The following is a 42819-nucleotide window of genomic DNA, read 5'->3' as shown; positions in this document are numbered from 1 at the left end:
CCCGCCCGCCTCGGTAAAGGCCTGCGCGGTGATCCGGCCATAGCGCATGCCCCCGGTCAGCCAGAATCGGGGCGAGAAGCGATAGGTCACTTCGCCGAAACCGGCCAGTTCGCGGTTGTTCTGATAGGTATATTGCTTCTGGTAGTATTGATCGGGCAGCCCGGTGATCCCGCGCGCCTGCAGGAACGGCAACGACGAGCGGTAGAAGAAATCGACGTCGCGACGACGATCGAGATAGAAGCCGCCGAGCACGAATTGCAGCGGCCCGTCGAAGCTGGAGGCAAGCCGCGTTTCCTGCACGAACACCTTGTCATAGGCATTGGCGTCGAGGCCGAACGCGATCGCGCCGCCGAAGGTATTGGCGAGGTCGGCGTAGAATTTCTGGTCGAAATCCGAATAGGTGCTCGAACTGGTCAACCGCGCGAAATCGAAGTCGTAATCGATCGTCGCATTCAGGATCGTCTGCACGCCGGTGAAGCGATCGGGCTGATCCGACACGCGCTTTTCGCGACCCAGCGACGGACTGGTCAGCGACGAATCCCTGGGATCGCTGTTCTCGTAAGAGGCGAGCAGGCGGACCGACAGCCGGTCGGTCGGCTTGGCGAGCAGGATGACGCGACCGCCATAGTCGATCAGCGTGTTCGAATTCTTCACCCCGGTCCCGACATTGTCGAGATAGCCTTCCTCGTCGCGGTAGAAACCGACCGCGCGCACCGCCAGCCTGTCCTCGACGATCGGCACGTTGACCATCGCGTTGTAGCGCTGACGGAAACTGTCCTTGCCGGTCAGGCCCAGATCGACCACCGCCGCGGTATCGACGTCGTTGAGGTCGGGGCTTTTGGTCAGGATGCGCATCGCGCCCGACAGCGATCCCGATCCGAACAGCGTGCCCTGCGGTCCGCGCAGGAATTCGACGCGCTCTACATCGAACAGATTGGGATCGACCACGGTGGTGTTGCCGATCGTCGAAACCGGCAGTTCGTCGATATAGACCGCGACCGTGCTTTGCAGATTCGCGCCATAGCCGTTGGTGGCGATGCCGCGCACCGTGAAATTGTTGAAATTCTGGGTCGGGCGATTGAGCACCACGCCCGGCGTTTCGCGGGCGATCCCTTCGAACCCGACGATGCCCTTGCGGGTCATCTCGCCCTGCCCGAACGCGGTGACGCTGATCGGCACGTCCTGGATGCGTTCCTCGCGGCGGGTCGCGGTGACGACGATCTCGGCGGCGGGATCGTCGATGTCCGCCGGGGCACGACCGGTGCGTGCCGTCTGGCCCGACGGATCGGACGTCCGTTCGCCCGGCGGCGGGGCACTGTCCTGCGCATGGGCCGACGACACCGACATGACGGCAAGGGCGCCGGCGCATGCCGACGCATACAGGGAAACCCGCATGCTCACTCTCCTGAGCGAAGCCGGCTGTTCGCGCCGGTCCTCGATCAGCCGATCATCGCAGGTCCGGCGGCAATGTCAACGTTCACTATCGCGACCGTTAGTATTATTGCAACGCCCGTCGCCATGAGGATATTTGCCGCCTTACAACGACTTGGGTCCATCGCAGATCGCGCGGAAACCGGCGGCCATGAAGCGTGCCATGCGCCGTTTCACCGCGACGAAGTCCTCCGATCGGCACAGCCCGCCCGATAATTTGTCGATTCGCCCGGTCCGGGCCAGCGTCAGCATCAGCGAGCCGGTCACGAAGTGATAGCCCCAGAAAATATCGGTCCGGCTGCAATGCGGCATCGCGCGCTGGAGGATGTCGATCAGCCGCAAGACCACCGGATCGAAATAATCGTCCATCAGCTCCGCGCCCCATTCGGGGGTGTTGGCGACCTGCGCGCCCAGCGCCGCATAGTTGCGCCACCCCGCCCCGCCCTGGATATACAGGTCGAGATCGGTATCGAGAAACGCCTGCAACACGCCTTCCACGGTCGGGGCGTCGCCCGCGGCGCGTTCATAATCGTCGAGCGCGCGCATCCGCGTCTCGCTGGTGACGACCGCGCGACGGGCGAACACCCGGTCGAACAGCTCTTTCTTGTCGCGGAAATAATAGCTCAGCAGCGTGCGATGCACGCCGACCTGCTGCGCCACATCGGCCAGCGTTACCCCGTATAGGCCGTGTTTCGAAAACAGCGCCTCGGCCACGTCGAGGATCTGTTCGATCATATCGGCACGTTGTTCGGCCTTGCGCGAGGCGCGTTGGGTCGGTTTGGCGGTCGTCACGCCCCTGTCCTGTCAGTACCGCCGATCCGTCGTCAAGCGGCGCTGGCCATCCGCGCCGCGCGGCTCGCGCTTCGGCGACACCATCCCGCACCTTGTCCAACGCTGCCACCTCGCCGCCGAATGGTCGAAAATATCGAACGTATCTTTCGATCTTATTCGTCTGTTTCGATCGAAGGGATTGGCCCATTTCGGTCCTGCACCGACGGCCAGCCCGACTGGCGGAAAGGGACTTTCCTCATGGCGTTTCTCGATCTCGCACGCGATCTTCCCCGTTCCGCCCTTGCGGACGTCGCGATCCCGCCGCGTTCCGCGACCGTGCTGCTCGTCGCCCCGATCGAGCGCCAGGTGATCCTGGCCGCGAAGAGCGACAGCCGCCGGAGCCTGCGCGCGCCGGGCCGGATCGACCGGGCACTGGGGTGGCTGTTCGGCTGGAAGCCGGCCAACCGCCTTGCCGATCCGCGGCTGGAAGCGCTGCGGCGGTATGTCGTGATGGCCCGGCTGCGCGGCGACCGGTTGCCGATCGAGGAAACCGCCCGCCTGATCGCCGCCGGCTTCGTGCGCGGCGCGATCGACGAAATCCGCCGGATGGTCCCGGTTCGCAGCGCCTGCTGATACCCGCGTCGAGGAGCGAGACAATGCGTGCAATTCCCCTTCAGGCTACGCCACGACATCGCCATCGGCCGGGCGACATCGACCCCGTTCCGTTGATCGCCAATGTCCTTTGCCTCGTCGCCGCGCTGGGCGCCGCCATCGGCATTTATCGCTGGATGCTGGACGTCCTTGGCGATCCGATACCGGCAGCGATCGTCACGCTCATCGTTGCGATGGCAATGCTTGTCCTCACGAACGGGAAGGCGCGGCGGCGGTGACATTGGCCGCTCCCTGCGATGATACCCGGCATCGGAACGTCGCAGGCGACGCAAGGCAACGATGGCCGGGCGCGGCGTGCCCGTACAGGCGATCCTGATCCTGAAGCCCGCCCGAAACCGCGCCGGCGCGCGTTTCCAGACGGCCTATCCCGTCGATACCGCGTCCGGCGTCTGCGTCCTGAGCCGCTCGATCAGCCACGCCGCGGCAGGACCGGGCAGGGTGTCGCTGCGGTGGATCGCGTGCATCGCATAATCGCCGGACGGCGCGTCGGGCATGTCGAGCAGCACCAGCCGCCCCGCCGCCAGGTCGTCGCGCACCATCGGTTCGGGCATATAGCCCCAGCCGATCCCGGCGGCGAGCAGCATGTGTTTCGACGCCACGTCCGCCAGCCGCCACGTCCGGCTGCTCATCACCGCGAAATCGCGCCCCTCGGTCAGCGGCGACCGGTCGGTCAGCACGAGCTGGATATGCGCGCGTCCGGCACCGGGCGGATTGCGCCCGGCCAGCGCCAGCGGATGCGTCGCCGCCGCGACCGGCACCAGCCGCACCGCGCCGATCGCGATCCGTTCGATCCCGTCCATCGTATCCAGCGGCCCGCTGACGCCGATGCTCGCGCGGCGGCTCATCACCAGTTGCGTCACCGCGCCCAGCGTCTCGATCGACAGGTGCAGCGATACCGTGGGAAAGGTCGCGAAGAACGCGGTCAGCGCATCGACTACCCGCTCCTTGGGCAGAAAGGTGTCGAGCACGACGTGCAGTTCGGATTCCAGCCCCTGCAACAGCCCCTTCGTCTTGGCGCGCAGCGCGTCGATGCCGCTCCCCACCAGCCGCGCCTCGCCCAGCACCATTCGCCCGGCGTCGGTCAGTTGCGGCTTGCGCGTCGATTCGCGGTCGAACAGCCGCACGCCCAGTTGCGCCTCCAGATTGGCGATCGTGTAGCTGATGACCGAGGTCGCGCGGTTCAGCTTGCGCGCCGCGCCCGCGAAGCTGCCGACGTCGACCACCGTCACCAGCACGCGCAACTGATCCAGCGTCGGGATGCCGGGTTCCGAACTCATGGTGCCTCCATCCTGTACCGCGCGTGGCGCAGGCCGGATTAGGCGATCGGCCCCGCGCCGCCAAGTGCGGCCACGCTAGACATGTCGATTTCGTCGAACGAACCGATCGAAACTTGGCCGGTTTTTGCGAACGCCATGCCGGCATATCTCGGGGTCAACGCAACGCACCACACCGGATCGTCCCATGCCCCGCCAGCCCGACCTGCCGCCCCTGACCACCACCGAATGGTCCACCGTCGCCGCCGCGCTGGCGCTGGACGAAGATGCGCCGGTGCCGTTGTTCGCCACGGTCACGCGGATGGTTCGCACGGTCCTCACCGGCAAGGCGCCGGCGGCAGCGCCGGTCGATCCGCGCACCGCCGCGATCCGCGCCTTCCTGCAGGACACGCGGCGTTTCCGCCGCCCGGCCGATGCGATCGCGCCGACGCTGATCGCGCACGGCTTCAACCCGCATCAGGTCGCCGCGCTGGCGGCGCTGTCGATCCACTGATCCCCGATCCTTTCCACCGGAGACCCCCGATGACCTTCGCCTCCCAGACCGGTCCGGTCGAACAGATCATCCTGCCCGCCACGCGCGACCTCGGCGACTTCTCGGTCCGCCGCGCGCTGCCGTCGGCGAAGCGGCGGATGGTCGGGCCGTTCGTGTTCCTCGACGCGTTCGGCCCGGTCGTGCTCGGCCCCGGCCAGGGCGCCGACACCCGCCCGCACCCGCATATCGGGCTGAGCACGCTGACCTATCTGATCGCGGGCGAGAGCGAGCATCGCGACAGCGCGGGCTATGCGCAGACGATCCGCCCCGGCGAGGTCAATCTGATGACCGCTGGTCGCGGCATCGTCCATTCCGAACGCAGCGGACCCGAAGCCCGGGCGCGGACCGAAACGATGTTCGGGTTCCAGGCGTGGCTCGGCCTGCCGCAAGCGCTGGAGGAAACCGATCCCGGGTTCCAGCATGTCGCGGCGGGCGACGTTCCGGTGCTGAGCGATACCGGCCTCGAACTGCGTCTGCTCGCGGGCAGCTTCGGCGGACGGACCGCCCCGACCCGGCTGTTCTCCGACACGCTCTATGCCGATGTCATATTGCAGGCGGGGCGGCGGTTCGCGGTCGACAGCCGCCACATCGAACGCGCGGTCTATGTCGTCGAGGGCCGGATCGCGGTTCAGGGCCAGACCGGCAGCTTCGGCAAGGACGAACTGGTCGTGTTCCGCCCCGGTGCGGAGATCGTCCTCCACGCCGACGGCCCCACCCGGCTGATGCTGATGGGCGGCGAACCGCTCGACGGGCCGCGCCACATCTTCTGGAACTTCGTCTCCAGCCGGCAGGACCGCATCGACCAGGCGGCCGACGACTGGCGCCACCGCCGCTTCCCCGGCGTGCCCGGTGACGAGGTCGACTTCATTCCCCTCCCCGAAACGCCGCTGCGCCGCGCCGCCTGATCCACCTTCTTCAAAGGACCCACGCCATGAACATCCTGCACATCGATTCGAGCATCCTCGGCGCCTATTCGGCCAGCCGCCAGTTGTCCGCCGCCACGGTGGCGCAACTGACCGCCGGCCGCGACGACCTGCACGTCACCTATCGCGATGTCGCCGCCGACCCGATCCCGCATCTGTCGGGTGGCTATCTGGCGGCGCTGCGAAGCGCGGAGGCGGATCACACGCCCGAGGTGCAGGCCGATATTGCGCTGGGCGCGGCGGTACTGGAGGAATTTCTTGCCGCCGACATCGTCGTGATCGGTGCCGGCCTCTACAATTTCGGGATGCCCAGCCAGTTGAAGGCGTGGATCGACCGTATCCTCGTCGCCGGCAAGACGTTCAACTATATCGACGGCAAGCCGGTCGGGCTGGTGCCGGGCAAGCGCATCCTCCTGACGATCGCGCGCGGCGGCGTCTACAGAGGCGAATCGCCGATCGCGTCGTTCGAACATACCGAGACGCATCTGAAGACCGCGTTCGGCTTCATCGGCCTGACCGCCGAGGCGATCGTCGCCGAAGGCCTGTCGGTCGGCCCAGACCAGCGCGCGGCCGGGATGGCGCAGGCCGAGGCGGCGATCGCCGCGCTGACCGCCTGATCGGGAGGGACACATCATGGAAATCGGCATCGACAGTTTCGCCGCCACCTCCGCCGCGCTAGGGGAGGAGCCGCCGATCTCGGACGCGGACCGCATGGCGTTCCTGCTCGATGAGATCGTCGCGGCGGACCGCGCCGGGCTGGACGTGTTCGGCGTCGGCGAACACCACCGCGCCGACTATCTCGACAGCGCGACCGCGGTGATCCTCGCCGCCGCGGCGGCGCGGACGCAGACGATCCGGCTGACCAGCGCGGTCACCGTGCTGAGCGCCGCCGATCCGGTGCGGGTGTTCCAGGAGTTCGCGACGCTCGACCTGATCTCGCGCGGCCGGGCCGAAATGGTGGTCGGGCGCGGATCGTCGGTCGAGGCCTATCCGCTGTTCGGGTTCGACCTGAACGATTACGATGCGCTGTTCGCCGAGAAGCTCGACCTGCTGCTCAGGATCCGCGAGCGCGCCGGCATCCACTGGTCGGGCAAATTCCGCGCGTCGCTCGGCGGACAGGGCATCTATCCGCGTCCGCAACAACCGGTGCTGCCGGTCTGGCTCGGCGTCGGCGGCACGCCGCAGTCGTTCGTGCGCGCCGGCACGCTCGGCCTGCCGTTGATGATCGCGATCATCGGCGGGGAGATCGCGCGCTTCCGCCCGCTGGTCGACCTGTATCGCCGCGCCGGGGCGGCGGCGGGGCACGCGCCGGAGATGCTGAAGGTCGGGGTCCACGCATTGGGCTTCGTCGCCGACAGCGATGGCGCGGCGCGCGACGCCTTCTTCCCCGGCTGGCAATATATGTTCACCAAGGTCGGCGCGGAGCGCGGCTGGCCGCCGGCGACCCGCGCGCAATACGACCAGATGACCGGGCCGCGCGGTGCCTTCCTGATCGGCAGCCCCGACACGGTGGTCGCGCAGTTGCAACAGGCCGACCGCGATCTGGGTGGCATCGACCGGGTGACGTTCCAGATGAGCTCGGCCGCACGCGACCAGCCGGCGATGCTGCGCTCGATCGAGCTTCTCGGGCAGGCGGTGCGACCACGGCTGCACGGTTAGCGCGTTTTCCGATCGCTTCGACCGTTCCGAACGATCGCCCCTCGCCTTGAAGGAACAGGATGATGAAACCAAGCCACGAAGGTCGCGTCGCCATCGTCACCGGTGCCGCGCGCGGCATCGGCCAGGCGATCGCCATCCAGCTCGCCGAGCGCGGCGCCAGACTCGTCCTGCTGGATAGGGAAGCGGCGCACGAAACCGCCGCGCTAATCAGCAGCGAGACGCTGATCGCCACCGCAGACGTGTCGTCGCCGGCGGACTGGGAACGCATCGACCAGCAGGTCCGTGCCAGGTTCGGCCGGACCGACATCGTCGTCAACAACGCGGGCATCGGCGCGCCCAAGGCGATCGACGATCTCGACTATGCGACGTGGCAGCGGATGTTCCGCATCAATCTCGACTCCCATTTCTTCAGCGCGAAGCAGTTCGTGCCGCAGATGCGCGCGAACGGCTGGGGCCGTTTCGTCAACATATCGTCCAACTCGATCGGCCTCGCGATCACGGGCATGAGCCATTACATGGCGTCGAAGATGGGGGTGATCGGCTTCGTGCGCGGGCTGGCCAACGACGTCGCCGATTCGGGCATCACCGTGAACGCGATCCTGCCGGCGATCACGAACACCCGGTTGACGCAGGACATGCCCGAGGAAGCCAAACGCCAGACCTGGCAGCATCAGGCCATCAAGCGGTTCGCCGAGCCGTCCGACATCGCGGGATCGGTCTGCTTCCTGACCAGCGACGATGCCGCCTTCATCACCGGACAGGCGCTTCCGGTCGATGGCGGCCAGTACAAGATTTCCTGAGCCCCCGCCGCCCGGCCGGCGTCAGCGCCGCCGTTCGCGCTCGGCCAGGATGTCGAGGAACGCGGTGACGCGCGCGGGGCGGAAGCGCGTCCCCGGCATCACCGCATGGACGCCGCCGCGATCGAGCTGCCAGCCGGGCAGCAGCCGCACCAGCCGCCCGCTCGCCAGATCGTCCGCCACCGTGAAATCGGGCAGGATCGCAAGTCCCGCCCCGTCGCGCGCCGCCTGCAGCACGCCGATCGTCGCGCTGATCGCCAGCGTCGTCGCGAAGCGCACCGCCTGCGCCGCGCCACTATCCGACCGGAACGTCCAGCCGAGCGGATCGCCGAGGTTGCCGTTGGCGACGAACGGCAGCGCGGCGACGTCCGCGGGCGTCGCGTCCGGCGCGACCCCATGGTCCGGGCTGGCGACCAGCACCTGCCCGAACGTCCCGATCCGCCGCGCGCGAAGCGCGCTGTCGGTCAGCCAGCCGACCCGGATCGCGAGTTCGATGTCGCTGCCGACCGGATCGAGCGTCGCATCGCTCAGCACCAGATCGACGGTACAGGCCGGGAAGCGTTCGCGAAATACGGCGATCGCCGGCACCACCATCGCGACGCCGTAATCGAGCGGCGCGGTCAGCCGCAACAGCCCGGTCGGCGCGCCGTCCCCCGCCGCCAGCCCGTCGAACGCCGCCTGCGCTTCCGACAGGATCCGGGCGCAGCGTTCGTAGAAGATCCGCCCTTCCTCGGTCGGCCGGACGCTGCGGGTCGTGCGGACCAGCAGCGTGGTTTCGAACGCCTGTTCCAGCCGGGCGACCTGGCTGCTGACCACCGCCTTGGTGATTCCCAGCCGCGCGGCCGCGGCGGTGAACGACCCGGTTTCGACCACCTCGGCGAAATAGGCGAGGCGTTTCAGGTTGTTGATACCGTGGCCGGCGACGACACGGGGATTGTATGCTGTAGGCATACGACATGGGGTATATTGTCGATCTAGCGCCGGCAATCGGTTGCGCGCATATCTCCACCAGCATGGAGAACCGTCACATGACGACCCGTTTCCTTTACCTCTTCGACCCGATGTGCGGCTGGTGCTACGGCGCGTCGGATGCCATCGCGACGCTGGCCGCGCAGCCCGGCGCGGCGGTCGAGCCGCTGCCCACCGGCCTGTTCGCCGGTGCGGGCGCACGGACGCTCGACCGGGGCATGGCGACCCACATCCTGACCAGCGACCGTGCGATCGGCGCCGCCACCGGCGCGACGTTCGGCGACGCCTATCGCGCGCGCATCACCGGCGGCGACGACGTGCGGCTCGACAGTGGCCCCGCGACGCTGGCGCTGACCGCGGTCGCGCGCACCGCGCCCGACCGCGAACTGGCGCTGCTCGACCTGATCCAGCGCGCGCGCTATCGCGATGGGCGGGATATTGCCGACACCGGCGTGCTGGCGGACCTGCTGCGCGCCGCCGGGCTGGAGCCGGCGGCGGTCGCACTGGTCGCGGACGCGCCAGACCTGCGCGCCGCCACCCGCCAGCGGCTGGAGCGCGCCGGGTCGATCCTGCGCACGCACGGCCTGCGCGGCGTCCCCGCGCTGTTGCGGATCGACGGCGACACGCTGACCCCGATCGACACGAACCTTCTGTACCGCGACCCGTTGTCGCTTCTCGCCGCCTGATCCGCTTTCACATCCTCACCGGAGACAGACCATGACCGACACCCTCCATTGGCAATCCTTCCCCGCCGGCGAGCACGGCTTCTTCCGCGCCCCGGTGCTGCTGTGGGGCGCGACCGAGGCGGTGCTGGTCGATGGCGGCTTCACCCTGCCCGACGGACGCGCACTGGCCGAGGCGATCGCCGCGACGGGGCGGACGCTGACCACCATCTATATCAGCCAGAGCGACCCCGATTATTACTTCAGCCTGGCGCCGATCACGGCGGCGTTCCCCGACGCGCGCGTGCTGGCCGCGCCCGAGACGATCGCCGCGATCGAGGCGAACGTGTCGAAGAAGCTGGCGACCTGGGGGCCGCAGCTCGGCGACAACGGGCCGAAGACGCTGGACGACGTGGTCATGCCGACGCCGTTCGCCGACACCGTGCTGACCGTCGATGGCGAGCGGGTCGAGATCGTCGCCGCCGACGGCCTCGCCAACCGCCGTTATTTGTGGGTGCCGTCGCTGGCGGCGATCGTCGGCGGGGTGCTGGTGTTCTCGGGCGTCCATGTCTGGACCGCCGACACCAACAGCGCGGCGGGGCGCGCCGCATGGATCGCGCAGCTCGACGCGATGCTGGCGCGGGATCCCGCGGTCGTGGTGCCGGGGCACATGACCCCCGACGCGCCGACCGGGGCGGCCGCGCTGACCTACACCCGCGATTACCTGCGCGCGTTCGAGGAGGAACTGGCCAAGCAGCCCGACAGCGCGGCACTGATCGCGGCGATGACCGCGCGCTATCCCGATGCCGGAATGGGCGTGGCGTTGCAGGTCGGCGCGAAGGTCGCGACCGGCGAAATGGCGTGGGGTTGAACCATGACGAGCAACAAGGACATCATCCGCGCCACCTATGAAGGCTCATCCGAGGAGAACGGCGCGAACCTGAAGGCAGCGCTGGCGCCGCACGCGACCTGGACCGAGGCGGCAGGGTTCCCCTATGCCGGCACCTATGTCGGCTACGACGCGATCGTTGCGGGCGTGTTCCACCGGCTCGGCACCGAGTGGGAGGGGTACAAGGCCGAGGTCCACACCTATCTGGAGGACGGCGACCGCGTCGCGGCGTTCGGCGTCTATTCGGGAACGTACCGCGCCACCGGCAAGGCGATGACCGCGACCTTCGCACACCTCTATCGGCTGGAGGGCGGCAGGATCGTGACGATGGAGCAATATGTCGACAGCGCGACGGTGATGGCGGCGCTGTCGCCGGATCGCTGAGGGGCGGACCGGCGGCCGCGATGCCGCCGGTCGCCTGTCGTATCGGCCGCCCGTTCAATACCCGACCGTAAAGCGCTGCCGGACATGCGCGGGGCGTTCGATCTCGTCGACCAGCGCGATGGCGTAATCCTCGAACGAGATGCTCGAACCCCCGTCGTTCGTAAGCAGCGTGTCCTTGCCCAGCCGGAACACGCCGGTCCGCTCGCCCGCGACGAACATCGCGGAGGGGGACAGGAACGTCCACTCCAGCTCCGTCTCGCCGCGCAGCAGGTCGAGGAAGGCCGCGCCCGCGCTCGCCTCCGCCCTGTACGCCTCGGGGAAGTCGGGCGAGTCGATCAGGCGGACGCCGGGCGCGACCTCCAGGCTGCCGGCGCCGCCGACCACCAGATAGCGCTGCACCCCCGACGCGCGGACCGCGCCGATCAGCGTGGCGGGATCGGTGACGGAGAAATGCACCGAGCTGACCACCGCGTCATGTCCGCGCAACAGCGCCGCCAGCGCGCCGCCATCGGCCACGTCACCGCGCTGCGCGGTGACGTTCGGCAGCGCCGCGATCTTGTCCGGGTGGCGCGCGATCGCGGTGACGTGATGCCCGCGGTCGGACAATTCCTGCAGGATGCGCGAGCCGGCCTGTCCCGATGCGCCGATGAGTGCGACCTTCGTCATGATGTCAGTCCTTGTGGTTGAAAATCAGTGCGCCGCGCCGTTCAGCCGCTCCAGCGTCGCCGCGAACCGGTCGTCGCGCCCGGCGAAGCGCAGGGGGTGGACGCGCTGGACGAGGATCTCGGCCGGGGTCGGCTCCTGCGCGAACAGCGCCAGCACCTCGTCGGCGAAGTCGTCGAGCGGCTGATAGCCCTCGCGCGTCGACTGGCCGGGGGTGAGTTCGGTCTGCACCGCGGGCGGGGCCAGTTCGATCACCTCGACCTTCCCCGCCAGCGCATGGCGCAGCGACACGGTATAGGAGTGCATCGCCGCCTTGGTCGCCGAATAGGTCGGCGTCGTCACCAGCGGCACGAACGCGAGGCCCGAGGTGACGTTGACCACCACCCCGTCGCCGCGCGCGACCAGATGGTCGATCAGCGCATCGGTCATCCGGATCGGCCCGAGCAGGTTGGTGGCGATCGTCGCCGCCGCATCGGTCAGGTCGCGCGCGGTGTCGAGCGGCTCGACACGCATGATGCCGGCATTGTTGATAAGGACGTTCAGCGCGGGGAAGCGCGCGGTCACGTCCCGCGCGAACGTCGCGATCGCGGCGGGATCGTCCGCGTCGAGCGTCATCGTGTGGATGTTCCCGCGCCCTGCCGCCGCGTCGTCGAGCGCGGCCTGTCGCCGCCCGGCGATGATGACGGTGTCGCCACGGTCGTGGAACCGGTGCGCCAGCGCCGCGCCGATGCCCGATCCCCCGCCGGTGATGAGGATGGTGTTGCCGCTCTGCTTCATGACGAGGTCCTTACCCTGCCTTGCGGGCATGGATCGCGATGTTGATCTTCACGTTCGCCGCGACCGAATCCGGGCTGGCGAACTGTCCCTGCCCGACGCCGAACCACCGCCGGTCGATCGTCAGCGTGCCCCGCATCTGCGCGACATTGCCGGCGATGACGAGCTGGAACGGCAGCACCACCGGCCGCGCGACGCCGCGGATCGTCAGCGTGCCCGCCGCCTGGTAGCGGTTGCCGCCAAGGTTCTTGAACGTCTTCGATGCGAAGGTCGCGCGCGGGAACGCCTTGACGTTGAACCAGTCGGGGGTCGGCAGCGATTGATCGCGCGAGGCGTCGCCGGTGGTGGCCGACGCGGTGTCGATCACCGCGGTCACGCTCGATTCGGGCAGGTTGGCGGGATCGAACGCGATCCGCGCGTCGAAGCGTTTGAAGCTGCCGTTGATCGCCTGCCCGCCCATGCTGGCGACGAAGCCGACCTGCGATCGGGTCTTGTCGATCGTCCACGACGGAGCGGACGCGGCGACCGCCGGGGCGGCGATCAGGGCGATGGCGGCGAGAGGAAGGTAACGCATGGGAAGGACTCCTTCAGAGCGAATGGGGCGTGCTGCGCAGGCCCGGCACCATCCGGCCGAGAACCCCGTCGCGCGCGATGAACTGATGCTTGAGCGCGGCGGCGACGTGCAGCGCGATCAGCGCCGCGCCGCCCAGCGCGAGGTACAGGTGGATATTGCCGCCGACCGCCTCGACCCGCGCCTTGCCGGCGGCGTCCATCGCATGGAGGAAGCCGATATGCGGCCACGGGATGGTTTTCCACAACAGGGTCGGGATGTTGTACGGGCTGACCGACACCATCGCCCACCCGGTCAGCGGCATGCCGATCATCAGCGTATAGAAAAACCAGTGGGTGGCGCTCGCGACCCGGTGCTCCCACGGCTTCATCGGTGCGACCGACGGCGGCGGCGGGTTGAGCAGCCGCCACGCCAGCCGCACGACGCTGAGCACCAGCACGGTGATGCCGATCGACTTGTGCAGTTGGAACATCGCGAACTGGTCCATGCCGGTCAGATACCCCATCCGCCAGCCGAGCAGCAGATTGGCGAGGATCAGCACGGCGATCACCCAGTGAAGCAGGATGGCGACGACGGAGTAGCGGGTGCGCATGGCGAGGCTTTCGAGCTGGCCCACCCCGACCGGCCGCGCCGGACGGGGTGGGGTTGAACGGGAAATCAGGATTTCAGTTCGAACGCGGCGCTGATCGTCAACGTCGTCTCGTCACTGACGAGGGGAGCGTATTTGCTGACGCCGAACTCGGTCCGCTTGATGACGCCGGTTGCCTTGAAACCCAGCGTATAGGCCTTGCTCATCGGGTTGGTGGCCGCGGCGTTGAACGTCGCCTTCAGCACGACCGGCCTGGTCACGCCGTGCAGCGTCAGCTTGCCCGCGACGTTGGCGGTCGCAGGGCCGGTCCGCGTCACCCCGGTCGACACGAAGCGCATGGTCGGAAACTTCGCCGCGTCGAGCCAGTCGGCGCTCACCAGTTCCTTGTCGAGCGTCGCGTTGGTGGTCGATACCGTCCCCACCGGCACGGTCACGTCGAGCTTCGTGGTCGCGAGGTTCTTCGGATCGATCGTCAGCGTGCCCGTCGCACCGGGGAAGGTGCCGAAGAATTCGTTGATGCCGAAGTGGTTCACACCGAACCGGACCAGCGTGTGATAGGTTTCGACGGTGTAGGTGCCCGCCTTCACCGTGGCCGGGGCGGCGGCAGGCGCGGTCTGCGCGATGGTGGCCGATGCGGCGGCGAGCGCAACCATCGACAGCGCTGCGGTGATGACATGCTTCATGACTATTCCCCTTTATCCGGCCCGCCGTCCGATCGCGGAACCATTGCTGCACCTCAAATGATCGTTCGGCTGCGTCCCGACCACCCGATTAGTTTCGACCGATAGGTTCGATATAATCGAACGGTGTCGGCATCCGCCGGCGCCGGCGTGTTCGGGGACGGGCCATCCGATGACCGAGGCCATGCGGCACCGGGTGAACGGCACCCGTCAGATATGGCGCTGCAACCGCCCGATCATCGGCGCTATGTCAGCGCAATGTCGCTGGAAGACGTCGAACGCCTCGGCCATCGCGACGGCATGACGGGCCACCTCGCTTTCCTTGTCCTGGCTTTCATCGATGAGGAAATCGAGCGTGATCGCCAGCCGGGTCATCAGGTCGTGCAGTTGGAACCGAAGCTCGTCGTCGCCGACCTCGAACATCGCCTCGCGGTTGCGCTCGTATAATTCGACCTCGCGGCGCGCGGACCGGATCAGGCGCATCGTCAGCCGCCCGAACGGATCGCCCCGATCATGGACGTCGTTGAGCAGGACGACGACATGCTGCAGCGAGGCGAGTACCTCGCGCCCGATCGTCGCCGCGAACCGCGCGCGGCGACGTTGCTCGACCCTCGCGGCCAAGCGGCCGGAAATGAACCCGCCGGTGGTCGCGAGGATCGCGCCGACCGTGACGCTGAGGAGTGGCAGATACGGGGTCATCGCGTCGCGACCGACAGGCTGGTCACTGCATGAACCATCCGTGGCTGACCACGATCGACTGGCCGGTCAGCGCGTTCGTCGGGAAACCGGCGAGGAATACCGCCGTTTCCGCGACATCGTCGACGGTCGTGAACTCGCCGTCGACCGTTTCCTTCAGCATCACGTCGCGGATCACCGCGTCCTCGCTGATGCCCAGTGCCTTGGCCTGTTCCGGAATCTGCTTTTCCACCAGCGGGGTGCGGACGAAGCCGGGGCAGATGACGTTGGCGCGGACACCATGTTCGGCACCCTCTTTGGCGACGACCTTCGCCAGTCCGATCAGCCCGTGCTTGGCGGTCACATAGGGGCCTTTCAGCTTCGATGCCTCCTTCGAATGGACCGACCCCATGTAGAGGATGCTGCCGCCGCGCCCCTGCGCATACATGTGGCGCAGACAGGCGCGCGTCGTCAGGAAGGCACCGTCAAGATGGATGGCGAGCAGCTTCTTCCAGTCGGCGAAGGCAAACTGGTCGATCGGCGCGACGATCTGGATACCGGCGTTCGACACCAGCACGTCGATTCCGCCGAAGCGGGCGGCGACTGCCTCGATACCGGCGTCGACCTGCGCTTCGTCGGTGACGTTCATCGCGACGCCCATCGCACGGGTGCCATCGGGATCGAACTCCAGCGCGGTGGCATTCGCCGCGTCGATGTTCAGGTCGGCGATCGCGACCTTCGCGCCCGCCTTGAGGAAGCGCTTGGCAATATCCTTGCCGATGCCGCTGGCGGCGCCGGTGATGACGGCGACCTTGTCCTGAAGAGTCATGTCGGATCTTTCGCTGTTGCGGAACGGGGCTGCGCCCCGGCCCGGGGGGTCAGGAAATCATGGACCGCGACGCCGGGCGGCTCGGTCGGCGGCACGAGTATTTCGGGATGCGCGAGCGTGGTCAGCGCATTCTCGTATCCGGTGCGCCAGTGATCCTCCATCGTCTGGCGCGAAAATTCATAATCCTTCGAATCGCCCTCGTACGTCGGCGAACGGTAGACGAGCTGGACGATGCTGTACGCGGCGGGGTCCGATGCCCCGGCCAGCAACTGCGCCTCAGGACTGTTCTTCAGCGCGTCCGGCAGATGGTTGAACAGCGTGTTGAACGCCGCGCGATAGGTCTGCAGTTCGCGGAACGTGTCGGTCGCGGCCCGCGTGCGACTGGAAAACTGGATTTCCTTCATCCGCACCGCGACCGAGGCGAGATCGCGCGGCACGAGACCCGCCGCGCTCCACAGGTCGACCTGAAAGATCAGCGTGTCGAGATCGGAGGGCGCGGACAGCACCCAGTCGAGCGGCGTGTTGGACACCATGCCGCCGTCCCAATATTGCTCGCCGTCGATCTCCACCGCCGGAAACCCCGGCGGCAGCGCGCCCGACGCCATGACATGGTCGGCGCGGATCGTATCGGTGGCATTGTCGAAATAGGCGAAGTTGGCGGTGCGGACGTTCACCGCGCCGACGCTGAAGCGCATGTCGCGCGAATTGATCCGGTCGAAATCGATCAGCCGCTCCAGCGTCGAACGCAGGGCGCTGGTATCGTACCAACTGGTCGCGCCAGCGGTGCCGGCGGTCTGAAACGGCGGCGGGGGAAAGCGCGGCGCGAAGAAGCCGGGCACGCCGTTCATCACCGTTCCGCCCGCCGCGATCTGGTTCACCCAGCCGCGAACATGATGGTCGTGGACCAGATGCGGCATCCAGTCCGCCCAGCCGCTCGACCCGCCCGACACTCCTTCCCAGAAGGCGCGCAATCGATCGATCCGGTGTTCGCGGGCGTTACCGGCGATGATCGCGCTGTTGATCGCGCCGATCGAGATGCCCGCGACCCAGGTCGGTTCGATCCCGTGTTCCGACAACGCCTGATAGACGCCGGCCTGATAGGCACCGAGCGCACCGCCCCCCTGCAACAGCAGCGCGATGCTCGGGAACGGCGTCGCCGTCGCGCAGGCGGTGGCGGCCGGCGCGCGCGTCCCGTGCCGCATGCCCCTACTCACGTTCGGGCACCGGGACATTGAAGCCGTTGAGCGTCGTCGAGACGAGGCTGTACAACCCGACGAGATAGATCAGCTCGCTGGTGCCATGCTGGCCGAAGGTCTGCACCGCCAGGCGGTAGAGCGGTTCGGGCAGGACGCCGCCACGGACGAGCGCATAGGCGAAATCATACGCGATGCTTTCGTCGGGCGCGAAGTCGGTCGGCTTCACGCCGGCGACCAGCGTCGCGAGCCGTTCGAGCGTCATGCTGTTGCGCTCCGCGACCGCGATATGCGCATAGATTTCGTACGCGGCATCGAAGCGCGCCCCGACGATGAGAATGGCGACCTGCCGGACATTGTCGGGCAGGCTGGCCTCGGCGGTCATCGCCAGCGTCAGGTCCCAGATCGCCTTGCCGATCCGCGGCTCGTGAAGCCAGGGATTCCACGGACCCATCAACGCCCCGTCGTCGCGTTCGACCAGGAAGGCATTGAAGTTGCCGGCGATCCCCTTTCGCATATCGTCATAGAGCGGCCGCTGTTCGGACGTCAGGTCGCTCGGCGGGATCAGGGGAAGTCGCATGAAACGGATCCTTTCACAAACACCCCGACCATCGCCGATGCCGCGTTGGCGCAGCGTGACCCGGGCGTGAAGCTTCGGTCATCATCGGCACCGGCGACGACGCATCGCGCCGCCGCCGGTGCTGTCGCGATCAGCCGCCGAAGCTGGCGCCGCTCATCGCCGTCATGAACGCCTGCGGATTCCAATATTCCCGATAGCTGACGATCAGTCCATCGCGGAACGTGACGAAGGTCGCATAGCGCATCTCGTACGGATTACCGTTCGACAGCACCTTGCCCGACGCGCTCCATTCGGCGATCGCGACGTCGGGATCGTCGGTGGTGTAGATCTTGAGCGTCGGCAGCGATTTGATGTCGATCGCGTCGGGATAGCCGCGCAGATATTCATACAGCGCCGCCTTGCCCTCGATGCGAGCGGGCGAACCGTCGGGCGCGAACGGGAATTCGGCGACGACGTCGTCGGCGCACAGTTCGGACCAGCCCTTCATGTCGTGGGCGAGAAAGGTGTCGAGGCTCTTGCGAAGCAGTTGGGCGGCGGTCGTGGTCATGGGGAATATCCTTGCGGGGTACGGGGGGCGCCCATCGTCATGCCGCCGCGCTGCGACGACGCGATGACGACGGGCAAGGCCGGTCAGATGCGGACGAAGTTGTGCGTGGCAAGCGGCCCGAACGGCAGCGAGGCGAGCGGGCCGCCGACATCGAGCGTCCCCAGATCGACCGGCAGGAAACCGGTCGCCTCTAGGATCGCGCGGACCTGCGCCTTGGCGTCCGCATCGTCGCCCGAATAGAACAGCACGCGCTGGCCGCCGGCGGCTTCGGGATGCGGCAGGACGTTGACGTCGAGATGGTTGAACGCCTTTACCAGCCGCGCACCGGGCACCAGATCGGCGACGATCGCGCTCGAATGGCGATCACCGATGTCGACCGCCTTGATGCCATAGGCGGCCAGCGGATTGCCCGGATCGTTCGCCTCGGGCGACGCCGGATCGAGGAACAGGACGGGATTGGTGCCGTCGATGACGATGCGGTTGTTCCAGTCGGGCAGACCGGTCAGCACGTCCTCCAGCGCGACCCACGGCATCGCCAGTACGACGATGTCGGCGGCGGCGGCCTCGGCGACCGTGCCGGCGGTGATCGTGCCGCCGAGGTCGGCGACGAGATCCCGGAGCGATTCCGGGCCGCGCTTGTTCGCGATGATCGCCGACTGCCCCTTGTTGGCAAGGGCGCGCGCGACGTTGGAACCCAGAGCGCCCGAACCGATGATACCGATGGTCATGATGAAGTCCTTCTTGTCACCGGGGTTGCATGGAATGACGGAACGATGCCCCGGCACCGGCCCGTCAGCGCGCCGGTGCCGGCACGCACATTATGTCGATATGTCACTGATACTATGACATATCAGGCAAAAACCGATGTCACCACCGCAGCGGAATGGTGAACTTGCCGAGCCGTGCGACCTCGGCGGCGACCTGTTCGATCGTCACTTCGGCCAACACGTCCTCCATCGCCTGGCGCGCCTTGTCGAGCGTGGGGCGCAGCGCCTCCTGGATATTCCCGCCGACCGAACAGCCGGCAAGTGGCGGCAGGCGGTGGAACGTGAACAATTCCGTATCCTCGACGGCGCGGTACACATCCAGAAGCCGGATCTGTGCTGCCGGTTTGGCCAGCAACGCGCCGCCGCCCGATCCCATTTGCGAGGACGTCAACCCGGCCTGTCCCAGTCGCGACAGCAGGCCCCGGATCACGACCGCGCCGGTATTGGCGGAATGCGCCAGATCTTCCGACCGCATCGGCGCATCATCGCCCACCGCAAGCGCGGCGAGAACATGGACGGCGACGACGAAACGACTGCTGGTTGGCATAGGCTGAACCCTCTGTGTGTCACCGTCACTATGACATATAATCCGGGTCGTCAACGGCTTTTTTGCGATCGGGGCTCCCGTCGTCGCGGTTCCGGTTGCAACCGGACCAGAAACCCTTCCGCCGCCGGTGCCGGACCATTCCAGACCGGGGCGAATCGGGCGCGTGCAACGCCGTTTCATCCAGATACGCCATATCGTTCAGTGCCTTAACCGCCCGAGGTCGAACATCGACCATAAGGCCGTCGACAAGGTCCATGCCCGGGATCAACACTGGGAGCACAGTCGACGGCCGAGGGTGTCGACGGATGGAGCGCAAGGCCGATGGGCAACAGGTCCGCGGCCGCTTCCGCCATGCCCTCGTCGCGTCCAACGACATATATTCACGGGGGGATACTGTGCTCGACAAGGCGAAACAAACGCGGTCCGTTCACGGATTGAGGCAGACGGTGAGCGGCACCGCGCTGGCGATCACCCTGTTGATGGCCGGGGTCGCCCATGCGCAGACGGTCGCGCCGCCGGCCGTGGACCAGCCGGCGACCGACCAGACCGACGCCGACACCCCCGCCGCCGATATTGTCGTCACCGGATCGCGCATCACCGCGAGCGGCTTCACCGCGCCGACCCCGACGCAGGTGATCGGCGAGGCCGATATTGCCCGTTCGGCCCAGCCCAATATCTTCAACGCCATCACCCAGTTGCCGTCGCTGATGGGCAGCACCGGCCGCGCGGTCGGCGTGGCCACCACGTCGAGCGGGACGCAGGGGCTGAGCTCGTTCTCGCTGCGCGGCCTGGGCGCGATCCGCACGCTGACGCTGCTCGACGGCCAGCGCTTCGTCGGCGCCAACGTCACCGGCGTGCCCGACGTCAGCCAGTTCCCGCAACTGCTGGTCCAGCGGGTGGACGTGGTGAACGGTGGTGCATCCGCTTCCTACGGATCGGACGCGATCGGCGGCGTCATCAATTTCGTCACCGACAAGCGGTTCACCGGGTTCAAGGCCAATCTCGAAGGCGGCGTCACCACCTATGGCGACGATGCCAGCGTCACCGCGCAGGCGGCATGGGGCGGCAGCTTCCTCGAAGACCGGCTGCATGTCGTCGTCAGCGGCGAATATGGCCGCGAGGGCGGGGTGCCCAATCCCGGCTTCGGCATCACCGGCGCCAACGGCCGCGACTGGTATGTATCGCCCGCGTTTCAGGTCCGCAGCATCGCGGGCACGCCCGCCGGCCAGCCCCAGATTTCGGTCATCCAGAACGCGCAGCAGTTCCAATATGCCAAATACGGCCTGATTACCTCGGGTCCGTTGCAGGGCACGGCGTTCGGCGTCAACGGCGCGCCGTTCGCGTTCCAGTACGGATCGAACGGCACGCCGACCGGCGCCGGTGCCGTGACCAACTGCATCACGCCGTTCTGCGTGGGCGGCGACACCAGCGGCGTGGTCGGCGCGGGTACGACGCTGGCATCGAAGCTGGAACGCCTCGTCGGCTATACCCGGATCGGCTATGACGTCGCGGCGGACAACGAGATCTATGCCACGTTCAATGCCGCGCAGGTCCGTTCGGAAAATTCGCCGAACGCCGGCGCGGCCAAGAACGCCAATCTGACGATCCAGTGTTCCAATCCGTTCGTGCCCGCATCGATCCAGGCAGCCTGCGTCACGAACAACATCACCAGTTTCCAGTTCGGCACCAGCCTCGCCAACTTCCCCGATTTCATCTCGGTCAAGCCCAAGCGGACCAATCTGCGCGGCGTGATCGGCGCGACCGGCAAGTTTCCCGCGCTCGGCACCCGGTGGAGCTATGACGCCTATTACGAATATGGCCACAACTACACCGATCTGCACGTCTCCAACATCTCGCTGAACCCGCGCTTCAACGCCGCGATCCAGGCCGTCCGCGCGGCCGACGGCTCGATCGTGTGCGCCAGCGCGTCGGCGCGCGCGTCGGGTTGCGTACCGTTCAACGTCATCGGCAACGTAACCAACAGCCAGGCCGCGCTCGATTACATCATCCCCAAGGTCGGGCCGTTCCAGCATACCTGGTCGAGCCAGCACGCCGCCAGCGCCAGCATCAACGGCCAGCCCGCGTCGACCTGGGCCGGCCCGATCTCGCTGGCGTTCGGCTACGAATATCGTCGCGAATGGTACAAGGTCCGCTCGGACCCCTATGGCAACGGCATCTATCCCGAATCGCCCAACAGCGCCGACTATCCGGCCGATCCGCTGATGAACACCGTGTCGGGCAACAACTGGTATGCCGGCAACTATCATTCGGGCGGCGGCAAGTACGACGTGCATGAAGGGTTCGCCGAAGTCGATGTGCCGGTGCTCGATTCGGACGATCTGGGCCGGGCGAACCTGAACGCCGCGATCCGCGAGACGCATTACAGCACGTCGGGCTGGATCGCGAGCTGGAAGGTGGGCGGCACGTGGGAGACGCCGGTCGAGGGCGTGCGGCTGCGCGCCGTCACCTCGCGCGACGTGCGCGCGCCCAACCTGTCGGAGCTGTTCGCCGCCCCCGCGATCACCAACAACGTCGTCAACGATCCGCGCGTCGCCGGCGGCCGCACGGTGACGGTGACGCAGACCAACCTCGGCAACCCCGGCCTGCGCCCCGAAGTCGGCCGCAACACCACCGGCGGCATCGTCGTGTCGGGCAGCAACTGGCTGCCCGGCTTCAACGCCTCGATCGATTATTACAGCATCAAGGTGAAGAACGTCGTCTCCGCCTTCGCCGGGCAGCAGCAGGTCGACCTGTGCCTGGTCAGCAGGATCCAGCAGTTCTGCAACTCGATCTTCCTCGACAGCAACCAGCCGAACGGCAATTTCGTCAACGTGCAGGCGTTCAACCTCGCATCGATCTATACCAACGGCTTCGATATGGAGGCGAGCTATCGCCGGCCGCTCGGCGGCATCGGCCTGCCCGGCACCTTCACGCTGCGCGCGCTGGCGACGCATGTGATCCATTATCGCAGCACGTCGGGCATTCCCGGCACGATCTCGACCGAGCTGGCGGGCGTGAACCAGGGATCGATCCCCGACTGGAAGATCCTGGGCGTGCAGAGCTGGGATACCGACCGGTTCAGCCTGTCGCTCACCGAACGCTGGTTCAGCGACGGCGTGTACAGCAACGAATTCATCGAATGCCGGTCGAACTGCCCGGCGCCGACCGCGATCCATCCGACGATCGACACCAACCACATGGCCGGCGCCTTCTATCTCGATGCCGGCGGGTCGTACAATGTGACCAGCCGGTTCACCGCCTATTTCAAGATCGACAACCTGCTGAACCGGTCGCCCGAACCGTCGCCGCAGACCAACGTCACCTATGGCTTCAATCCGCTGCTGTACGACGTCCTTGGCCGTACCTTCCGCGCCGGGTTGCGCTATGGCTTCTGATGCGGAACGGACCGCGGGGGATGCCATGATGAACGGACCGACGACATGACGCTGCCGACGATCGCGGCGGTCATCGCCCTGCTCGTGGTGCTGGTGGTGGCGGCGCGCATCCCCCCGTTCGTGGCGTTCATCGTCACCGCGCTGGTCGCCGCGATCCTGCTCGGCATACCCCTGGCGGCGATCCCGGCGACGATCGAGAAGGGCATCGGCGACATGCTGGGGCCGCTCGCGGCGATCGTGGTGCTGGGCGCGGTGTTCGGCAAGCTGGTCGCCGACAGCGGCGCGGCGCAGCGGATCGCCGAAACGCTGGTCGCGTTGCTCGGCGAAAAACGGTTGCCGCTGGCGATGGCGGCGACCGGGTTCGTCGTCGGCATCCCATTGTTCTACAACGTCGGCTTCGTCCTGATGGTGCCGCTGATCTTCTCGGTCGTGCGGCGGACGGGGTTGCCCGCGGTCTATGTCGGCATTCCGCTGCTGGCGGGCATGTCGATCGCGCACGGCTTCCTGCCGCCGCACCCCTCGCCGGCCGCGCTGGTGCCGCTGTTCGGGGCCGATATGGGGCTGACGCTGATCTACGGCCTGATCGTCGGCGTTCCGACGCTCGCCATCGCCGGGACGCTGTTCGCACGAACGCTGCGGCATATCCGCGCGGTGCCGGCCCCGCTGTTCGCGACACCGGCGGGCGACGACCTGCCGCTGCCCGATGCCGCGCGCAGCATCGCCTGCGCGCTGCTGCCGGTGGCGCTCATCGCCGGCGCGACCGGGCTGGCCCATCTGTCGCTGCCCCCCGGGGCGCATGCCGTCGTCACCTTCACCGGCAGTCCGCTCGTCGTGCTGCTGCTCTCGATCATCGTCGCGCTGCTCGCGCTGCGATCGGCCCGGGGAATATCGCTTGCGCAGAGCATGGAAGGATTCGTCGTCGCGATCCGCGACATCGCGCCGATCCTGCTCATCATCGCAGGCGCGGGCGCGTTGAAGCAGGTATTGATCGCCAGCGGGGCCGATGTCGCGCTGACCGGTGGCCTGTCGGGCCTGCCGGTGCCGCCGCTCGTCACCGGCTGGCTGGTCGCCTGCATCATCCGCATCGCGCTGGGATCGGCGACGGTCGCCGGACTGACCGCCGCCAGCCTCGTCCATCCGCTGGCGGCGGCGGCGGGAACCGATCCCAATCTGATGGTGCTGGCGATCGGCGCGGGCAGCCTGATGTGCAGCCACGTCAATGATTCGGGTTTCTGGATGTTCAAGGAATATTTCGGGCTGTCGCTGCGCGACACGTTCCGGTCGTGGTCGCTGATGGAAACGCTGGTCGGCGTCTTTGGCCTCGTGTTCGTCCTGCTGCTCGACATGGCGCTCAGGGGGATTGCGTGATGAAGACGATGGGGAGCGCGATCCTGCTGTCGTTGCTGGCGGGGACGGCGGCGGCGCAACAGGTCGACTGGCCCTCGCCGCGCCTCGCCCGGCCGAAGATGGATGTGATCGGCCCCTATGACGCGGTGTTCATCGCCGGGGCCGATACGATCGCCCGCCCGGCGCAGGGCTATGCCGAGGGCGAGATGCTGCCCGCAAGCCCGCAATGGACGCTGAGCGCATGGATCAAGCCCGCGCGTATCGCCGCCGGTCGCGCGATCGTCGGCGGTGTCGGCCCTGCCGCCGGGCCGCGCTCGCGCGCGCTGGCGCTGGTCGACGGGCGGGCCGCGCTGCTGGTCGGCGACACGCTCGTCCGGGGCGGGCCGGTGCTGGCCGCCGGTCGCTGGCATCACCTGATCGCCATCGGCGACGGTGATCGTATCCGCCTGCTGCTCGACGGCCGCGAGGTCGCGGCCGGGCGGGCGGCGATCGAGCCGGCGCCCGCGCTCGTCACGATCGGGCCGCGCCTGCCCGGCCTGCCGTTCTTCACCGGCCATGTCGCCGCGCTGACCTTCGCACCGCAGGCGCCAACTCCCGCCGAAATCGCCACGGCGGCACGTGCCGTTCCAGACGAGGCGCTGATCCGGTTCGAGGATGCCAGCCCCACTTGGCCGCTGACCGTGCGCAACCAATATGGCGAGGCGGTGCCGCAACGCGCGTGGACGCTTCCCAAGGGCAACGCGCCCTTTTCGCCGCCACGGGCGATCCCCGTCCCCTCCGCCGCCGCGCTCGTCCCGGCGGGCGGCGGGCGATTTACCGTCAACAGATGGCGCATGGCCGAAGGACCCACGGTCGCCGCCGGTGGCCCCGCGCTGTCGACCCCCGGTTTCGACGCCGCGCGCTGGCACGTCGCGACCGTGCCGGGCACCGCGCTCACCACGCTGGTCGATCGCGGCGTCTATCCCGATCCGGGCATCGGGCTGAACAACATGGCGATCCCCGAACGCCTCGCGCGGCAGGATTATTGGTATCGCACCGAATTCGTGCCGCCCGCCGATCTGGCGGGCAAGCGGCTGACGCTGCGCTTCGACGGCATCAACTATGCCGCCGAGATTTGGGTCAACGGCACGGCGGCCGGGACGATCAAGGGCGCCTTCATCCGCGGCGCGTTCGACGTGACCGACATGCTGGTGCCCGGACGCAGCAACGCCGTCGCGGTGCGCGTCTCGCCGCCGCCGCATCCGGGCATCCCGCACGAACAGTCGATGACCGCCGGTCGCGGCGAGAACGGCGGCGCGATGATGATCGACGGGCCGACCTTCACCGCATCCGAAGGCTGGGACTGGATTCCGGCCGTCCGCGACCGCAACACCGGATTGTGGCAGGGCGTCGAACTGGTCGCCACCGGCACCCTGACGCTGGGTGATCCGCAGGTCGTGACGACGCTGCCGAACGGCGACACCAGCGTCGCCGATGTCGCGATCGCGGTGCCGGTCACGAACCACGGGCCGGTGCCGCTCGACACGACCATCCGCGCCACGTTCGACGACGTCACCGTGACCCGAGCGGTGCGCGTTCCCCCGGCGGCGACGGTGACGGTCGCGCTGACGCCCGCGAGCCACCCCGCGCTTCGCGTCGCCAATCCGCGGCTGTGGTGGCCGAACGGCTATGGCGACCCGGCGCTGCACGACCTGCATCTGGGCATTACCGGTCCGAACGGCCTGTCGGACGAGGCGCGGGTGCGCTTCGGGATGCGGCAGGTAACGTACGAACTGTCGTCGCTCGACAGCCACGGCGATCTGCGCCGGATCGAGGTCGACCTCGCCCGTGCCCGCCACCTGGGTACGCCGGTCATCGACGAACGCCATGCCGGGCTGCGCAAGGTGCCCGGCGGCTGGGCCAACTCGCTGTTCCCCGGTGCCGAACGATCGCCGGCGGTACGGACCATCACCGGCGACGAGGGCCTGTCGCCGCACCTCGTGCTGCGGGTCAACGGTGTCCGCATCGCCGGGCGCGGCGGCAACTGGGGCATGGACGACATGCTCAAGCGGGTCGGGCACGACCGGCTGGACCCCTATTTCCGGCTGCACCGCGATGCGGGAATGAACATCATCCGCAACTGGATGGGGCAGAGCACCGAAGCCAGTTTCTACGACCTTGCCGATCGCTACGGCATCATGATCCTGAACGATTTCTGGGAATCGACGCAGGACAACAACGCCGAGGCGGAGGATGTGCCGCTGTTCCTCGCCAATGCGCGCGACACGGTGCGGCGGTTCCGCAACCACCCCTCGATCGTGATGTGGATCGGCCGCAACGAAGGCGTGCCGCAACCGATCCTGCAGAACGCATTGCAGGACATGGTGTGGGCCGAGGACGGCACCCGCATGTACAAGGGCAATTCGCGGATCATCAATTTCGCCGGGTCCGGCCCGTACAACTGGCGCGAGCCCGCCGGGTATTTCACCGATTTCGCCAGGGGTTTCGCGGTGGAGGTCGGCACCTACAGCTTTCCCACGCTGGAGGCATGGCAGCGGGCGGTGCCGGCTGCGGACCGGTGGCCGATCAACGACACCTGGGCCTATCACGACTGGCATCAGGAGCGTGCCGTCGCCGTGACCAGCTTCATGGACGCGATGGCGACCCGTTTCGGCCCCGCCACCGATCTCGCCGATTTCGAGCGCAAGGCGCAGATGCTGAACTATGAATCGCACCGCGCGATCTTCGAGGGGATGAACGCCGGCCTGTGGAAGACCAACAGCGCGCGGATGCTGTGGATGTCGCACCCGGCGTGGCCGTCGACCGACTTCCAGATCTATTCGTCCGACTATGACACGCATGGCTCGTTCTACGGCACCAGAAAGGGTGCGGAGCCGGTCCATGTGCAGATGAACCTGCCCGACCGCCGGGTCGTGATGGTCAATACGACCCGCACACCGCTGACCGGGGTTCTGGTGCGCGCGCGGATCGTCGGCCTCGACAATCGCGAATGGTCGGTGAAGGAGCGACGGATCGACATCCCCGCCAACGGCATCGTCGATGCGTTCCTCCTCGATCCGGCGGCGGCCGGCACGGCGCCGGTCCTCGTCCGGCTGGAGGCGGAACGCACCGACGGGACGCGGCTGTCCGACAATTTCTATTGGGATGCCGCCAGCCCCGCCGCGCTGCGTGCGCTCGTCGCGATGCCGGCGGGCATGGTCACGGCACGGGCGACGCCGGGGATGGCGGGGGACGAACGCAGCATCACGATCGATCTGGCCAACACCGGCCGGGTTCCGGTGCTGCAGACCAAGCTGACCCTGTTCGATACCGCCGGACAACAGATACTGCCGGCCTATTTCACCGACAATTATGTGTCGCTGCTGCCCGGCGAGACGCGACAGGTGAGCGTTCGATATTCGGCGGCGCGCGGCCCGGCACGGGTGCGCCTGCGCGGCTGGAACCTCGCGCCCGCCGACGTGCCGTGATCGGGTTCACCCGACAGGGGTATCGCGACGACGATAAGCGTTCAGTCGTACAGGCGCGCGGGGGACGCGGCGATCGCCCGTGCCGCCTGCGCGACCTGCGCGCGGTTGCTGACCTGAAGCCGGCGCATCAGTTGCGTCATATGCGCTTTGACGGTTGATTCGGCGATACCCAGATCATAGGCGATCTGCTTGTTGAGGAGGCCCGAATGCACGCCCTGCATGATCCTGACCTGCCGCGGCGTCAGCGGCGGAGCGGGCGTGACGCGGTATTTTTTCGCGATGGCGGCCATATGGTTCGGACGTACCGGCACGGCGTCTCTCCTCCTCCGAAAACTGCCGATGGTGTGACGGCATCCGGTGCCGCCCCCATCGATCCTGTCATGCCAATCCGGGCAACCAGTGACCGTCTGTCTGACAGATTTCGGTATACTGCCAGTTGTCTTGACCAATCAAGAGGGATTCAGGCGGCCATGTCGCGATTTTGGTCAGACAGATTTCACGGTGGCCGACTGCGGCATTCCGTACCATGAGCGACAGCCGGCTTACCGATCGCGCCTATGCCGCGATCGTCGGGATCATCATCGACAACAACCTTCAGGTCGGCGACCGGTTGCCGTCCGAAAACCGGCTGGGCGAGCAGTTCGGCATGTCGCGGCCGATCGTGCGCGAGGCGCTGGTACGGCTCGGGTCGGACGGCATCACCCTGTCGCGGCGGGGTGCCGGTTCCTATGTCAAGCGGCGGCCGTCGCCCCGGCTGGGCGCACACATCCCGCTGGCCGGGCTGGCGGCGACGCTCGGCACGTACGAAGTGCGTCTGGTGCTCGAAGCCGAGGCGGCACGCCTTGCGGCGCAGCGGCGGTCGGACGAATCGATGGTCATTCTGGAAGAACGGTTGCGCGCGCTGCGTGCGGCGCTGCTGTCGGACGGTCCGGCGCATGACGAGGACTGGCAGTTGCACCGCGCCATCATCGAGGCGACGGGCAATACCGCTTTCCTGTCGGTGTTCGACCATCTGTACGACGACGTGTCGCGCATTCTGAAGGCCGGTGTCGACATTTCCCGCACGCGCCCGCCCCGCGCGATCGAGGCGATGATGGCCGAGCATGAGGCGATCGTCGAGGCGATCCGGGCGCAGGACCCCGACGACGCCGCGCTCGCCATGCGCTGGCATCTGAGCCAGGGGCGCAAGCGGTTGATGCCGTGACATAAAATACCTTGTCGATAGCGCAGGCTGACGCTGGTGCCGCCGCCGCCGGACCACGGCGGCACCAGCGGACGTCACCCGTCGCCGGTCACCAGACCCGACTGGCGCAGATCCTTCAGGGCCACGCCGCTCCCGCCACGCCGCCGCGCCTCGCGCAGCAGCCAGACGATCGTGTCGCGGGCGTCGGCATGGGACAGGCCGTGCGGCGGGCGGATGTTCGACACGCAATTGCGTTCGCTGTCGCGCTGGCCGACCATTGGTGCCCAGGTGAGATAGGCACCGAGGCTGTCGGGCGAGCTGAGGCCCGGCCGCTCGCCGATCAGAACGAGGACCATCGCCGCGTCCAGCGCCGCGCCGATCGCATCGCCCAGCGCCACCCGCCCCTGTCGGGCGATCACCGGCACGGCGATCCGCCAGTCGGCCAGCGCGGCCATGACCAGCGTCGCCACCGCCGCGCCATGCGCGTGCAGCGCCGCGGCCGACAGCCCGTCGGCGAGCACGATCGCCAGATCGCATCCCCCCTGCCGCTGCGCCGCCAACGCGGCCGCCGACGCCGGGGCGAGGCAGCGCCCCAGATCGGGGCGGGTCAGATAGGCGGCACGATCGGCCGCACCGCTGTCCACCACCACCGCCGACCCGCCGAGCGCGGCGGTGACGGCGGCGACGTCGAGCGGGGTGTGGACCGCGTCCCTCGCGCGGGCATGGTCCAATTGGAACGCCAGCATCGCCGCCGTCGGCATCCCGCGTCCGGCGCGCCCCAAGCCGATCCGCGCCTGCGTCGACCGGGGGCCATGCGCGACCGGATCACGGGCGGCATCGTCGCTCACGGTCGGCCCGCGCGACCGGGACCGGACAACAGCGGCAGCCGCGCCGCGCCATCGGCCAGCGTGGCGCAGGCCGGCGCGCCCGCCGCATCGACCAGTCCCATCGACCGCAGCCACCCGGCAAATTCGGGGGCCGGCCCCTGCCCCAGCAGATGGCGGGCATAGAGCGCGTCGTGAAAGCTGGTCGATTGATAGTTCAGCATCACATCGTCCGATCCGGGCACGCCCATCACGAAATTGACGCCGGCGACGCCGAGCAGCGTCAACAGCGTGTCCATGTCGTCCTGGTCCGCCTCGGCATGGTTGGTGTAGCAGATGTCCACCCCCATCGGCAGGCCGAGCAGCTTGCCGCAGAAATGATCCTCCAGCCCGGCGCGGACGATCTGCTTGCCGTCGTAGAGATATTCCGGGCCGATGAAGCCCACCACGCTGTTGACCAGAAACGGGTCGAATGCGCGGGCGACGGCATAGGCGCGGGCCTCCATCGTCTGTTGATCGACGCCGTGATGCGCCTCGGCCGACAGCGCCGATCCCTGCCCCGTCTCGAAATACATCACCTGCGAACCGATCGTGCCCCGGTTCAGCGCGCGCGCGGCATCCAGCCCCTCGGCGAGCAGGGCAAGGGTGATGCCGAACCCGGTGTTCGCCGCCTGCGATCCGGCGATCGACTGGAACAGCAGGTCCACCGGCGCGCCGCGTTCGATGGCGGCGATGCCGGTGGTGATATGCGCCAGCACGCAGCTTTGCGTCGGGATCGCATAGCGGTCGCGCACGCCGTCGATCAGGTGGAGCAGCTCGATCATCGCCGCCGGATCGTCGCGCGCCGGATTGATGCCGATCATCGCATCGCCGCAACCCATCAACAGCCCGTCGAGCATCGCCGCCGCGATGCCGGCGGGGTCGTCGGTCGGGTGGTTGGGCTGCAACCGCACGCCCAGCGTGCCGGACTGCCCCATGGTATTGCGGAAGCGGGTGACGACGCGGATCTTCGCGGCGATCGCGATCAGATCCTGATTGCGGCACAGTTTCGACACCGCCGCCGCCATTTCGGGGGTGATCCCGGCCGCGACGGCGGCGATCGTCGCGCCATCGGTTTCGTCGGCCAGCAGCCAATCGCGAAACCCGCCGACGCTCAGATGCGCGACCGGCGCGAACGCGGCGGCATCGTGCCGGTCGACGATCAGCCGCGTGACCTCATCGACCTCGTACGGCACCACCGCATCGGTCAGGAACGCGGTGAGCGGCAGGTCGGCCAGCACATGCCGCGCCGCGACCCGTTCGGTGGCGTCGCGCGCGGCGACGCCGGCCAGTACGTCGCCCGAACGATGGGGCGAGGCGGCGGCCAGCAACGCGGCCAGACCATCGAATCGATAGCGCGTGCCGCCAAGGTCCACCGCCAGCATCACCGCGCGCGCGCCACCGACGTCAGGAAATCGATCAGCACCGCAAAATACGCCTCGGGTTCCTCATAGAAGGGCATGTGCGAGCTGTTGGGAAACACATGGATGCGCGAATCGGGCAGCGCGCGATGCATCCGTTCCGAACACGCCGGGGTCAGTTCGTCATGCACCCCGGTCAGCACCAGCGCGGGGGCGGCGATGGCGCCCATCGCCGGTATCCGGTTCCAGTCGGTCATGTTGCCGGTGAAGGTGAACTCGTTGGGCCCCTGCATCGTGTGATAGGGGCCGGTGTTCCAGTCCGCCAGCGCGGCGACGAGCGGTTCGGGCCATGTCTTCAACCGGCAGACATGGCGGTAGTTCAGGATGGTCATCGCCGCCTGATATTCGGGATGGTCCATCGTCCCCGCCGCTTCGTGCGCGGCCATCATTGTCACCGTTTCGGTGCCCAGCCCCAGCTTCAGCCGCTTGAGTTCGGCCACCAGATGCGGGATGTCGCACGCGCCGTTGGCCAGGATCAGGCTGGCGATCCGGTCGGGATGGGTCAGGGCATATTCGGTGCCCAGCCATGTCCCCCAGCTATGGCCGAGGAAATGGACCCTCTCGACGCCGAACGCGGCGCGAACCTCCTCCGCCTCCGCGACATAGCGCGCCAGTGTCCACAGCGCGGGATCGGTCGGCCGGTCGGACGCGCCGCACCCCAGTTGATCCCAGGTGACGACGCGAAATCCCGCTGCCACCAGCCGGGCGTGCGGCGCGCGCAGGTACAGGCCGGGCAGGCCGGGGCCGCCATTGGCGAGCATCACCGTTTCGGCCCCCTCGCCGTAGCTATAGCCGGTAACGCGGTGGCCGTCCGACAGGGGAATGTCGACGATAACAGGCTCGAAGGTCATCGGCGGAGACTCCGGCGAAGGGACGGGCAAGGGTGCGCGCGCATCATCGCGCGGGCAAGGGGGTGATCGCGGTAGCCCGACGCCGCGCGCGCCAGACCAGCACGACCGGCAGCAGCAACAGGCACGCCAGCAGCGACGCCCCGGCATCGGTCGTCAGCATCGCGTGCAGCCCGCCGCGGTCATAGGCCTGTCCGTCGAGCGCCTGCATATAGGCGATCGGCAGGCAAGTCGCCGCCTGGAGGAACGCGAACTGGGTGGCGGCCAGCGGATTATCCTCGCCGATGCTGCGGAACACGATGGTGCTTTCGACCGCGAAGGCCGCCGCCTGAAAGATGTTCTGCCCGATCAGCGCCAGCGCGAACACCGCCGGGGTATGCGGCAGCGCGGAGAGCGACAGGGTGAAACACGCGCCGGTCGCGCCGATCGCGAGATAGATGAACAGCGGTTCGATGCGCCGGACCAGCGCCGGCACGAACAGCGTGCCGAGGATCGCCGAAGCGGTGACGCCGATGCCGGCGACGACCGACACGAAGCGTTCCGACGCGCCGAATTCACCGCCCAGCCCGCCAAGGCTGTTGGTCAGCGCGAAGGAGGCGGCGGGCAGGCAGAACAGGAACAGCGTGCGCCGGACGACGGGGCGACGGATCAGCAGCCCCAGTTCGCGCAGCAGCGTGGCATAGCTTTCGCGCGCGCCGCGCCGGGTGCCCGCCGGCGCCGGAATCCATGCCAGCAACACCATCGGCAGGGCGATAGCGATCGCGCAGGCCAACGGCCCGACGACCGGCGGCAGGCCGCGCAGCAGCGTCACGAACAGGATCGCGCCGATCCCGAACCCGGCGACGTTGCCGACGGTAAAGCCCGCCGCCAGTCGCCCTTCCTGCCCCTTCGGCACGATCGTGCCCAGCCATCCGCCGAGCGCGTTGTAATAGAGATTGGCCGCCAGAAAGCCGGTCACGAGCAACGGCGTCAGCACTTCGGGCGAACCCAGATTGCGCATCGCCACGAAGGCGATGACGGCGGCGAGCAGCCCGAAGCAGATCGCATAGGCGCGACGGCTGAAGCGCACATCGAGGATCGGCGCGACCAGGAACCCGCAGAACGTCGGGACCAGCGCCAGCGCGGTGATCGACGCGATCGTCACCTGCGCCACGCCGCGCGCCGCCAGCAGTTGCGGCACCGTCATCAGGCACAATGCACCATAGGCGCCGAAGGTCAGGTTCGCGAGGCCCATCAGCGCCACGGGCAGCGTGCGTCGCGCGGTCATCGCGCACCCGCCGTCGCGGTGGCGGGTGCCGGTTGCGCGAAGGGCGGCGGGGCCGTGACCGGCGGGGCGAACGGCGGCGGTGCCTCGTCGAGCAGGTTGCGGACGAAATAGTCGCGCATCTTGCGCCAGTAGAACGGCCGGTTCGGCCGGTGCGAGCTGTTGGGCAGGATCAGCAGGTCGACGTCGCGTCCCGCCTGGATCAGCGCATCGGCAAGCCGCATGGTCTCGGTGACGGGCACATTGTCGTCGATGTCGCCATGCCCGAGCAGCAGCTTGCCGCGCAGATTGCCCGCGACCGACAGGTTGGAATTGCGGTCCCATGTCGCCTGATCGGCATAGCCCATCGACACTTCGGGCCACCATGCCTTGTCGAGCCGCAGTTCGTGGTTGCCCGCCCACGCCACCGCGACCTTGTAGAATGCGGGGCGGCGCAGCACGAACCGCGCGGCGTCATAGCCGCCCGCCGACCCGCCATAGACCCCCACCCGGCTCACATCCATATAGGGGTAGCGCGCCGCCATCTGGCGGATCAGCGCGATATGATCGTCCAGCCCGACCTCGCCCAGATTGCGATAGGCGGGCAGGCGGAACGCCTGTCCCCGCCGCGACGTGCCGGTGCCGTCGATCGACACGACGATCGCGCCGACCTGCGCCAGCGACGCCTGTCGCGCCGCGACCGCGCCGGTCCATGTCGTCGGCACCTGCGTCGTCGTCGGGCCGGTATAGACTTCCTCGATCACCGGATAGGACCGGGTGGGATCGAACCCGACCGGTCGCCAGATCATGCCGTAGATCGGCGTGCGCCCGTCGGCGGCCACCCCCCGGAACGTCTCGGGCATCACGAAGCCGGTGGCGCGCAGCGCGTTGTCGTCGGCGCGCGCCAGTTCGGCCACGATCCGCCCGTCCGCCGCGTCGCGCACCACGGTGCGGGTAGGAATGGTGGGGCCGGACATTGCGTCGACCATCCATCTGCCGTCCTTCGACACGGCGACGTCATGGTCGAGCGGTTCGGGGGTCAGCAGCACCGGCGGCGACGCGCCGTCGCTGCCGACGCGATAGGCGGCCCGGTAATAGGGATTGCGATCCCCCTCGCGCCCGACCCCGGTCAGCAGGATGCTGCCGCGCTTCGCATCGACATGCTCGATGCCGATCACTTCCCATGCGCCGGTCGTCAGCGCGGTGCCGCCATCGGGCGCATCGGGCTTCACCAGATAGAGTTGCGCCCAGCCGCTGCGTTCGGACACGCTGAGCACCCCGCCCAGTTCGGGCGCGGCGCGAAAGAAGCTGCTCGTCACCGTCACCAGCGGGCGCACCGCCTCGCGCGCGATCATCCGCGCCGCGCCGGTTTCCGGATCGGCGCGATAGACGAGGACCTGGCCATAGCCGCGCTCGGTCCACGCCATCTGCGGCTTGCCGTCGTGCCAGCCCAGATCGGGCGGCATCGGATAGAGGATCGATTCGGACGGGATCGCCAGCGGCACCAGCCGCGCCCGCCGCTGCTTGAGCGCGCGTTCGACATCGACCGCGAAGCGGGTCGCCTGCGGCAGTTTCTCGGCCCCCGCCAGCGGATAGATATATTGGAACGAGCGCGGGTAGAAACTGCCCGGCGGGTTTTCCTGCGTGATGCTCAGTTTCTTCACGCCGCGCGTGTCGAGCCGCCATGTCACGATGGTACGGCTGTCGGGCGACCATGCGACCGATACCGGCATGACCGGGTCTTCGGTCCCCGCCTTCAATATGTCGGCCAGTTGCGGGATGCTGCGGCCATAGGGTTGCTCGCGCGTGCCGTCGGTGGTCAGCGCGACCTCGCGCTTCGATCGGCGATCGCGGGCGAACAGGTTGAAATCTCGCGCCACGATCTCGAACCGGCCGTCGGGCGATACCGCGCCCTCGCCATCGGGCGCGCCGGTCGCCGCTTCGGCCAGCGTGCCGTCGGGCGCCAGTTGCCAGCGTTTGTCGAACGCGCCGAACCGCAACACGCCCTTGGCCGACTCGAATACCGGGTCCTCGATCGACAGTTCTTCGGCATCGACCGGTTTGGCGATCGCCGCCGCCAGCAACCGCGCCAGCGTCGCCTCGTCGGTCAGCGGGGCAAGGGTTCCGGTCGCCAGTTCGAGCCGCCGCAACGTGCGGCGTCCGGGAACGCCGGTCCAGTAGAGCAGGAACCGGCTGTCGTCGGTAAAGGTCGCGCGGACATCGCCATCGGCGAACAGCGCGTTGGCCGCCGGACGCTGGAACCGGTCGGCCAGCGCATAGCGTTCGGCGATCGACGGCACGGGTCGCGGCGCCCCGGCCATCGCCTGGACGCTGCTGCCCGACGGCCGCGCCGGTGCCATGGTCGCCGTCGCGAGCGCCAGTCCGCCCAGTGCCGTCCCGCACAGCGTCCGCGCCATTGCCTGATACCCGCCGCCTGTCACCGTCTCGATCCCCTTCGCCACGTCGCATGATCCGATCTTGCACCCCCTCGTCGGGGCATGGATATTGCGTTGCACCATATTCCTATTGACATAAATACAGTTATGTATTTTGTATACGAAATACATCTGGGGGACAATATGAATAGGAAAGCGACGTTTCGATATGCCTTGTTGCTCGGGGGAGCGACCGTAGGAACCTTGCCGACGATGGCGCTGGCACAGGCGCTGCCGGTCGCCGACGACAAGGCGACGGTCGACGACAAGGCAGGCGAGCAGGGGGAAATTCTCGTCACCGGATCGCGCATCCGCCGCATCGCAGCAGACAGCCCGTCGCCCGTCGCGGTCGTCGATGCCGACCAGATTCGGGCGACCGGCGCGACGCAGATCGCCGACGTCATCAACCAGTTGCCAGCGCTGGCGGTCACGCTGACCAACCAGACGAGCAACCGTACCGGTAACGCCGGCGTCAACGCCCTCGATCTGCGCGGCATGGGGACGCAGCGGACGCTGGTGCTGATCGACGGCCGGCGGCAGGTGCCTTCGGTTCCGGGGACATCGGCGGTCGACCTGTCGAACCTTCCCGCCAGCCTGATCCAGCGGGTCGAGGTCGTGACCGGCGGTGCATCGGCACTCTATGGTGCCGACGCGGTGGCGGGCGTCGCCAATTTCATCACCAAGCGTGATTTCCATGGGGTGGACGCCAACCTGCGCTACGGCGCGTCGACCCGCGGCGACCTCGACATCTACAGCATGGATCTCACCGCCGGGCGCAACTTCGCCGACGGACGCGGCAATGTGACGCTGTACGGCTTCTACGAGCAGCAGCCCGGATCGGTCACCGGCGCCGACCGGCCGTGGACGGCGGGCGGCTATCCGTTCTACACCCGTGCCAACGCGAACCAGAAATATTACATCTCGGACGACAACCAGAACATCTATTCGTCCGATTCGCCGCAGGTCGTGCTCGGCGGCAAACTCTATGCGATCAACCCGAACGGCACGCTGCGCGCCCCGCAACTGGGATCGCAGGGCTTCACCAACGCCGTGCCGGTCACCGTCAGCAACACCAACAGCGAAGCGCTCGGCACGCTCGTCACCAATTCGGGCGGCGAATATCACGGCCGCTACGACGGCTGGTATCTCGCGGTCCCCAGCGAGCGTTTCTCGACCCGGTTCAGCGGCAATTTCGAGGTATCGCCCGCACTCAAGCTCTTCGCGCTGGCATCCCTGTCGCAGAACCGGTCGGAGGCGGCCTATGCGCCGCTGACCGCGTTCGGGTCCAATTCGGTCCCGCGCGACAGCCCGTTCATCACCCCGGCGATCCTCGCCGCCAACGGCGGCGCGCTGCCCGCCAACGGCCTGTATTTCGCGCGTCGCATGATGGAGCTCGGGACGCCCTCGACCCTGTATCGCCGGCAAACCTTCCAGAGCGCGTTCGGCGCGGAAGGGGACTTCCGGCTCCTCGCCCATGACTGGAACTATTCGACCTATTATTCCTATGGCGTGACCGAACAGCAGGTGCGCCGGATCAACAATACCTCCAACCGCCGCTGGACCCTCGGCCTCAATTCGACCACCGGCGCCAACGGGCAGGCGGTATGCCGCAGCACGTTGACCGCGCCGGGCAACGGCTGCGTCGCAATCAATCCGCTGCTGCCGCTGACGCAGCAGATGATCGACTATGTCCAGTATTCGTCGAGCTGGTCGCGCTCGGTGATGAAGCAGCAGGTGGCGTCGGGCTATGTGTCGGGCGGGCTGTTCGACCTGCCGGGCGGCAGCGTCGAAGCGGTGATCGGCGCGGAATATCGCAAGGAAAGCAACGACATCGGCGTATCCGATGAGTTCAACCCAAAGAACGCGCGCTACGATCCGACGCTGGGCATCACCGCCACGCCGCTGCTCGGCAAATATGACGTGAAAGAAGCCTATGGCGAACTGCACGTCCCCTTGCTGAAGGACGTCCCGGGCTTCCGGTCGCTGTCGGTCGACGGCGCGGTACGGCTGTCGGATTACAGCACCGCTGGCAATACCACGACCTACAAGGTCGGCGGCGAATGGGCCCCGTTCCGCGACATCCGCTTCCGCGCGACCTATGGCAAGGCGGTGCGCGCGCCCAACATCGGCGAACTCTACACCGCCAGCAGCATCGGCGGCATGTGGATCACCGATCCGTGCCAGACGTGGAACCTCGCCAACCGCGTCGACAAGACGCAATATACCCCGAAGAACTGCGCGACGATCAATCCGGGCGATCGCAATACCTATTGGGTCTACCGCGACATCATCTCGAAGGGGAACCTCGACCTGAAGCCCGAAACGGCGCGTACGCTGACCGTGGGCACGGTGCTGCAACCGCGCTTCATCCCCGGCCTGTCGCTGACGGTCGATTATTTCAACATCGACCTGCGCGATTCGATCGACGCCTTCCCGGCACAGACGCTCATCAACAAATGCGTCGACCAGCCGACGCTGACCAACATCTTCTGTCCGCTGATCCAGCGCGATGCCAACAACAACCTGTTGTCGGTCGTCACCCAGAAGCTGAACCTCGCCAAATATCTGACGCGCGGCATCGATTTCGGCCTGCAATATGCCACCGCACTCGACCGGCTCGGCATCGCCGGCGTGTCGGGCAGACTGTCGGTCGATGCGAACTATACCCGGCTGCTCAAGCGCGAATACACGCTCGACCCGACCGATCCGACGACGACCACCGAATATCGCGGCGTCTTCGGTTCGCCGACATGGAAGGGCGTCGTCCGTACCGCCTATACCGCCGATAGCTGGGGGGCGAACTGGACGCTGCGGCACTTCTCGCCGATGCGCACCAGCCCTTCGGTAACCAGCGCGCTGTACGAAAAGCGCTATACGCCCGACGTGTTCTACAACGACTTCTCGGCATGGGTCCGGCTGTTGCCGGGCGTCGACCTGTCGGGCGGCCTGAACAACGCCTTCGACCGCAAGCCGCCGCGTATTCCCGGTGCCGAAGCGGGCGGCGCGAACTTCGAACTGGCCAATCAGGCCGGGGTGTATGACGTGATCGGTCGCACCTTCTTCGTCGGTGCGCGGATCCATTACTGACCGGACGGCGGCGGCGGACCGGTTCCGCCGCCGCCGGTGCAGGCCGCCATGGGACGGCGGCCTGCATCGTCGCTTTCCCCTGCCCTGTCCCGATGCGGGGAGCGGTGCGTCGCTTCGCATCACCCCCGCCACCGCCACCGCCACCGCCACCGCCACCGCCTGCCGGAAAGCGTCGGGAATGGCGAAGCGATAGCAGGCAAGCGTCTGCGCGAGCCGTTCGGGACGGTCGATTCCCGGCAGGACACTGGCGACGCAGAAATGCGCCAGCGGAAAGAGCGGTTGTCCGCCCGAGCGGGCGGATGGCAGATAGCCGAGCTCGTCGAGGACCACGACCTTGAGCCGGTATAGCCGCGCCGCAAGCGCACCAGTCTCGCCGAGGCGGATCAGGGACCAGCCTCCGCCAATCCACCTGCTCCACTCATGAGCGGGAGGTTGGCGCATGGCCACCAACGCTACCGCTGCGCCCAACGACGCCGGGCCGAATGGCCGCTGCCGTTTCCCCAGCGGTCGATCGCGCCCGCCACATGGCAACAACAACGAACAGAAGCATGGCCGCTATTTGATGTTGCGATCGAGCTTGTACGGCAGGCGAGCCAACGCACGATGTAGGGACAAACGTGGGAGCGGATAGCTCGCACTGACAAAAATCGAGAAATTGCAGCGCTTTACAGCACGGTCTTGGCGGAGCGGGAGGGATTCGAACCCTCGATACGGTTTTGCCGTATACTCACTTTCCAGGCGAGCGCCTTCGACCACTCGGCCACCGCTCCGCATTGCCGGAAGAATGGCTCCCTAGGGGGCTTGGCCGCGTCGTGCAAGGGCGGTTGATGGGCGCGCGTCGCCATGGCAGGATCGGCCCCATGTCAGCCCTGCTCGCTCTCGCCGCCCTGCTTCAGGCCGCCCCTGCCGCCCCCGCCCCCACCCCGGCCGATCCGGTCGCGGCCGACTGGCGGGCGATCCCCGACGACGAACTGCTGGTGATGACGCTGGCGGGCGACCGGCGGATCGTGATCCGCCTCGCCCCACGCTATGCGCCGGTGCATATCGCCAACGTGCGCCGGCTGGCCGCCGCGCATTGGTGGGACGGCACCTCGGTCTATCGCATCCAGGACAATTACGTCGCGCAATGGGGCGACGTGACCGAAAAGAAACCGCTGCCCGCCGGCGTCGTCGCCAATCCCCCGGCCGAATATGACAGCCCCCGCTATGACGCGGTGACGGCCATGACCCGGCGCGACCCCTATGCGGCGAAAAGCGGCCATAGCGCCGACGGCTGGCCGGTGGCGGGCGATGGACAGCGCGGCTGGCTGGCGCACTGCTATGGCATGGTCGGTGTCGGGCGCGACATGGCGCCCAGCACCGGCAGCGGCGCGGAACTCTATGCGGTGATCGGCCATGCACCGCGTGCGCTCGACCGCAACGTCGCGCTGATCGGGCGGGTGGTGGAGGGGATGGAATATCTCTCCTCGCTGCCACGCGGCACCGGCACGATGGGCTTCTACGCGCCCGACCAGACCCCGACGCCGATCGTCTCGATCCGCCTCGCCAGCGATCTGCCCGCCGCCGCGCGGCCGCGCTTCGAATATCGCGCCGCCGACAATGCCCGCTATGCGCGCTGGATACAGGGGCGCGAGAACCGCGAGCCGCCGTTCTTCATGGTGCCCGCCGGCGGGGCCGACATCTGCAACGCGATGCCGCCGGTCCGCCGGGTGCCGAAGTAGCAGCCCATTACCGCAACTGCTCGTCGCGCCACCATGGCTCGGCACGCGGCAGGGTGATCGCATCGTGCTCGTCCGGCGCTTCGGCGATCGCGCGCAGCCGGTCGAGGTCCTCGGGCGTGTCGATGTCGATCAGCTCGGCCGGCGCGGTCACGACATGCCACCCGGCGCGCACCAGATCACGCGCGCCGGCATCGCCCTCCAGCGATTCGAGGAAGTCGAACCGACCCTTGCCGAACACGGCGGGCGGGCACGGCTTTACCCCGTCGCTCGACGCCACCACCGCATCGTCGCCGATCGCGCTGTCGAGCAGGCGATAGACATGCGCGGCGGTGATGCGCGGCATGTCGGCCAGTGCGATCACTACCCCCTGCGCGCCCAGCTCGCGCGCGCGCCTGAGGCCCAGCTTCACCGATCGCGACATGCCCGCCGCCGGGTCCTCGTTCACGATCACCTCGAACCCGCGCGAACCGAAGTCGAGGCTCGTCCCGTCGATCACCGCGATCCGGCCGAGGAACGGCATCGCCTCCAGCGCGGTGACGACATGGAACGCGACCGGCTTGTGCAGGAACGGTTGCGCCAGCTTGTCGGCATCGCCGAACCGCCGTGATCGCCCGGCGGCCAGCAGGATCAGGGCGGTGTCCTCAGCGCGCATGAAAGCTCCTCACCATGGCCGCCGCGATCGACAGCGCGATCTCGGCCGGGCCGATCGCCCCAATATCGAGTCCCACCGGGCCGTCGATCCGGCCCAGATCGTCCGGGCCGATCCCCGCCGCCGCCAGCCGTTCGAGCCGCGCGGCATGGCTGCGCCGCGAACCCAGCGCGCCGACATAGCCAGTCGGGGTCTTGAGCGCCGCGACCAGCGCCGGATCGTCGATCTTGATGTCGTGGCTGAGCGTCACCACCGCACTCGCCGCATCGGGACGGAGTGCCGCCAGCGCCTCGTCGGGCCAGCGATCGTCGAGCGTCACGCCGGGAAAACGCTCCGGCGTCAGGAAGCGCGCGCGCGGATCGACCAGCGTCGTCGCGATGCCCAGTTCGCGCGCAAGCCCGCACAAGGTCTGCGCGATCTGCACCGCGCCGACGATCAGCAACCGGCGCGGCGGGTCATAGCGGTTGACGAACGCCCCGGCCGCGCCTTGCGTGGTCACACCGCTCGACAGGTCGGTCGACAGATCGATCGCCCGACCGTCCGCCCGCGCCGCCTCGACCGCTTCGAACAGCGCCGGATCGAAGCCATGCGGCGAAACCGGCTGGACCATCACCTCGATCTCGCCCCCGCACGGCAGGCCGACTTCCCACGCGGCGGCATCGGCGACGCCATAGCGTTTGACGACGAACGGCGCGCCGGCGATCACTTCGGCAGCGGTGGCAAGGATGTCGCTCTCGACACAGCCGCCCGATACCGATCCTTCGAACCGCCCGTCGCCATGCACCAGCATATGGCTGCCACGCGGGCGCGGCGCCGATCCCCAGGTCGAGGTGACGGTCGCGATCGCAAGCGGTGCCCCGGCCCAGCTACGAGCGGCGGCGAGGACGGAATCATTGTCGGCCATAGAATTCCCGGAAACGGCGGATCGGGGCATAACGCATCGGCAGCCTGCCACGATCCGCCACCGGCATCAGATCACGTCGAGCACCAGCCCGCGCGCCTTGGCTTCCTCGGCACCGATGTACCAGTTGGCCGGCGCCTTCTCGATCAGTTCCTCGATCGGCACCTGCGACCCCGCCACGATCGCACGGAACCCCTCCTCCTCGATCTCGACCGAGGTTTCGATCTCGTGCAGCTTGGCCTTGAGCGAGGCGACCAGCATCTTGAGCGGGCCGGATAGTTCGAGGGTGCTGGTCATCTGCCGCTCGTGCAGCATCAACCGGGTTCCGCGCGTCAGGAACCGCTTGTCGACCGGGAACGCCGACATGAACGTCGACCCCGCCGAATAGACCGCGACCTTGCCCAGAAACAGCGCCTCGCGCCCGGTATAGTCGCGCAGCAGGCGAATATCGTCGCCCATCGCCCGCGCGACCTCCGGATCGCCGCCCAGCGTCGAGATCGACACGACCAGCGGCCCGTCGGTCGGCGCGTCGAGCACCTGTTGGCGGAAGCTGTCGTACATCGCATGATCGACCGGGCCGGCAAGATGAACGTGCGGGCGGGCAAGTAGCGGATAGTCGTTGATCGTGGTGGTGGTCATGACGGGCGTCCCCCTTCGCGTGAAAGTCTGCGGCGGAACCGGGGGATGGGGGTAAGGTTCCGATTTATGGTGTCGCGTTGGTAGATTTGTTCCACGCGAGGGCGCGAAGAAGGCAGGATGGGTTCACGCGGAGACGCGGAGGGGTCACGTTCGTGGCCTCGCCTCGTGCCGGGCCAGATCGCCTTTCTATGGAATGCCTTCCCAACATACTCCCCTCCCTGACAAGGGAGGGGTTGGGGGTG

At 67.7% G+C, this 42819-nt stretch carries 41 protein-coding genes, 1 tRNA gene and 1 pseudogene; 16 read left to right on the top strand and 27 right to left on the bottom strand.

The features are described from left to right. Both ASE78_RS19270 and ASE78_RS16160 read right to left on the bottom strand, forming a co-directional pair. The coding region (locus tag ASE78_RS19270; RefSeq protein WP_200911072.1) for a TonB-dependent receptor at positions 1 to 1395 on the bottom strand (1395 nt) is incomplete at its 3' end. Between the two features lie 141 nt (positions 1396 to 1536). Beyond that, a complete protein-coding gene (locus tag ASE78_RS16160) occupies positions 1537 to 2166 on the bottom strand; it encodes a TetR/AcrR family transcriptional regulator (protein WP_056499203.1) in 630 nt (209 codons plus the stop codon). A gap of 372 nt (positions 2167 to 2538) precedes the next feature. On the opposite strand from ASE78_RS16160, the gene ASE78_RS18825 reads away from it, so the two are divergent. Together ASE78_RS18825 and ASE78_RS18820 are read left to right on the top strand one after the other, a co-directional pair. Further along, on the top strand, positions 2539 to 2835 hold the full coding sequence (locus ASE78_RS18825) for a hypothetical protein (protein WP_156351533.1): 297 nt from the start codon (positions 2539 to 2541) through the stop codon (positions 2833 to 2835). Positions 2836 to 2927: 92 nt separating this feature from the next. Next, complete coding sequence (locus tag ASE78_RS18820; RefSeq protein WP_156351532.1) at positions 2928 to 3092, top strand: hypothetical protein; 165 nt, start codon at positions 2928 to 2930, stop codon at positions 3090 to 3092. A 144-nt stretch (positions 3093 to 3236) separates the two neighbouring features. Here ASE78_RS18820 and ASE78_RS16150 read toward each other — a convergent pair whose 3' ends face one another. After that, positions 3237 to 4151: a LysR family transcriptional regulator gene (locus ASE78_RS16150; protein WP_056498511.1), complete on the bottom strand. Its 915-nt coding sequence runs from the start codon at positions 4149 to 4151 to the stop codon at positions 3237 to 3239. A 184-nt stretch (positions 4152 to 4335) separates the two neighbouring features. Here ASE78_RS16150 and ASE78_RS16145 point away from each other — a divergent pair, with 184 nt between their 5' ends. The 5 genes from ASE78_RS16145 (at position 4336) to ASE78_RS16125 (ending at position 8062) form a co-directional block, all read left to right on the top strand. Then, positions 4336 to 4641, top strand: a complete 306-nt coding sequence (locus tag ASE78_RS16145) for a hypothetical protein (protein WP_056498509.1) — start codon at positions 4336 to 4338, stop codon at positions 4639 to 4641. Positions 4642 to 4670: 29 nt separating this feature from the next. Next, positions 4671 to 5585, top strand: a complete 915-nt coding sequence (locus ASE78_RS16140) for a pirin family protein (RefSeq protein WP_055757572.1) — start codon at positions 4671 to 4673, stop codon at positions 5583 to 5585. A gap of 26 nt (positions 5586 to 5611) precedes the next feature. Next, entirely contained in the window at positions 5612 to 6220 is a 609-nt protein-coding gene (locus ASE78_RS16135; RefSeq protein WP_056498507.1) for an FMN-dependent NADH-azoreductase, read from the top strand. Positions 6221 to 6236: 16 nt separating this feature from the next. Beyond that, entirely contained in the window at positions 6237 to 7262 is a 1026-nt protein-coding gene (locus tag ASE78_RS16130; protein WP_056498505.1) for an Atu2307/SP_0267 family LLM class monooxygenase, read from the top strand. A 62-nt stretch (positions 7263 to 7324) separates the two neighbouring features. Continuing rightward, a complete protein-coding gene (locus ASE78_RS16125; protein WP_056499200.1) occupies positions 7325 to 8062 on the top strand; it encodes an SDR family NAD(P)-dependent oxidoreductase in 738 nt (245 codons plus the stop codon). 21 nt (positions 8063 to 8083) lie between these two features. On the opposite strand, the gene ASE78_RS16120 is transcribed toward ASE78_RS16125, so the two are convergent. Beyond that, positions 8084 to 9010, bottom strand: coding sequence for a LysR family transcriptional regulator (locus ASE78_RS16120; protein WP_056498503.1), 927 nt, complete (start codon positions 9008 to 9010; stop codon positions 8084 to 8086). Positions 9011 to 9087: 77 nt separating this feature from the next. Between ASE78_RS16120 and ASE78_RS16115 the strand changes: the two genes are divergently transcribed. From ASE78_RS16115 to ASE78_RS16105, 3 genes are read left to right on the top strand one after another with little or no spacing between them, the layout of a single operon-like run. Further along, positions 9088 to 9714 carry a DsbA family protein gene (locus tag ASE78_RS16115; RefSeq protein ID WP_082467277.1) on the top strand — a complete coding sequence of 209 codons (627 nt, stop codon included), beginning with the start codon at positions 9088 to 9090 and terminating at the stop codon, positions 9712 to 9714. Positions 9715 to 9745: 31 nt separating this feature from the next. After that, positions 9746 to 10561: an MBL fold metallo-hydrolase gene (locus tag ASE78_RS16110; protein WP_056498499.1), complete on the top strand. Its 816-nt coding sequence runs from the start codon at positions 9746 to 9748 to the stop codon at positions 10559 to 10561. A gap of 3 nt (positions 10562 to 10564) precedes the next feature. Then, positions 10565 to 10963, top strand: coding sequence for a nuclear transport factor 2 family protein (locus ASE78_RS16105; protein WP_056498497.1), 399 nt, complete (start codon positions 10565 to 10567; stop codon positions 10961 to 10963). 54 nt (positions 10964 to 11017) lie between these two features. On the opposite strand, the gene ASE78_RS16100 is transcribed toward ASE78_RS16105, so the two are convergent. From ASE78_RS16100 to ASE78_RS16045, 12 genes are all read right to left on the bottom strand, one after another. Further along, positions 11018 to 11629 (bottom strand): NAD(P)-dependent oxidoreductase, encoded by a 612-nt coding sequence (locus ASE78_RS16100; protein ID WP_056498496.1) that lies wholly within the window; start codon positions 11627 to 11629, stop codon positions 11018 to 11020. 24 nt (positions 11630 to 11653) lie between these two features. Continuing rightward, complete coding sequence (locus tag ASE78_RS16095) at positions 11654 to 12403, bottom strand: SDR family oxidoreductase (protein WP_056498493.1); 750 nt, start codon at positions 12401 to 12403, stop codon at positions 11654 to 11656. Positions 12404 to 12413: 10 nt separating this feature from the next. Continuing rightward, entirely contained in the window at positions 12414 to 12974 is a 561-nt protein-coding gene (locus ASE78_RS16090) for a YceI family protein (protein ID WP_056498491.1), read from the bottom strand. Positions 12975 to 12987: 13 nt separating this feature from the next. Continuing rightward, a complete protein-coding gene (locus ASE78_RS16085; protein ID WP_200911071.1) occupies positions 12988 to 13587 on the bottom strand; it encodes a cytochrome b in 600 nt (199 codons plus the stop codon). A gap of 41 nt (positions 13588 to 13628) precedes the next feature. Next, positions 13629 to 14243 carry a YceI family protein gene (locus ASE78_RS16080; protein WP_056498489.1) on the bottom strand — a complete coding sequence of 205 codons (615 nt, stop codon included), beginning with the start codon at positions 14241 to 14243 and terminating at the stop codon, positions 13629 to 13631. Positions 14244 to 14450: 207 nt separating this feature from the next. After that, the gene (locus ASE78_RS16075; RefSeq protein ID WP_055757551.1) at positions 14451 to 14939 is read right to left on the bottom strand and encodes a hypothetical protein; all 489 of its coding nucleotides are present in this window, start codon (positions 14937 to 14939) and stop codon (positions 14451 to 14453) included. Positions 14940 to 14961: 22 nt separating this feature from the next. After that, complete coding sequence (locus tag ASE78_RS16070) at positions 14962 to 15744, bottom strand: 3-hydroxybutyrate dehydrogenase (RefSeq protein ID WP_056498487.1); 783 nt, start codon at positions 15742 to 15744, stop codon at positions 14962 to 14964. Continuing rightward, a complete protein-coding gene (locus ASE78_RS16065; RefSeq protein WP_056498485.1) occupies positions 15741 to 16946 on the bottom strand; it encodes a DUF3734 domain-containing protein in 1206 nt (401 codons plus the stop codon). Before ASE78_RS16065 ends, ASE78_RS16070 begins: the two co-directional genes overlap by 4 nt. A 4-nt stretch (positions 16947 to 16950) precedes the next feature. Beyond that, a complete protein-coding gene (locus tag ASE78_RS16060) occupies positions 16951 to 17517 on the bottom strand; it encodes a carboxymuconolactone decarboxylase family protein (protein WP_056498483.1) in 567 nt (188 codons plus the stop codon). Between the two features lie 130 nt (positions 17518 to 17647). Next, positions 17648 to 18064, bottom strand: coding sequence for a nuclear transport factor 2 family protein (locus ASE78_RS16055; protein WP_056498482.1), 417 nt, complete (start codon positions 18062 to 18064; stop codon positions 17648 to 17650). A gap of 83 nt (positions 18065 to 18147) precedes the next feature. Further along, entirely contained in the window at positions 18148 to 18792 is a 645-nt protein-coding gene (locus tag ASE78_RS16050; RefSeq protein WP_056498479.1) for an NADPH-dependent F420 reductase, read from the bottom strand. A 139-nt stretch (positions 18793 to 18931) separates the two neighbouring features. Beyond that, the gene (locus ASE78_RS16045; protein ID WP_055757541.1) at positions 18932 to 19378 is read right to left on the bottom strand and encodes an Rrf2 family transcriptional regulator; all 447 of its coding nucleotides are present in this window, start codon (positions 19376 to 19378) and stop codon (positions 18932 to 18934) included. 479 nt (positions 19379 to 19857) lie between these two features. Between ASE78_RS16045 and ASE78_RS16040 the strand changes: the two genes are divergently transcribed. The 3 genes from ASE78_RS16040 to ASE78_RS16030 are packed head-to-tail and all read left to right on the top strand — an operon-like array spanning position 19858 to position 27587. Further along, complete coding sequence (locus ASE78_RS16040; RefSeq protein WP_082467323.1) at positions 19858 to 22773, top strand: TonB-dependent receptor plug domain-containing protein; 2916 nt, start codon at positions 19858 to 19860, stop codon at positions 22771 to 22773. A gap of 45 nt (positions 22774 to 22818) precedes the next feature. Next, the gene (locus ASE78_RS16035; RefSeq protein WP_056498478.1) at positions 22819 to 24141 is read left to right on the top strand and encodes a GntP family permease; all 1323 of its coding nucleotides are present in this window, start codon (positions 22819 to 22821) and stop codon (positions 24139 to 24141) included. After that, on the top strand, positions 24141 to 27587 hold the full coding sequence (locus tag ASE78_RS16030; RefSeq protein WP_156351531.1) for a glycosyl hydrolase 2 galactose-binding domain-containing protein: 3447 nt from the start codon (positions 24141 to 24143) through the stop codon (positions 27585 to 27587). The genes ASE78_RS16035 and ASE78_RS16030 overlap by 1 nt, the downstream gene beginning before the upstream one ends. A gap of 41 nt (positions 27588 to 27628) precedes the next feature. On the opposite strand, the gene ASE78_RS16025 is transcribed toward ASE78_RS16030, so the two are convergent. Continuing rightward, entirely contained in the window at positions 27629 to 27877 is a 249-nt protein-coding gene (locus tag ASE78_RS16025; RefSeq protein WP_055757535.1) for a helix-turn-helix domain-containing protein, read from the bottom strand. A 236-nt stretch (positions 27878 to 28113) separates the two neighbouring features. Between ASE78_RS16025 and ASE78_RS16020 the strand changes: the two genes are divergently transcribed. Continuing rightward, positions 28114 to 28791, top strand: a complete 678-nt coding sequence (locus ASE78_RS16020) for a FadR/GntR family transcriptional regulator (protein WP_055757533.1) — start codon at positions 28114 to 28116, stop codon at positions 28789 to 28791. A gap of 74 nt (positions 28792 to 28865) precedes the next feature. On the opposite strand, the gene eutC is transcribed toward ASE78_RS16020, so the two are convergent. Genes eutC through ASE78_RS19675 form a run of 5 tightly spaced genes read right to left on the bottom strand, consistent with a single transcriptional unit; the run spans position 28866 to position 35607 of the window. Next, positions 28866 to 29618, bottom strand: a complete 753-nt coding sequence (eutC, locus tag ASE78_RS16015) for an ethanolamine ammonia-lyase subunit EutC (RefSeq protein ID WP_056498474.1) — start codon at positions 29616 to 29618, stop codon at positions 28866 to 28868. Then, positions 29615 to 31018 carry an ethanolamine ammonia-lyase subunit EutB gene (locus ASE78_RS16010; RefSeq protein ID WP_056498472.1) on the bottom strand — a complete coding sequence of 468 codons (1404 nt, stop codon included), beginning with the start codon at positions 31016 to 31018 and terminating at the stop codon, positions 29615 to 29617. Before ASE78_RS16010 ends, eutC begins: the two co-directional genes overlap by 4 nt. Beyond that, positions 31018 to 31905, bottom strand: coding sequence for a proline iminopeptidase-family hydrolase (locus ASE78_RS16005; protein ID WP_056498470.1), 888 nt, complete (start codon positions 31903 to 31905; stop codon positions 31018 to 31020). Before ASE78_RS16005 ends, ASE78_RS16010 begins: the two co-directional genes overlap by 1 nt. A 43-nt stretch (positions 31906 to 31948) precedes the next feature. Next, positions 31949 to 33169, bottom strand: coding sequence for an MFS transporter (locus ASE78_RS16000; protein ID WP_056498468.1), 1221 nt, complete (start codon positions 33167 to 33169; stop codon positions 31949 to 31951). Further along, positions 33166 to 35607 (bottom strand): S9 family peptidase, encoded by a 2442-nt coding sequence (locus ASE78_RS19675; RefSeq protein WP_235515142.1) that lies wholly within the window; start codon positions 35605 to 35607, stop codon positions 33166 to 33168. The genes ASE78_RS16000 and ASE78_RS19675 overlap by 4 nt, the downstream gene beginning before the upstream one ends. A gap of 186 nt (positions 35608 to 35793) precedes the next feature. Between ASE78_RS19675 and ASE78_RS15990 the strand changes: the two genes are divergently transcribed. Beyond that, positions 35794 to 38667, top strand: coding sequence for a TonB-dependent receptor domain-containing protein (locus ASE78_RS15990; protein WP_082467276.1), 2874 nt, complete (start codon positions 35794 to 35796; stop codon positions 38665 to 38667). Between the two features lie 264 nt (positions 38668 to 38931). On the opposite strand, the pseudogene ASE78_RS19255 reads toward ASE78_RS15990, so the two are convergent. Beyond that, positions 38932 to 39018 (bottom strand): annotated as a pseudogene (locus ASE78_RS19255) (ATPase); the annotation flags it as partial. A gap of 328 nt (positions 39019 to 39346) precedes the next feature. Continuing rightward, positions 39347 to 39437: transfer RNA gene (locus ASE78_RS15985), tRNA-Ser, on the bottom strand. 90 nt (positions 39438 to 39527) lie between these two features. Between ASE78_RS15985 and ASE78_RS15980 the strand changes: the two genes are divergently transcribed. Then, a complete protein-coding gene (locus tag ASE78_RS15980; RefSeq protein WP_082467274.1) occupies positions 39528 to 40388 on the top strand; it encodes a peptidylprolyl isomerase in 861 nt (286 codons plus the stop codon). 7 nt (positions 40389 to 40395) lie between these two features. Here the strand turns inward: ASE78_RS15980 and ASE78_RS15975 are convergent, their stop codons facing one another. The 3 genes from ASE78_RS15975 to ASE78_RS15965 form a co-directional block, all read right to left on the bottom strand. Further along, the gene (locus ASE78_RS15975; protein WP_056498462.1) at positions 40396 to 41040 is read right to left on the bottom strand and encodes an NTP transferase domain-containing protein; all 645 of its coding nucleotides are present in this window, start codon (positions 41038 to 41040) and stop codon (positions 40396 to 40398) included. Then, positions 41030 to 41941 (bottom strand): XdhC family protein, encoded by a 912-nt coding sequence (locus ASE78_RS15970; protein WP_056498460.1) that lies wholly within the window; start codon positions 41939 to 41941, stop codon positions 41030 to 41032. The genes ASE78_RS15975 and ASE78_RS15970 overlap by 11 nt, the downstream gene beginning before the upstream one ends. A 66-nt stretch (positions 41942 to 42007) precedes the next feature. Beyond that, on the bottom strand, positions 42008 to 42577 hold the full coding sequence (locus ASE78_RS15965) for an ATP-dependent Clp protease proteolytic subunit (protein ID WP_056498457.1): 570 nt from the start codon (positions 42575 to 42577) through the stop codon (positions 42008 to 42010). Positions 42578 to 42819 lie beyond the last annotated feature (242 nt).

Origin of the sequence: Sphingomonas sp. Leaf25 (assembly GCF_001421635.1) — a bacterium.
GTDB lineage: Bacteria > Pseudomonadota > Alphaproteobacteria > Sphingomonadales > Sphingomonadaceae > Sphingomonas.
The sequence above is the reverse complement of the archived record's forward strand: the minus strand, read 5'-3'. Positions and strand labels throughout refer to the sequence as shown.

What these genes read in the sequence shown, in the direction of transcription:
- ASE78_RS16115 (WP_082467277.1), top strand. Translation starts at nt 9,088, where the DNA reads ATGACGACCCGTTTCCTTTACCTCTTCGACCCGATGTGCGGCTGGTGC.
- ASE78_RS16120 (WP_056498503.1), bottom strand. Translation starts at nt 9,010, where the DNA reads ATGCCTACAGCATACAATCCCCGTGTCGTCGCCGGCCACGGTATCAAC.
- ASE78_RS16070 (WP_056498487.1), bottom strand. Translation starts at nt 15,744, where the DNA reads ATGACTCTTCAGGACAAGGTCGCCGTCATCACCGGCGCCGCCAGCGGC.
- ASE78_RS16100 (WP_056498496.1), bottom strand. Translation starts at nt 11,629, where the DNA reads ATGACGAAGGTCGCACTCATCGGCGCATCGGGACAGGCCGGCTCGCGC.
- ASE78_RS16110 (WP_056498499.1), top strand. Translation starts at nt 9,746, where the DNA reads ATGACCGACACCCTCCATTGGCAATCCTTCCCCGCCGGCGAGCACGGC.
- ASE78_RS16035 (WP_056498478.1), top strand. Translation starts at nt 22,819, where the DNA reads ATGACGCTGCCGACGATCGCGGCGGTCATCGCCCTGCTCGTGGTGCTG.
- ASE78_RS16000 (WP_056498468.1), bottom strand. Translation starts at nt 33,169, where the DNA reads ATGACCGCGCGACGCACGCTGCCCGTGGCGCTGATGGGCCTCGCGAAC.
- ASE78_RS16030 (WP_156351531.1), top strand. Translation starts at nt 24,141, where the DNA reads ATGAAGACGATGGGGAGCGCGATCCTGCTGTCGTTGCTGGCGGGGACG.
- ASE78_RS15975 (WP_056498462.1), bottom strand. Translation starts at nt 41,040, where the DNA reads ATGCGCGCTGAGGACACCGCCCTGATCCTGCTGGCCGCCGGGCGATCA.
- ASE78_RS16050 (WP_056498479.1), bottom strand. Translation starts at nt 18,792, where the DNA reads ATGACCATCGGTATCATCGGTTCGGGCGCTCTGGGTTCCAACGTCGCG.
- ASE78_RS16055 (WP_056498482.1), bottom strand. Translation starts at nt 18,064, where the DNA reads ATGACCACGACCGCCGCCCAACTGCTTCGCAAGAGCCTCGACACCTTT.
- ASE78_RS16025 (WP_055757535.1), bottom strand. Translation starts at nt 27,877, where the DNA reads ATGGCCGCCATCGCGAAAAAATACCGCGTCACGCCCGCTCCGCCGCTG.
- ASE78_RS16010 (WP_056498472.1), bottom strand. Translation starts at nt 31,018, where the DNA reads ATGCTGGCGGTGGACCTTGGCGGCACGCGCTATCGATTCGATGGTCTG.
- ASE78_RS16045 (WP_055757541.1), bottom strand. Translation starts at nt 19,378, where the DNA reads ATGCCAACCAGCAGTCGTTTCGTCGTCGCCGTCCATGTTCTCGCCGCG.
- ASE78_RS16130 (WP_056498505.1), top strand. Translation starts at nt 6,237, where the DNA reads ATGGAAATCGGCATCGACAGTTTCGCCGCCACCTCCGCCGCGCTAGGG.
- ASE78_RS16020 (WP_055757533.1), top strand. Translation starts at nt 28,114, where the DNA reads ATGAGCGACAGCCGGCTTACCGATCGCGCCTATGCCGCGATCGTCGGG.
- ASE78_RS16075 (WP_055757551.1), bottom strand. Translation starts at nt 14,939, where the DNA reads ATGACCCCGTATCTGCCACTCCTCAGCGTCACGGTCGGCGCGATCCTC.
- ASE78_RS16140 (WP_055757572.1), top strand. Translation starts at nt 4,671, where the DNA reads ATGACCTTCGCCTCCCAGACCGGTCCGGTCGAACAGATCATCCTGCCC.
- ASE78_RS16005 (WP_056498470.1), bottom strand. Translation starts at nt 31,905, where the DNA reads ATGACCTTCGAGCCTGTTATCGTCGACATTCCCCTGTCGGACGGCCAC.
- ASE78_RS16040 (WP_082467323.1), top strand. Translation starts at nt 19,858, where the DNA reads ATGGCCGGGGTCGCCCATGCGCAGACGGTCGCGCCGCCGGCCGTGGAC.
- ASE78_RS16150 (WP_056498511.1), bottom strand. Translation starts at nt 4,151, where the DNA reads ATGAGTTCGGAACCCGGCATCCCGACGCTGGATCAGTTGCGCGTGCTG.
- ASE78_RS15990 (WP_082467276.1), top strand. Translation starts at nt 35,794, where the DNA reads ATGGCGCTGGCACAGGCGCTGCCGGTCGCCGACGACAAGGCGACGGTC.
- ASE78_RS16145 (WP_056498509.1), top strand. Translation starts at nt 4,336, where the DNA reads ATGCCCCGCCAGCCCGACCTGCCGCCCCTGACCACCACCGAATGGTCC.
- ASE78_RS15965 (WP_056498457.1), bottom strand. Translation starts at nt 42,577, where the DNA reads ATGACCACCACCACGATCAACGACTATCCGCTACTTGCCCGCCCGCAC.
- ASE78_RS16065 (WP_056498485.1), bottom strand. Translation starts at nt 16,946, where the DNA reads ATGCGGCACGGGACGCGCGCGCCGGCCGCCACCGCCTGCGCGACGGCG.
- ASE78_RS16090 (WP_056498491.1), bottom strand. Translation starts at nt 12,974, where the DNA reads ATGCGTTACCTTCCTCTCGCCGCCATCGCCCTGATCGCCGCCCCGGCG.
- ASE78_RS16125 (WP_056499200.1), top strand. Translation starts at nt 7,325, where the DNA reads ATGAAACCAAGCCACGAAGGTCGCGTCGCCATCGTCACCGGTGCCGCG.
- ASE78_RS15970 (WP_056498460.1), bottom strand. Translation starts at nt 41,941, where the DNA reads ATGGCCGACAATGATTCCGTCCTCGCCGCCGCTCGTAGCTGGGCCGGG.
- ASE78_RS16105 (WP_056498497.1), top strand. Translation starts at nt 10,565, where the DNA reads ATGACGAGCAACAAGGACATCATCCGCGCCACCTATGAAGGCTCATCC.
- ASE78_RS15980 (WP_082467274.1), top strand. Translation starts at nt 39,528, where the DNA reads ATGTCAGCCCTGCTCGCTCTCGCCGCCCTGCTTCAGGCCGCCCCTGCC.
- ASE78_RS16060 (WP_056498483.1), bottom strand. Translation starts at nt 17,517, where the DNA reads ATGCGACTTCCCCTGATCCCGCCGAGCGACCTGACGTCCGAACAGCGG.
- ASE78_RS16095 (WP_056498493.1), bottom strand. Translation starts at nt 12,403, where the DNA reads ATGAAGCAGAGCGGCAACACCATCCTCATCACCGGCGGGGGATCGGGC.
- ASE78_RS16135 (WP_056498507.1), top strand. Translation starts at nt 5,612, where the DNA reads ATGAACATCCTGCACATCGATTCGAGCATCCTCGGCGCCTATTCGGCC.
- ASE78_RS16080 (WP_056498489.1), bottom strand. Translation starts at nt 14,243, where the DNA reads ATGAAGCATGTCATCACCGCAGCGCTGTCGATGGTTGCGCTCGCCGCC.
- ASE78_RS16160 (WP_056499203.1), bottom strand. Translation starts at nt 2,166, where the DNA reads ATGATCGAACAGATCCTCGACGTGGCCGAGGCGCTGTTTTCGAAACAC.